This window comes from Aureibacillus halotolerans (assembly GCF_004363045.1).
GTDB classification, from domain to species: domain Bacteria; phylum Bacillota; class Bacilli; order Bacillales; family DSM-28697; genus Aureibacillus; species Aureibacillus halotolerans.
Genome location: NZ_SNYJ01000025.1, coordinates 1 through 55,479 on the forward strand (window position 1 = coordinate 1; position 55,479 = coordinate 55,479).

56 protein-coding genes and 2 tRNA genes are annotated in these 55,479 nt (G+C 44.8%); 2 read left to right on the top strand and 56 right to left on the bottom strand.

What is annotated here, in order from left to right; all coding sequences use genetic code 11:
- Positions 1-351 precede the first annotated feature (351 nt).
- The 34 genes from lysS to glmU all read right to left on the bottom strand — a co-directional run bounded on the left by lysS (position 352) and on the right by glmU (position 34,865).
- On the bottom strand, positions 352-1,836 hold the full coding sequence (gene lysS / locus EV213_RS18960) for a lysine--tRNA ligase (RefSeq protein WP_133582149.1): 1,485 nt from the start codon (positions 1,834-1,836) through the stop codon (positions 352-354).
- Between the two features lie 27 nt (positions 1,837-1,863).
- Positions 1,864-2,856 carry a tRNA dihydrouridine synthase DusB gene (gene dusB, locus EV213_RS18965; protein ID WP_133582150.1) on the bottom strand — a complete coding sequence of 331 codons (993 nt, stop codon included), beginning with the start codon at positions 2,854-2,856 and terminating at the stop codon, positions 1,864-1,866.
- A gap of 5 nt (positions 2,857-2,861) precedes the next feature.
- The gene (locus EV213_RS18970) at positions 2,862-3,080 is read right to left on the bottom strand and encodes a helix-turn-helix domain-containing protein (RefSeq protein ID WP_133582151.1); all 219 of its coding nucleotides are present in this window, start codon (positions 3,078-3,080) and stop codon (positions 2,862-2,864) included.
- Positions 3,032-3,559 (bottom strand): 2-amino-4-hydroxy-6-hydroxymethyldihydropteridine diphosphokinase, encoded by a 528-nt coding sequence (gene folK, locus EV213_RS18975; protein ID WP_133582152.1) that lies wholly within the window; start codon positions 3,557-3,559, stop codon positions 3,032-3,034. Before folK ends, EV213_RS18970 begins: the two co-directional genes overlap by 49 nt.
- Positions 3,556-3,924 (bottom strand): dihydroneopterin aldolase, encoded by a 369-nt coding sequence (folB, locus tag EV213_RS18980; RefSeq protein WP_133582153.1) that lies wholly within the window; start codon positions 3,922-3,924, stop codon positions 3,556-3,558. The genes folK and folB overlap by 4 nt, the downstream gene beginning before the upstream one ends.
- The gene (gene folP / locus EV213_RS18985; protein WP_133582154.1) at positions 3,917-4,750 is read right to left on the bottom strand and encodes a dihydropteroate synthase; all 834 of its coding nucleotides are present in this window, start codon (positions 4,748-4,750) and stop codon (positions 3,917-3,919) included. Before folP ends, folB begins: the two co-directional genes overlap by 8 nt.
- Before the next feature lie 13 nt (positions 4,751-4,763).
- Positions 4,764-5,621 carry an aminodeoxychorismate lyase gene (gene pabC, locus EV213_RS18990; protein ID WP_133582155.1) on the bottom strand — a complete coding sequence of 286 codons (858 nt, stop codon included), beginning with the start codon at positions 5,619-5,621 and terminating at the stop codon, positions 4,764-4,766.
- Positions 5,606-6,211 carry an aminodeoxychorismate/anthranilate synthase component II gene (pabA, locus tag EV213_RS18995; protein ID WP_133582156.1) on the bottom strand — a complete coding sequence of 202 codons (606 nt, stop codon included), beginning with the start codon at positions 6,209-6,211 and terminating at the stop codon, positions 5,606-5,608. The genes pabC and pabA overlap by 16 nt, the downstream gene beginning before the upstream one ends.
- Positions 6,212-6,237: 26 nt before the next feature.
- Positions 6,238-7,656 (bottom strand): anthranilate synthase component I family protein, encoded by a 1,419-nt coding sequence (locus EV213_RS19000; RefSeq protein WP_166639421.1) that lies wholly within the window; start codon positions 7,654-7,656, stop codon positions 6,238-6,240.
- Between the two features lie 141 nt (positions 7,657-7,797).
- Positions 7,798-8,742 carry a cysteine synthase A gene (gene cysK, locus EV213_RS19005; RefSeq protein WP_133582158.1) on the bottom strand — a complete coding sequence of 315 codons (945 nt, stop codon included), beginning with the start codon at positions 8,740-8,742 and terminating at the stop codon, positions 7,798-7,800.
- Between the two features lie 226 nt (positions 8,743-8,968).
- Positions 8,969-9,859 (bottom strand): Hsp33 family molecular chaperone HslO, encoded by an 891-nt coding sequence (gene hslO / locus EV213_RS19010; protein ID WP_133582159.1) that lies wholly within the window; start codon positions 9,857-9,859, stop codon positions 8,969-8,971.
- Positions 9,860-9,979: 120 nt separating this feature from the next.
- On the bottom strand, positions 9,980-10,759 hold the full coding sequence (locus EV213_RS19015; protein ID WP_133582160.1) for a type III pantothenate kinase: 780 nt from the start codon (positions 10,757-10,759) through the stop codon (positions 9,980-9,982).
- Between the two features lie 174 nt (positions 10,760-10,933).
- Positions 10,934-12,892 carry an ATP-dependent zinc metalloprotease FtsH gene (gene ftsH / locus EV213_RS19020; protein WP_133582161.1) on the bottom strand — a complete coding sequence of 653 codons (1,959 nt, stop codon included), beginning with the start codon at positions 12,890-12,892 and terminating at the stop codon, positions 10,934-10,936.
- A 128-nt stretch (positions 12,893-13,020) separates the two neighbouring features.
- Positions 13,021-13,560 (bottom strand): hypoxanthine phosphoribosyltransferase, encoded by a 540-nt coding sequence (gene hpt, locus EV213_RS19025; protein WP_424923086.1) that lies wholly within the window; start codon positions 13,558-13,560, stop codon positions 13,021-13,023.
- Positions 13,550-14,956, bottom strand: coding sequence for a tRNA lysidine(34) synthetase TilS (gene tilS, locus EV213_RS19030; protein ID WP_133582163.1), 1,407 nt, complete (start codon positions 14,954-14,956; stop codon positions 13,550-13,552). The genes hpt and tilS overlap by 11 nt, the downstream gene beginning before the upstream one ends.
- A 106-nt stretch (positions 14,957-15,062) precedes the next feature.
- Positions 15,063-16,076: a protein kinase domain-containing protein gene (locus EV213_RS19035; RefSeq protein ID WP_133582164.1), complete on the bottom strand. Its 1,014-nt coding sequence runs from the start codon at positions 16,074-16,076 to the stop codon at positions 15,063-15,065.
- Positions 16,051-16,797 carry a VWA domain-containing protein gene (locus EV213_RS19040; RefSeq protein ID WP_133582165.1) on the bottom strand — a complete coding sequence of 249 codons (747 nt, stop codon included), beginning with the start codon at positions 16,795-16,797 and terminating at the stop codon, positions 16,051-16,053. The genes EV213_RS19035 and EV213_RS19040 overlap by 26 nt, the downstream gene beginning before the upstream one ends.
- 65 nt (positions 16,798-16,862) lie before the next feature.
- Complete coding sequence (gene spoIIE / locus EV213_RS19045) at positions 16,863-19,331, bottom strand: stage II sporulation protein E (RefSeq protein WP_133582166.1); 2,469 nt, start codon at positions 19,329-19,331, stop codon at positions 16,863-16,865.
- A gap of 559 nt (positions 19,332-19,890) precedes the next feature.
- Positions 19,891-19,962 (bottom strand) — tRNA-Glu (locus EV213_RS19050).
- Between the two features lie 10 nt (positions 19,963-19,972).
- Positions 19,973-20,049: transfer RNA gene (locus EV213_RS19055), tRNA-Met, on the bottom strand.
- A gap of 1,040 nt (positions 20,050-21,089) precedes the next feature.
- Positions 21,090-21,563 carry a S1 domain-containing RNA-binding protein gene (locus tag EV213_RS19060; RefSeq protein WP_133582167.1) on the bottom strand — a complete coding sequence of 158 codons (474 nt, stop codon included), beginning with the start codon at positions 21,561-21,563 and terminating at the stop codon, positions 21,090-21,092.
- A gap of 74 nt (positions 21,564-21,637) precedes the next feature.
- Complete coding sequence (locus EV213_RS19065; protein WP_166639422.1) at positions 21,638-22,021, bottom strand: FtsB family cell division protein; 384 nt, start codon at positions 22,019-22,021, stop codon at positions 21,638-21,640.
- 11 nt (positions 22,022-22,032) lie between these two features.
- Complete coding sequence (yabQ, locus tag EV213_RS19070; protein ID WP_133582169.1) at positions 22,033-22,626, bottom strand: spore cortex biosynthesis protein YabQ; 594 nt, start codon at positions 22,624-22,626, stop codon at positions 22,033-22,035.
- Positions 22,623-22,925: a sporulation protein YabP gene (gene yabP / locus EV213_RS19075; protein WP_243740275.1), complete on the bottom strand. Its 303-nt coding sequence runs from the start codon at positions 22,923-22,925 to the stop codon at positions 22,623-22,625. The genes yabQ and yabP overlap by 4 nt, the downstream gene beginning before the upstream one ends.
- A gap of 58 nt (positions 22,926-22,983) precedes the next feature.
- Complete coding sequence (locus tag EV213_RS19080) at positions 22,984-23,241, bottom strand: RNA-binding S4 domain-containing protein (protein ID WP_133582171.1); 258 nt, start codon at positions 23,239-23,241, stop codon at positions 22,984-22,986.
- Positions 23,238-24,707, bottom strand: coding sequence for a bifunctional methyltransferase/pyrophosphohydrolase YabN (gene yabN / locus EV213_RS19085; protein WP_424923084.1), 1,470 nt, complete (start codon positions 24,705-24,707; stop codon positions 23,238-23,240). Before yabN ends, EV213_RS19080 begins: the two co-directional genes overlap by 4 nt.
- Before the next feature lie 15 nt (positions 24,708-24,722).
- A complete protein-coding gene (locus EV213_RS19090) occupies positions 24,723-26,240 on the bottom strand; it encodes a polysaccharide biosynthesis protein (protein WP_133582172.1) in 1,518 nt (505 codons plus the stop codon).
- A gap of 187 nt (positions 26,241-26,427) precedes the next feature.
- On the bottom strand, positions 26,428-26,961 hold the full coding sequence (gene spoVT, locus EV213_RS19095; RefSeq protein WP_133582173.1) for a stage V sporulation protein T: 534 nt from the start codon (positions 26,959-26,961) through the stop codon (positions 26,428-26,430).
- A 188-nt stretch (positions 26,962-27,149) separates the two neighbouring features.
- Positions 27,150-30,683 carry a transcription-repair coupling factor gene (gene mfd, locus EV213_RS19100; protein ID WP_133582174.1) on the bottom strand — a complete coding sequence of 1,178 codons (3,534 nt, stop codon included), beginning with the start codon at positions 30,681-30,683 and terminating at the stop codon, positions 27,150-27,152.
- 118 nt (positions 30,684-30,801) lie between these two features.
- Positions 30,802-31,029, bottom strand: a complete 228-nt coding sequence (locus tag EV213_RS19105; protein WP_166639423.1) for an anti-sigma-F factor Fin — start codon at positions 31,027-31,029, stop codon at positions 30,802-30,804.
- A 54-nt stretch (positions 31,030-31,083) separates the two neighbouring features.
- Positions 31,084-31,656: an aminoacyl-tRNA hydrolase gene (gene pth / locus EV213_RS19110; protein ID WP_133582176.1), complete on the bottom strand. Its 573-nt coding sequence runs from the start codon at positions 31,654-31,656 to the stop codon at positions 31,084-31,086.
- 126 nt (positions 31,657-31,782) lie between these two features.
- Positions 31,783-32,421, bottom strand: a complete 639-nt coding sequence (locus EV213_RS19115) for a 50S ribosomal protein L25/general stress protein Ctc (protein WP_133582177.1) — start codon at positions 32,419-32,421, stop codon at positions 31,783-31,785.
- A gap of 98 nt (positions 32,422-32,519) precedes the next feature.
- Positions 32,520-33,476, bottom strand: a complete 957-nt coding sequence (locus EV213_RS19120) for a ribose-phosphate diphosphokinase (RefSeq protein WP_133582178.1) — start codon at positions 33,474-33,476, stop codon at positions 32,520-32,522.
- A 24-nt stretch (positions 33,477-33,500) separates the two neighbouring features.
- On the bottom strand, positions 33,501-34,865 hold the full coding sequence (glmU, locus tag EV213_RS19125) for a bifunctional UDP-N-acetylglucosamine diphosphorylase/glucosamine-1-phosphate N-acetyltransferase GlmU (RefSeq protein ID WP_133582179.1): 1,365 nt from the start codon (positions 34,863-34,865) through the stop codon (positions 33,501-33,503).
- A 240-nt stretch (positions 34,866-35,105) separates the two neighbouring features.
- On the opposite strand from glmU, the gene EV213_RS19130 reads away from it, so the two are divergent.
- Positions 35,106-35,879 carry a polysaccharide deacetylase family protein gene (locus EV213_RS19130; RefSeq protein ID WP_133582180.1) on the top strand — a complete coding sequence of 258 codons (774 nt, stop codon included), beginning with the start codon at positions 35,106-35,108 and terminating at the stop codon, positions 35,877-35,879.
- 63 nt (positions 35,880-35,942) lie between these two features.
- On the opposite strand, the gene spoVG is transcribed toward EV213_RS19130, so the two are convergent.
- The 12 genes from spoVG to metG form a co-directional block, all read right to left on the bottom strand.
- Positions 35,943-36,233 carry a septation regulator SpoVG gene (gene spoVG, locus EV213_RS19135; RefSeq protein ID WP_133582181.1) on the bottom strand — a complete coding sequence of 97 codons (291 nt, stop codon included), beginning with the start codon at positions 36,231-36,233 and terminating at the stop codon, positions 35,943-35,945.
- A gap of 679 nt (positions 36,234-36,912) precedes the next feature.
- On the bottom strand, positions 36,913-37,290 hold the full coding sequence (locus EV213_RS19140) for a RidA family protein (protein WP_133582182.1): 378 nt from the start codon (positions 37,288-37,290) through the stop codon (positions 36,913-36,915).
- A complete protein-coding gene (gene purR, locus EV213_RS19145; protein WP_133582183.1) occupies positions 37,287-38,141 on the bottom strand; it encodes a pur operon repressor in 855 nt (284 codons plus the stop codon). The genes EV213_RS19140 and purR overlap by 4 nt, the downstream gene beginning before the upstream one ends.
- Before the next feature lie 118 nt (positions 38,142-38,259).
- Entirely contained in the window at positions 38,260-39,126 is an 867-nt protein-coding gene (ispE, locus tag EV213_RS19150) for a 4-(cytidine 5'-diphospho)-2-C-methyl-D-erythritol kinase (protein WP_133582184.1), read from the bottom strand.
- Positions 39,127-39,312: 186 nt separating this feature from the next.
- Complete coding sequence (locus EV213_RS19155; protein ID WP_133582185.1) at positions 39,313-39,498, bottom strand: small, acid-soluble spore protein, alpha/beta type; 186 nt, start codon at positions 39,496-39,498, stop codon at positions 39,313-39,315.
- A gap of 93 nt (positions 39,499-39,591) precedes the next feature.
- Positions 39,592-39,861: a biofilm formation stimulator Veg gene (gene veg, locus EV213_RS19160; RefSeq protein ID WP_133582186.1), complete on the bottom strand. Its 270-nt coding sequence runs from the start codon at positions 39,859-39,861 to the stop codon at positions 39,592-39,594.
- Positions 39,862-40,051: 190 nt separating this feature from the next.
- On the bottom strand, positions 40,052-40,939 hold the full coding sequence (yabG, locus tag EV213_RS19165; protein ID WP_133582187.1) for a sporulation peptidase YabG: 888 nt from the start codon (positions 40,937-40,939) through the stop codon (positions 40,052-40,054).
- 212 nt (positions 40,940-41,151) lie between these two features.
- On the bottom strand, positions 41,152-42,036 hold the full coding sequence (rsmA, locus tag EV213_RS19170) for a 16S rRNA (adenine(1518)-N(6)/adenine(1519)-N(6))-dimethyltransferase RsmA (RefSeq protein WP_133582188.1): 885 nt from the start codon (positions 42,034-42,036) through the stop codon (positions 41,152-41,154).
- Positions 42,033-42,599 (bottom strand): ribonuclease M5, encoded by a 567-nt coding sequence (rnmV, locus tag EV213_RS19175; protein ID WP_133582189.1) that lies wholly within the window; start codon positions 42,597-42,599, stop codon positions 42,033-42,035. The genes rsmA and rnmV overlap by 4 nt, the downstream gene beginning before the upstream one ends.
- Positions 42,600-42,904: 305 nt before the next feature.
- A complete protein-coding gene (locus EV213_RS19180; RefSeq protein ID WP_243740277.1) occupies positions 42,905-44,140 on the bottom strand; it encodes a G5 and 3D domain-containing protein in 1,236 nt (411 codons plus the stop codon).
- A gap of 218 nt (positions 44,141-44,358) precedes the next feature.
- Positions 44,359-45,132, bottom strand: a complete 774-nt coding sequence (locus tag EV213_RS19185) for a TatD family hydrolase (RefSeq protein WP_133582190.1) — start codon at positions 45,130-45,132, stop codon at positions 44,359-44,361.
- 301 nt (positions 45,133-45,433) lie between these two features.
- Positions 45,434-47,386, bottom strand: coding sequence for a methionine--tRNA ligase (gene metG / locus EV213_RS19190; RefSeq protein WP_133582191.1), 1,953 nt, complete (start codon positions 47,384-47,386; stop codon positions 45,434-45,436).
- A gap of 425 nt (positions 47,387-47,811) precedes the next feature.
- Here metG and EV213_RS19195 point away from each other — a divergent pair, with 425 nt between their 5' ends.
- Entirely contained in the window at positions 47,812-48,096 is a 285-nt protein-coding gene (locus EV213_RS19195; protein WP_133582192.1) for an AbrB/MazE/SpoVT family DNA-binding domain-containing protein, read from the top strand.
- Positions 48,097-48,155: 59 nt separating this feature from the next.
- Here the strand turns inward: EV213_RS19195 and rsmI are convergent, their stop codons facing one another.
- The 10 genes from rsmI to EV213_RS19245 form a co-directional block, all read right to left on the bottom strand.
- Positions 48,156-49,025, bottom strand: coding sequence for a 16S rRNA (cytidine(1402)-2'-O)-methyltransferase (gene rsmI / locus EV213_RS19200; RefSeq protein ID WP_133582193.1), 870 nt, complete (start codon positions 49,023-49,025; stop codon positions 48,156-48,158).
- Complete coding sequence (locus tag EV213_RS19205; protein WP_133582194.1) at positions 48,973-49,296, bottom strand: GIY-YIG nuclease family protein; 324 nt, start codon at positions 49,294-49,296, stop codon at positions 48,973-48,975. The genes rsmI and EV213_RS19205 overlap by 53 nt, the downstream gene beginning before the upstream one ends.
- Complete coding sequence (locus EV213_RS19210; protein WP_133582195.1) at positions 49,286-50,020, bottom strand: tRNA1(Val) (adenine(37)-N6)-methyltransferase; 735 nt, start codon at positions 50,018-50,020, stop codon at positions 49,286-49,288. The genes EV213_RS19205 and EV213_RS19210 overlap by 11 nt, the downstream gene beginning before the upstream one ends.
- A 117-nt stretch (positions 50,021-50,137) precedes the next feature.
- The gene (gene yabA / locus EV213_RS19215) at positions 50,138-50,482 is read right to left on the bottom strand and encodes a DNA replication initiation control protein YabA (RefSeq protein WP_133582196.1); all 345 of its coding nucleotides are present in this window, start codon (positions 50,480-50,482) and stop codon (positions 50,138-50,140) included.
- A 13-nt stretch (positions 50,483-50,495) separates the two neighbouring features.
- Positions 50,496-51,326 (bottom strand): PSP1 domain-containing protein, encoded by an 831-nt coding sequence (locus EV213_RS19220; RefSeq protein WP_133582197.1) that lies wholly within the window; start codon positions 51,324-51,326, stop codon positions 50,496-50,498.
- A gap of 4 nt (positions 51,327-51,330) precedes the next feature.
- Positions 51,331-52,320, bottom strand: a complete 990-nt coding sequence (holB, locus tag EV213_RS19225) for a DNA polymerase III subunit delta' (RefSeq protein WP_133582198.1) — start codon at positions 52,318-52,320, stop codon at positions 51,331-51,333.
- A gap of 21 nt (positions 52,321-52,341) precedes the next feature.
- Positions 52,342-52,671, bottom strand: a complete 330-nt coding sequence (locus tag EV213_RS19230) for a cyclic-di-AMP receptor (RefSeq protein WP_133582199.1) — start codon at positions 52,669-52,671, stop codon at positions 52,342-52,344.
- A gap of 12 nt (positions 52,672-52,683) precedes the next feature.
- Positions 52,684-53,319 carry a dTMP kinase gene (tmk, locus tag EV213_RS19235; protein WP_133582200.1) on the bottom strand — a complete coding sequence of 212 codons (636 nt, stop codon included), beginning with the start codon at positions 53,317-53,319 and terminating at the stop codon, positions 52,684-52,686.
- Positions 53,320-53,370: 51 nt separating this feature from the next.
- Positions 53,371-54,819, bottom strand: a complete 1,449-nt coding sequence (locus tag EV213_RS19240) for an aminotransferase class I/II-fold pyridoxal phosphate-dependent enzyme (protein WP_133582201.1) — start codon at positions 54,817-54,819, stop codon at positions 53,371-53,373.
- Positions 54,820-55,002: 183 nt separating this feature from the next.
- Entirely contained in the window at positions 55,003-55,197 is a 195-nt protein-coding gene (locus EV213_RS19245; protein WP_133582202.1) for a sigma factor G inhibitor Gin, read from the bottom strand.
- Between the last annotated feature and the right edge of the window lie 282 nt (positions 55,198-55,479).

Consider the following 55,479-nt stretch of genomic DNA (forward strand, 5'->3'; position numbering starts at 1 on the left):
TGTTGATTTAAGTAAAATCAACGGGATTTATTTTACATGTCTTTCAACATGGCACGTTTTTTGCATTTGACTTCTGTTCAGTTTTCAAAGGACAATATCGCTCAAAGGCGACTTGATTAATATAACATTTGGTTTTTGTTAAGTCAATACTTTTTTCAATCAATGTTATATTGTTTGTCGTTTGTGTTGCAGCGACGGATAATAATATACCATGGATCTTAGAAGATGTACAAGTGTTTTTTTAAAAAAACATAAAAAATCTTTTCAACCTTTATGAGCAACGGAATTCGGACGCTTTAATTCATATTAATGAGAGACGACCAAGACAGATGCCTGGCCGTCTTTCGCTCATTATTTATGTCGCATAAGCGGAAACAGAAGGACATCACGTATAGAAGGCGCATTGGCAAGCAACATAACAAGTCGATCAACACCGATTCCAAGTCCCCCAGTTGGAGGCATGCCATACTCTAACGCTTCAATAAAGTCCTCATCCATTTCATGCGCTTCATCATTCCCAGCCTCACGTTCTTTCAACTGAGCTTCAAAACGTTGCCTTTGATCAATTGGGTCATTCAGCTCTGTAAAGGCATTGGCGTATTCTCTTCCCACAATGAAGAGCTCAAAGCGGTCTGTAAATCGATCGTCCTCAGCATTCTTCTTTGCGAGTGGAGAGATATCAACTGGATGCCCGTAAATAAACGTTGGTTGAACAAGGAGGTGTTCCACCTTTTGTTCAAAAAACTCATTGACCACATGCCCAAAGTCCATCCGTGCTTCTATCTCCACGTTGTTCTCTTTTGCAAGAGCATGCGCTTCTTCCTTTGACATACGGGTCCAAAAGTTCACTCCCGTATGCTCTGCAATGGCATCCACCATATGCTGTCTTTTCCATTTAGGAGTCAATTGAACCGTATGCTCCCCATACTGAACTTCCTGTGTTCCTAAAACCTCTTGAGCCACATGCGCGATCAGGTTCTCTGTCAACTCCATGATGTCATTGTAGTCGGCATACGCCTCATACAACTCAATCATCGTAAATTCAGGGTTATGCCGTGTCGACAAACCTTCATTTCGAAACACCCTACCAATTTCATAAACCTTCTCAAGACCACCTACAATGAGGCGTTTCAGATGAAGTTCAATGGCAATCCTCATATAAAGCTGCATATCCAACGCATTATGATGGGTAATGAATGGCTTTGCGGACGCACCACCAGCAATGCTATGCATCATTGGTGTTTCAACTTCAAGATATCCTTTTTCATCTAGATAACGACGCATGGATCGAAGGATTTTACTGCGTGTAATAAAGGTTTGCTTGCTCTCATCATTTGTCATGAGATCCAAATACCGCTGACGATACCTTTGCTCTATATCTTTAAGGCCGTGGTATTTCTCTGGCAATGGGCGAAGGGATTTAGACAGCATGACAACATCGCTCGCCTTTATTGATAGCTCACCTACGTTGGTTTTGAACATCTGTCCTTTTACGCCCACAATATCCCCGATGTCAGCCACGGTGAAGATATCATAGTCTTCGTCTCCAACTGTGTCTTTTCGAACATACAATTGAATTTGACCAGACAAGTCCTGAATATGAGCAAAGCCTGCTTTCCCCTTGCCACGTTTGGTCATGATTCTTCCAGCAATAATGACCTGATCTGATTTCGATTCAAGCTCTTCTTTAGAAAACTCGTCATAGGCTGCAAACAAATCAGTAGCTAAATGCGTTCGCTCAAATTTTCCACCAAAGGGATCAATGCCTTTTGCCTGAAGAGCCGTTAATTTATCACGACGAACCTGTAACTGATCGCTTTGTTCTTCATTACTCAATTCCACCACTCCGATTCTTGGTCGTATTTACACCGCTTGCTGCCCTTCGTGATCAAACTGCTGAATAAACTCATTCAATACGTCTGCGATGTGATCTCTCGTTTCACAGTGATTGATTAGCTTACGTGCTTGCGCATTTCCTTTTAGCCCTTTTAAGTACCAAGCAGCATGTTTACGCATTTCTTTGACGGCGATATCTTCATTTTTCAAGGCAATTAAGCGATCCATATGCAACATGCATACATCGATTTTTTCTTGTGGGGACGGCTCACCAACAATTTCGCCAGTCTCCAAGTATTTCACAGTACGATAAATCATCCATGGATTTCCTAGCGCTGCACGTCCAATCATGACACCATCTGCACCAGTGGTATCCAGCAAACGTTGTGCATCCTGTGGCGTTTCGACATCTCCATTCCCAATGACAGGAATGGACACCGCCTGCTTTACTTCACGAATGATGTCCCAGTTGGCGTGTCCTTCATACATTTGCACACGGGTACGCCCATGCAAAGAAACAGCCTGACCACCCGCTCGTTCAATCGCTTGTGCATTTTCTACTGCATAAATATGATCAGAGTCCCAGCCCATTCTCATTTTGACGGTCACCGGTTTTTTCACTGCATCAACAACAGCAGAAACCATTTCATAAATTTTATTAGGGTCTAAAAGCCATTTCGCTCCAGCATCACATTTTGTGATTTTCGGCACAGGACACCCCATGTTAATGTCAATGATATCGGCAGTTGAATTTTCATCAACAAATTTGGCCGCTTCTACCAAGCTGTCCTTTTCCCCACCAAATATTTGCAAACTCATTGGTTTTTCACGTTCATCTATATACAACATGTTTAATGTCTTTTCATTTTTAAACATAATGCCTTTGTCGCTTACCATCTCAGCGCACACGAGACCTGCTCCAAATTCTTTGACGGTTAATCGGAAGGCTGAATTGCAGACTCCCGCCATTGGGGCTAAAACAACCTTATTCGGAATGGTGATGTCTCCGATTTTAAACATTGCATTCATCTCTCCTTATGTTTTGACGGGGTAAGCTCTTCAATCGTCACATCAAGACTCCTAGCGATATCAGCCACGAGGACATCGTCAGGCACTCGATTGCCGCGTTCAATATCTCCTAACACGGACACAGAAACCCCTACATGTCTTGCGAATTTTTGTTGCGTAAACCCTTTTAGCTTTCGAAAAGCGCGAATACGTCGTCCCCACTGGTCTGCTTCCATACATAGACTCCTTTTTTGTCAGGCAGGTGGTCAATTAACTCAGACAAGCTTTGCGCTTCACCAGGAATGACAAACGTGCCCGACAAAACGTCGGAAAGTGGTCGCAAAACGAAAAGGCGCTGCGCCATTCTAGGGTGGGGGATGTCCAAGTCATCTGTTTTTACATTCTCCATATTATATAACAGGATGTCAATGTCTAGCGTCCTCGGACCCCAATACACATCCCGTGTGCGGTGATGTTTTTTTTCAACACTCGATGTGTATTGAAACAGCTCATCAGGCGAAAGGGGGGATCGTAGTTCGACGACCATATTGAGAAATTGTGACTGCTCCTCGAAACCGACCGGATCCGTTTCATAAATCGATGACAGCTTGACGACCTCAATTGAAGGCAATGCCTGCAAATCGTACACCGCGAGCTTAAGGTAGTTTTCACGGTCACCAATATTTGAGCCTAGTGCTATGAAATATGAATTCACGACGTCGACCTCATTCGCTCAATTTCTATCGCTACATGCTCATAATGACCTGGTATAGGGGGATCTGGTTTAATAATACGTAGTGAAAGGCCGTCCACGATTTCAAACTTGCTAAAGATGTTCGCTGCAATTCGTTCCGCTAGAGCCTCAAGAAGCTTGACAGGCTCGCCCTCAATCACCTTCTGAACCGTCTCAAAAATCGCTGCGTAATTAACCGTTTGTTGCAAATCATCGTTCTCGCCCGCCGCACGCAAATCACAATACAGCTCTATATCAGCTAAAAAGCGTTGTCCTAACTTGTTTTCCTCAGAAAACACACCGTGATAGCCGTAAAACGACATGCCCTTCACAATAATCTTATCCACGTTGTTCACCCTTTCCGAGCAATGCGTCCATCATTTTTGTCATTCTTCCCATCGCCTGCACATCATGGACTCGCACCATAGCTACTCCTTGCATGACACCATAGCATACCGTCGCCCCAGTTCCCTCAAGACGTTGATCGACGGGGAGATCGAGCACTTGTCCAATAAACGATTTACGTGAGGTCCCCAATAAAACTGGATAAGGCCATGCACATATGGTGTGCAATTGTCGCATCATGTCCATGTTTTGCTGAGGGGTCTTCGCAAAACCTATGCCAGGATCGAGAATAAGGTGATCATCCTTTATGCCTGCCTTTAATGCGATCTCAATTTGCCGTTCTAAATCAGCCAACACATCCGTATTAAAATCAGCATAGTCGGTTGTCGTTCGGTTATGTGTGAGTACATAATGGGCGTCGGCATTTGCAGCCACAGTGAGAATATCCGGATCAATGATGCCGCCCCACACATCATTGATCACGGTGGCTCCAGCTTTCACAGCCGCTTCAGCCACACTCGCTTTATACGTATCAATGGAGATCGGCACGTCCGTTTCCGCTGCCAGCGACCGGATGACCGGAATGACACGGAGAATTTCTTCCTCTGCATCTACAAGTTCCGCTCCAGGCCGCGTCGATTCTCCGCCGACATCAAGCACATCTGCCCCCTCCTCCACAAGCTTGATTCCGTGCGCTGTGGCCGTTTCAACCGTATTGTATTTTCCTCCATCCGAGAAGGAGTCTGGTGTCGCGTTAACAATTCCCATCACATGCGTTTTGGTCGCCAATGCCGCACGCGTGAGTGTTGTACGTGGTTTTGATTCCATCCCATCTTCCCCTCTACAATCCTATTTCATTTCTGCCCATTAGGTGATGTGTATATTCTTGATAAGCCTTTTGCAGCTGCTGTGTGATCGTGCTGTCTTCAACAACCATTTCATTGTCACCCATCCCTATTAGAGGAACAATGCCTTGGACGCTGTTCGTCACGAACGCCTCACTAGCACTTAAAGCATGTTCGGGCGTATAGCAACCGATCTCCGCCTTGATGCCGAGAACATCACATAACCGGAGGACAAACTGCCTCGTGATCCCATCCAGTGCCCCTGTACAACAATCTGGTGTATAGACAACCCTCTCTTTAACCCAAAAAAGGTTGGATAAGATTCCTTCTGCCACATGACCGCCTTGTGATAAAAACAGTCCCTCTGTTTGAGTATCCTTAACCTCTTGTCGTGCGAGTATATTGTTTATATAGTGATGGGCTTTCATACGGAAGTCACCTTCGGGAGTGTTGCGGCGTGTACGCAAAAAGTGCCCCTTTTTCCTGACGGGGGCATTTTTGTCCAACGCTTTGCTATACATAATCACATTTGGTGCTTGATAGGGCCTACCAGAAAGGCCAATGCCCTCTTCGCCAGCCGTTACGGTTAAGCGAATGTATCGGTCTTGCTCTACTTCCTGTGCCAGTAGCAGCTGCAAAGCGTCTAAACATTCATCCTTTGTCATGGACCATTCAACTTGCAAAGCGTTCAAGCTCCGCTTCAACCGCTCCCAATGATCTTCAAAAAGAAAGGGATGGCCGTCATACGTTCGAAATGTTTCAAAACAAGCAGCGCCATAGAGAAAACCGTGGTCGAGCAATGAGACCGACCACTCGCTTTCTTTTAGAATGCGACCGTTCATATAGATGTGCATTCTTTTTCCTTTCCAGGCTCTTTTGTGTACATGGTCAAAAAGTTTTTCAGAAGCGTCTTTCCTGCATCTGTCATAATCGACTCGGGGTGAAATTGAACTGCTTCAAGGGGCAGCTCTTTGTGGCGAATCGCCATAATTTCACCTTCCGCCGTTTCTGCCGAGATGTCAAAGCACGCTGGAAGACTAGGACGCTCAACGATAAGTGAATGGTACCTTGTTGCAATAAAAGGATTGTCCAATCCATGAAAAATGGTTTTTCCATCGTGCATGATCGGAGAAGTTTTCCCATGCATTAGCCGTTCTGCACGAACGACCTTTCCGCCAAACGCCTGAGCGATTGATTGATGACCTAAGCACACACCTAGCACCGGTATATGATAAGGCACCTTTTCTGCCACTTCGAGACTAATGCCGGCTTCATCTGGGGAACATGGGCCTGGTGAAATCACAACTGCTTCAGGAGCCATTTGCAAAATCTCATCAACAGTAATCTCGTTGTTTCGCTTCACCACAATGGGCTTCCCAAGCTCTCCTATATATTGCACAAGGTTATACGTAAAGGAATCATAGTTATCAATCATTAAAATCATCGTCTCAACTCTCCTCTTCTCGTCTACTATTCACTCAACTCAGCTTCCGCTCGTTCAACAGCCTGCCATACTGCCGCTGCTTTTTTTAACGCCTCTTTAAATTCCCACTCTGGAACAGAATCACTGACAATGCCTGCCCCCGATTGCACATACGCCGTTTTCGCCTTCACAAGCATAGAACGAATAATGATATTCATTTCCATGTCCCCATGAAACCCAATCCAACCAACAGAGCCAGTATAAAATCCGCGGCGTACAGGCTCAAGCTCATCAATGATCTCCATTGTTCGTAGCTTTGGTGCACCTGTAATTGTGCCTCCAGGAAAGACGGCCTTTAAGGTGTCCACCGCGTCCACTCCAGGCTCAAGTGTTCCTGCCACTTCGGACACTAAGTGCATGACGTGTGAGTAGCGTTCAATGGAAAGCAATACGTCGGCACGGACAGATCCGAATGTGCAAATCTTCCCGAGGTCGTTTCTCTCCAAATCGACAAGCATAATATGCTCGGCCCGCTCCTTTTCGTGATGCAAAAGCTCGTTTGCCAACTCGGCGTCTTCCTCTGGTGTTGCTCCACGTGACCGTGTTCCAGCAATCGGCTTTGTCGTTACTTCACGTTGTCTCGTTTTCACGAGCAACTCGGGTGACCCACACACGAGCGAAAACTCGGGACTTTGCAGAAAGGCCATGTACGGCGATGGATTTAACTCTCTCAGCTGCCGATAGACAGCTAAAGGTGTAGCTGCAATTGGACGTTCCTGCCGAATGGACAAGTTCACTTGAAAGCTGTCGCCACTCGCAATATAGTCCTTTACCTTCTCTACCGCCTTGGAGAAACGCGTAGCATTTAGAGACAACTGTTTCGTATGTTCATCATACTGTATTTCGTCTGAAAAATCATCCGTCTTCTCGTTGGTAGGTGTTTCCCAAAGTGTCTCAAGCTCCTTGATTCGTTCTTCTCTTGCCTCCGTGTCATTGACAATAAACCACACCTCGTCCTTTGCATGGTCTATCGCCATTACTTCGTGCGTGACAAGTAGATAAACGTCGGGAAGCATCAGGTCATCTGTCGCCTGAAAGACCAATGGTTCAAAGTCCAGCACAGTATCATAGGAACACACACCGACAGCACCTCCGACAAATGGGGGGTATCCGCTAGGAACTGTCATTGAGAACTGCTGCATGTATTGCTTAAGGTCACCTGTAAGCGTGTCTGACATCGATGTCTCGGTTGTTTCTTCGGTCACATGATGAATTGAAAAGTGCTTTCCTTTTGCCTCGATAATGGCAAAGGGATGCACCGCCAAAAAACTCCAACGTCCCTCTTTACCACTCTCCAGCCACTGGCTATGTCGTGTCGATGAAAGGACCTGCTGTACATTCTGAAACCAATTTTGAGGCAATGGTTTTTTGACCCCATACGGTCTTAAAAACGATGAAGCTGTCATTTCCGTCCCTCTCAACATTGAATAGATTTGTATTAGTTGTATTAATAAAAACAAGCCCCGCACATATTGTCAAGCAGGGCATGAAAAAACCCTTGGGGGATGACCAACATCCCCCAAGGGTTTTGCTTATGTTTTGACGACCTATGGCGTTGTCGTCGTTTCTTCTTCTTCGAATTGGTAAAGAGCTGTGCTCAAGTAGCGTTCGCCGTTACTCGGCAATATGGCCACTACTTTTTTACCAGGGCCAAGCTCTCTGGCGACTTGCTTCGCAGCGTAGACAGCTGCACCAGATGAAATACCACCAAGAATGCCTTCTTTTCGAGCGGTTTCTCTTGCATGTTCAAACGCTTGCTCCGTAGACACATGGATAATTTCATCATACACATCTGTATCTAAAATCTCAGGAATAAAATTGGCACCTAATCCCTGCAGTTTGTGAGGACCAGGTTTACCTGTTTTTAAAATTGGTGAATCCTTTGGTTCAACAGCGACAATTTTTACGCCAGGGAACGTTTCTTTTAATAAGTTTCCTGCGCCCGTAATTGTTCCGCCCGTTCCAATACCAGCCACAAACGCGTCAATACCGTCCGGAAAATCATTAATAATCTCTTGACCAGTTGTGCGGCGATGCACTTCTGGGTTAGCAAGATTCTTAAATTGTTCAGCCACAAAGTATCCGTGCTCTGCAGCAAGAGCTTCCGCTTTTGCCACGGCACCGTTCATGCCTTCACTTCCAGGAGTTAAAACGAGCTCCGCTCCATAAGCTTTCAAAAGATTACGACGCTCCAAACTCATTGTTTCAGGCATAACGAGAACAGTGTTGTATCCTTTTGCTGTTGCAACAAGTGCAATTCCAATGCCTGTATTCCCGCTCGTCGCTTCAATAATCGTATCGCCTTCTTTTAAACGGCCATCCTTTTCAGCGGCTTCAACCATTGCCAAAGCAATACGATCTTTAACAGAGCTTCCTGGGTTTTGATATTCCAATTTCAGATAAATATCCGCAGATTGTTCATCCGCACTACGGTTTAACTTTACAACCGGCGTCTTTCCGATCAAATCAACAATGGAATGTGCTACAGTCATACGTCCCACTCCTTTTTAATTCCTAGTAACTATATAGGTTTATATATAAATCAATTTATCATTGTTCCATAAGTCTGTCAATTCATTATGTATAAAACGCCGAAATATTTTTCTGCGTCGGAATGTAAATGAAAGGATAACATTGAAAAACTTAGGCTGCCGCGCAAATTTTTTCGATGTTTCATTTTATGAGGCGTTTTATAGAATCGAACGTGTGGAATCTGAATTATAATGTAGAATCCAATGTCTGTTGCTTCATCTCTATCAAATCTTCTCGCGAAAAGAAGTAATGCTCATTGCAAAAATGACATTCTGCATTGGCTTGACCATCTTCTTCGATCATATTTGAAATTTCATCTACGCCCAGTGAAATGATGGCACTTTCAAGTCGTTCTCTTGAACATTGGCACTGAAAAGCAACAGGCTGTTTGTCCAACACCTGAACATTTTCCTCACCAAGCACGATCCCAAGCAACTCTTCTGGTGTTTTTCCTTGCTGAATGAGCTTCGACACAGGTGTCATTTCTGTGATCTGTTTTTCAAGAAAGGCAATGGTTTTTTCTGATGCACCCGGCATAAGCTGGACAACGAACCCGCCTGAAGCCAGTACTGTGTTGTCAGGGTTGACTAAAACACCGACACCTACAGCTGAAGGCACCTGCTCAGAAGTCGCAAAGTAGTAAGTGAAGTCATCGCCCAGCTCTCCAGATACGATCGGAACTTGACCAGTAAAAGGATCCTTTAGCCCCAAATCCTTCACGACGGTCAATGCACCTTCTGTTCCTACCGCTTGTCGAACATCCAACTTGCCTTGTGTGTTCAGATCAAAATGCACCTGTGGGTTTGATACGTATCCACGAACGCCTCCTTCAGGCGTTGCATCGACGACGATGGCGCCAATCGGACCGCCACCTTCGATTTTGATTGTTACTTTTTTGCCGTTTTTCATCATATAACCCATCATCACTCCAGCTGTCATGGCTCGGCCTAAAGCAGCCGTCGCCGTTGGCCAAGTTCCGTGGCGTTGCTGAGCTTCAGCAATGGTGTTTGTTGTTCGCGCTGCATACGCTCGAATTTCACCATTAAACGCTAGTGAGCGAATTAAATAATCTTCCATGTGATCAAACTCCTTTTGTTCAAATCGACTTCTTGCTGGCTTCGTAGGATTTCATACTGTTTAATTTAGTGTCACATCAGTCCGCTGGTCGTGCATTTATGTGCTAAATAATGATCTGAATTAAGACAACTTCTCATTCATGTAAAAAATATCAAGCAATCCTTTGAGAGTAAGATCGGGATCAATAACATCAGCAATAGTTAAATCTGGTCTTAGTAGCGTCGAGAGTCCGCCTGTGGCAATGACTTTCGGTTTTTTTCCTGTACCGGCATACGTCATCATTCGTTGCACAATCCCCTCTACTTGACCAATCCCGCCGTAATAAAGTCCTGATTGCAAGGAATCGTTTGTGTTCCTGCCAATGACTTGAGAAGGTTTAACTAACTCTGTTCTTGGCAGCTTGGACGCTTTGGCGAACAAGGCTTCTGCCGCAAGCTGGACGCCTGGAATAATAACGCCTCCAAGGTAGTGCTTTTTTTCATTGATATAGCAGAAAGTGGTCGCTGTCCCAAAATCGACAACAATGAGCGGAGTCCCATAACGGCATATGGCTGCTACTGCATTGACTACCCGGTCTGCGCCTACCTCTTTCGGATTGTCATATTTGACATTTAAACCTGTTTTCACGCCAGGACCCACAACGAGCGCCTTTTTCCCAAAAAGTTTTTCGGACATTGCCTGCATGACCGGGAGCATAGGAGGGACAACCGTTGCCAAAATGACACCGCGAATGGCATCCGTGGTGAGTGATTCTGCCTGAAAAAGAGAGCGAAGCAACGCACAATATTCATCCTCTGTACGATGAACATCTGTAGAAAGCCTCCAACGCGTAACGATATCCTTTCCTTTACAAACCCCGATGACGACATGGGTATTTCCTACATCAATGACAACAATCATCGCATTCCCTCCCATTTCACAGACACTCTCCGACCACTTAGTACATTATGAGAAAAGAAAAAAGCTGAAACAACGATATGCCCCCCTCCACCAGCGTATTGGCTAGTGGAAAAAAGCAACTCATTGTAACAGCCCCTATCTGAGCGAGCCAAACCGAATGGCCAGGCTCACCGATTATTTGTCTTTATTCGTTTGATCGTCGTCTTTTAAAGCCTCAGACGTAGGTCTTTCTTTGGCTTCATCGTCTACGGAAGTGTCTTTTTTGGATTGGATGTTCACTTTCACACCTTCCTCTTCTATCACTTCTGGCAATGTCCCATGATCAAACAAATGTTTAATTTGTTTTGCATCCAACGTTTCTACCTTTAACAAGGTCTGAGCAACAAGCTCAAGCTTGTCACGGTGCTCTGTTAAAATTTGACGAGCACGCTCGTAGCTTTCCTTCACAAATGCGCGCACTTCCATATCAATCTCATGCGCAATTGCATCACTATAATTTGGTTCATTTTGGATGTCACGGCCTAAGAAGACCTGCCCTTGTTGTTGACCAAATTGCAATGGCCCAAGCTTTTCACTCATCCCAAATTCAGTGACCATTCGTCTCGCGATGCCAGTCGAGCGTTGGAAGTCATTATGAGCGCCAGTGCTAGCTTCACCAAAAATGATTTCCTCAGCAACACGACCGCCTAACAAGCCCGTAATTTTATCCAAAAGCTCTGGCTTTGTCATGAGAAAGCGATCTTCTTTAGGCAGCATAACCGCATAACCGCCCGCTTGCCCACGTGGCACGATGGTCACCTTGTGCACAACATCCGCCTCGTCGAGTACCATCCCAATAATCGTATGACCCGCTTCGTGGTAAGCAACAATGTTGCGTTCCTTTTGCGAAATGACGCGACTTTTCTTTGAAGGTCCAGCAATGACGCGATCAATCGCTTCATCCACATCAAGCATATCTATTTTCTTCTTGTCATGTCGAGCCGCCACAAGCGCAGCCTCATTCAAGAGGTTTTCAAGATCTGCCCCAGAAAAACCTGGTGTCCGCATTGAAATCGTCTTAAGGTCTACCGATTCATCAAGCGGTTTATTGCGTGCATGTACTTTAAGTACCTCTTCGCGTCCTTTAACATCTGGACGATCGACGGTAATTTGACGGTCAAATCGACCTGGACGTAGCAATGCTGGGTCAAGAATATCCGCACGGTTCGTCGCAGCAATGATGATGATGCCTTCGTTCACGCCAAAGCCATCCATCTCTACGAGCAATTGGTTAAGTGTTTGTTCACGTTCATCATGACCGCCACCTAATCCAGCTCCACGCTGACGACCAACGGCATCAATTTCATCAATGAAAATAATACATGGAGCGTTTTTCTTGGCGTTCTCGAACAAATCACGTACCCTCGATGCACCAACACCCACAAACATTTCCACAAAATCAGAACCACTAATGGAGAAAAACGCTGTTCCTGCTTCCCCAGCAACGGCACGGGCAAGCAACGTTTTCCCTGTTCCCGGAGGACCAACAAGCAAGACCCCTTTAGGAATACGTGCACCAACTTCGGCAAATTTTCGTGGGTCCTTTAAGAATTCAACGACCTCAACGAGCTCTTGTTTTTCCTCATCTGCGCCCGCTACATCTTTAAAGCGCACTTTCTTTTTCTCTTCAGAATACATTTTGGCTTTGCTTTTGCCAAAGTTCATCACACGGCTTCCGCCACCTTGCGCCTGATTCAACAGGAAGAAGAAGAGAATAAAGATAATCACAAACGGAATTAAAGTCGTAAAGAATGTTACCCAAACGCTTGTTTCTTCAGCAGGAGAGACTTTCACTTCCAAATCTTGCTCCCTGGCTGCTGCTTCTATCGCGTCACTGTTTCCGTTCGTATCCAAGAAATGAGAAACAAAATACTGCTCTTCCTCATACCCTGCAAGTTTCCCTGTAGCCTCAATGACCCCTCTCACAGGTCTCACTTCTAATTCTGTCACACTACCCTGTTCAAGATTATTTATCAATTGAGTGTAATTCAGTTGTTCAGTCTTTTGGTTCCCACCTTGAATTAAGGTGAAACAATATATGAGCACTAAAAAAATAATCGAATATAAAAAAGTATTTTTGACAGCCCGGCTCATTCCTTACCTCCTCCCATGACAACACAAACTATAGTAAATAGTACCACAATCGTTTTTACGTATACAACAAAATACCCTCAATGGTTGAACCATCTTCAAAAAAGAAATGTCAATCCTGTGACAGCCCATTAAGATGAATAGATCTCTGGCTTTAAGATTCCAATATACGGGAGATTTCGATAACGCTCCGCATAATCTAAGCCATACCCAACCACAAATTCATCCGGCACTTCAAAACCAACATAATCGGCTTTAATGTTGATTTTTCTTCCTCCTGGCTTATCCAGAAGCGTGACAATCTTCACTGACTTTGCTTTGCGATGGTGAAACAAGTCTACGAGGTAGTGTAACGTTAAGCCACTGTCAATGATATCTTCAATAATTAATATGTCCCTACCCTCTACAGAAGTATCCAGATCTTTAATAATTTTTACTTCACCAGACGAAACAGTATTGTTTCCATAACTGGAAACATCCATAAAGTCCATCTCTAGGTGCGTATCTACGCGCTTTAACAGGTCAGACATAAATGGCATCGCGCCTTTTAATACACCAATAGCCAGCGGAAAAGTCCCCTGGTAGTCCGACGTTAATGTCGCTGAGAGCTCTCTAATTTTCTGCTGGATCTCTTCTTCTTCTAACAAGACGGATTGAATCTCATCTCTCATCATGAATCTCTGCCTCCTGTTTACCCATTCCATATGTAAAATAATATTGATCTTGACGTTCTTCTCGATCCTTTAGATCACCTTTTCCCGCTCCAATCACCCAAAGGATCTCTCCACGATTGGTGACGAGTAGCGGCCAGCTCGCTCTTAATGCTTTAGGAATTTTTTCGTCGACCATTACTCGTGTCACTTTTTTTGTGCCGACCCCCGAGATATACAATGTATCTCCCGGTCGCCTCTCCCTTATAACGAGTGGAAAATCATCCGCACTGAGACGAACCGAATACTGCTGTTTTTTAGGAACCGTTAAGCATGCGCTTTCGTTTTTCATTTGTAGTAGTGCGCCATTTCGCAGTACCCACGTTCCTGGCCTTGTGATCACTTGTCTATGAGACAGATTCTCTTGCATAAACTCGTCATGATGATATATCCGAACTGCCTCGTATTCACGAATCGCTATGATCCCTTGACCTAGCTGGAACATTCCAGAGCCGTGTTCGAGCCAATGGAGACACTTCATCACACGCTCAGTCGACAATCGATCCGTAAGCTTAAAGTGACTATGCAACGATTGTTTCAACGCGCGTTGTTGGATCGCATGCTCCTCATCAAGAAAGCTTTCCACAGACTTCAAGAATAGCATATGACCTTCTCCCGAAAAATATCGATCTACACAACGAGATGCCAAGCGGTCTAACACAAGGCCGTCATCCTGCAAAGCGTCACTAAACGCCTGGAATTGTTTTTGAAGCTGAGGGTTTTCCTGTTTTAATAGTGGTATCACATCGTGGCGGAGGCGATTACGCACATAATGCCGAGTATAGTTGCTTTGATCTTCTCGAAATGGAACATGCTCATTCAGGCAGTAAGCCAATACATCATCTTTCGACATATGCAACAATGGTCGGACCGTAAGCAAGCCATTCAGCGTTCTCTTTCTATGCAAGCCTGACACACTCTGTGGCGTAGCGCCATGCATCAAGCGAAGCAACATCGTTTCAATTTGATCATCACCGTGATGGGCGAGACAAAGGGCATGCGCCTCATACCGTGCTGCAAGTTCTGAAAAAAAGGAAAAGCGTTCCTCGCGAGCGGCCATTTGTGTAGACATATCTCGCGATTTGTTCCTCGACAATGCTATCTTTCTTCCCTCAAAAGTCACATTCCAATCGTCGCAAATGTGCTTCACAAAGGCACTGTCCTTTTCAGAGTCTTCTCCTCTTAGCGAGTAGTTCATATGCGCAGCAACAATAGTCAGGTTCATCGGGTCCTTTAATTGCGTCAACATGTGCAGCAACGCCATGGAGTCCGATCCACCGGAGACGCCAATAATCAAGGTATCCCCTTTTGAAAAAAGCGTATGCTTTTCTATTAATTGTCGGACAATTTCCAGCATTCCCGAACGTCCTTTCGAAAGCGTACAGTAAACAAACACTGTCTGCTTATCTTACCATTTTAAAAAAGCTCCGTACAACTATAGACACCCTTATGGCTGTAGTTTTTTATGATCCTCCTAATAGCAGCATACAGACATAAAACGCAACCAGTAAAACACCTATCCAAACGACTTCCTGTACGACCCGCTTAAACGGATGAATTCTCTTTTTCTTTGTCGCCTTCGCCTTCACTCGCGTACGCCCAGCTCTCGTTTGAGTGAGCGGCGGGGATTGAGGCTGCGACTTTGGAGACTGCCTTTTTTTCTCTTCCTGCGCATAAGTACTCATTAAAGTTGTTAACGCATACTGCATATCCATTGCTCTGACATATTTTCCGCTGAGTGCATGAATAATAATGGGTTCATAAGGAGAATTTAACCGTTGAACACGTGCCTTCAAGGTATTTAAATCATCCCCAGGCTGCCTGCGAAAGCGTCGACCATACAAGGCATGAAGCATAATCATGCCAACAGCAAATACATCGTAGGAGGGCTCTGCCTTCCTTGTACCAGCTGACCAAAACCCACGATCGTAAAATTCGGTGAACTCTTTAATCGCCCTGCCGATTTTTGTTGTGCCTCCCACATCTAATAAACGAACACGAGGCGGAGAGACCATCACTTTTAAATTATCTGGCTTTAAATCCCCAAACACCCACCCTGCATTATGCAGCTTGTCGAGATCGGACAACAGCTGAACGACGAGTACACCTAACCAAAAGGACTCTCTGCTTTGAAGAAAGCCTAGAAAGGGCTCCCCTGAGATATATTCCATCACATAAAAAGGAACAGGCTGCCCGCCTGCTCCTACGAGCCAATCATCCACGTCGATCAAGTCAGGACCAACCTTTGATCCGCCCATTCGTGAAAAGTGCTGAAGGACGTTGACTTCCGCCGTCACCGAATATCCTTGATCACTTATTTTTAAAGCGAGCTTTTTGCCACGCCGCTCAGCAAGATACACCGTTCCCGTTGCCCCTCGCCCAATTGTGCGTAAAACTTTGTAACGATGTCCATTCCATTTGCCTGTAATGGTTTCGCCTGGTCGCGGGCTTCTATTCTGCTTTTTCTCTGTAGTCATAGTCGTCCGCCACTTCTTCCCGACGTCGCTTCCGTTTCTGCGTCACAGGAAATGCGTTAAGGGCCAACTTGAGCGCGGGACCTGTTGGCGTAATGCCTCCAGAAGTCAGCTTTGGAAACACATTTGCCACAGAGGTCAAATCCGGTGTCCATGGCATCAGCTCATCAGCCGCTTGTTTTTTCCCGGGAAATACTTTTAAGCAAAATGAATTATTCCCACTTCTTGCGCTTAAACTCACGGACAAATCAAGCAAGGCCTCTTTAACCATCTGGAGCTTCGATTTCATACTAGCGCTCACATCAACGAGGACGACAATTTGAAGTTCTGACGTCTCTCCAAGTTCTTCAACGACCTCTACAATCTCGCCACGCTGCGCCGGTGGAAGCTCCTCAAGGGCATGCTCCTTACCAAGAATTGAGGTTAGCTCTTTATTAATCACCCCTTGCAACGTTTGTGTCATTGCTTGACGTGTGACCATTTGCACCGTTTGCGAAAGTTGCTCTGACTGAACGATCTGACTGACTCCACCCCCTGCTTCGGCAATCCCTTCCACCTCTTCGAGACCATCATCGCTTCTAGCATAATCATCTAAAATGCCAATGACATTCACAGTCACCCCATGCTCTCTGGCGAGCAAAGCAATCTCTTGAGGGTCCTCCCCTTCGTTTGAACATCCATCCGTAATCAGCAAAATTTGCTTTAACGTACCTCGTTTGTTCATTACGAGCACCTTCTTCGTTTTTACCACCATCTTTGACGATGGACAAACATTCTATACGTTGAAAGCTACTGCGCCTTTTTGTCGTGCGCTGAAAAGGTGGACCACCGTGGATGATTGTGAGCAATTTTTGTAACAGCCACCGTCATATCATCCTCGATCTGACCTTGACGAGTGCGAATCACTTCCTCCATTAGCAAGTCCGCGATGTCCTGCGGATCCTCTGTGTCAAGTTCTTTAATTTTCCTTCTCATCCAAATATCATAATTTTCAACATGCTTTGGTCCTTCAAAAATGCCGTCACTCATCATAATCAACAGATCACCCGCTTTTAGAGACTGATGGATGATATCGACATCAAATTCACGCAGAATGCCAATCGGCAAATTGCCTGATTCTATTTTAAATACCTGAGACCCCCGTTTTAGATAGCTTGGCGTTGAGCCAATTTTTATAAATTTCGCGCTTGCGTCCTGCAAATCAATCATCGCCAGATCAAGCGTTGAAAACATCTCTTCATTCGTTCGCAAAGCGAGTACAGAATTGACGGATTTGATTGCAATGCGCTCCTCAATCCCTGATTGAAGTATGCTTTGTAGCAGCTGTAAGGTTTCGGTGCTTTCTTGGTGTGCTCGCTCCCCGTTGCCCATGCCATCACTAATGGCAATGGCATATTTGCTTTTATTCAAGTGAACCGCTGAATAGCTGTCTCCTGATACCCATGCGCCTCCTTTGGCCGCATTCGCCATCCCTGTTTCAATTTTGTACCGCTGGTTTGAAGCGAATGTCATAAAACATGGGCCATTGGCTTGTACGGATTGCTCTTCCTTCCGCAACACAATCGTCTCCTGAAGAATATCAGATAAAATGGGCGCAATAATTTTGTCCGCCTCTCCATATTCAAAAGAAGCTGGGACAGTCATTTCAATGTCCACGTTGCCTTGCTCCAATGAGTAAATATCCACTTGATCAATTTCAATCCCTAGACCTTCTAGGGTTTCTAAAATAACTTCTTCATGACTTTGGTGATGGTCACGCTCGCGTTGGATTTCTTTCGCAAAATCTCCCATCACCTGAGACACGCCAAGAAGCTGTTCAGCCACAAGCTGACGGCTTTCCTGCATCTGTTTCTTCAAATGTAAGTTCGCATGGTGAAAGGCCATTTCCTTCTGCATCACCTCAAGCACACGGTCAGGCTTTATGCAGTGTTGATTCCACTCTCGTTTCAGGCGAGGGTCTTTAATCGTTTCACTAGTTTCCATTTCACGCATCGTGCCTTGCATAAGACCATAGGTTTGATCAAAGTTTTTTGCCCAGCACTGATTCTTTTTGAAGCAGGTTTGGCACGTCTTTTCTGTCACATGACTGAGAAAATAATCCACCTCTTCATCAGACTCTTCTTGAGCAGGCTTCTGCAGATGTGTGGAAAAGCTCGTTGAAAGGGTTTGGAACAATTGGGAGAACTGCTCGACACGCCCCGCCGTCACATCACGTACCTTACGCAAATATTGCTGCTGCACATGCGCATGCTCCTGAGTACCAGGTATAAATCGCGCCAGCCGGTCAGTAACGATTGACGGCGTAATCATGAGCAACCCGATGGCAACGACAGACTCCATGATTAACGGTGCTAAGCCAGAAATATCATGCATATACATGCCAATAAGCAATGTTGCCAAAATAAGACCAAGCCCAACACCGGGCCTCCTCCCTTCCCTTAATAGCCCACCTAAAAGACCCGATAAGGCAAGCAAACTAAGCTGATACATATTTCCTATTTGCGCAAGACTTAGAATGAGACCTGTGACGACCCCTACCGTTGTTCCGACCGTTGCCCCTGCACTAAGGGCGAGAAGCAGCACAAGATAACGGGATAGCATATGCTCTATAGATAACCCGTACAACGTCCAGCCAATCGTTCCTGTAAGAACAGATGCAGCCAGTATAATACAGCAGATAATCTCTTCATTTTTCAGGACGGTTCTGCGCCTACGCATACTAAGCAATGGGACGGTCTGCAAAAAGATCATCGTTAACACAAAGCTTAGCCCTGCCTCGACCATTGCCACCCAAATGGCTAAGGAATCTACCGTTTGAGTATACATAAATGTAATGCTAATTCGACCTGCAAACGTTGCCAACATGACGGCAAGCGGAAGCACTTTTCCTTGTCGTTTAACCAGTTTTCTTAGAATGCCTAAGAACAGTAGAAAGTAAAAAATCGACGCCCCTGCATACAACCCCTGCGACATAGAGGCCATCGTCGCTCCTAAAAGCAAACCTACGGTGGTGAGCGCGGTCTTTTCCTTTTTCATTACAAATACCGCTGCAAAAAAAGCCGCTGCAAAAGGCGCAACCGTAGAGAGAATTAATGCTCGTCCCAACAAAAAGCTAATTAAAAACAACAATCCCCCCGAATGGACGAACAAATGAATGAACCGTTTCTTTGCTTTATCCTTGAGCCCAAACACATGCTTTCGACGCTTCATGAACGATTCAGGCTTTTGTAAAGGCACACCGCTTTCCGCTTTTTGCATAGTCTACGTCCTCTCCCCCGTGTCATTTGCAGATCATTATACGCTCGCCTATCTGAAAGTTTTTGTCACAATGGGCGGCGCTTGCAAAAAACCGTTCGACGTTTTTTTGGACACTTCCACAAAGAAAATGACCAAACCAGCAAACCGTTCGTCATTAGTGCTCTTTTTCCTGCCAATGTTTTAAGGCGAATTACGTATTGTTTTGTAAAATGGAAACGTTCGATCTCGTTAATGATTATAGGGAACTACAGGAGTGGAAAACGAATGATGTGATTGATTTAAAAAAGGAGAGGGCACTGGCAGTCGTGTGCGACCAGATAGTTTGCGGATATCATACGTGCAAAAAAGCATACGGTTGTATTTTTGGAGACATGTGTCGTTGTTTCGAAGGAATAAAGAGTAGATAGCCATTTGACAAGACCTTTCAACACTACAAGTAGCGTATTTCGGGGTCTTTTGTCGCTACCAAGGGTCTGCGTCTTCTAATTGAATAGACCTTTTTCTCAGCATCCACACCATGAAAAAAAGACCTGCAATAGTTGCAGATCCTTTTTCTAGATGACCCGTACGGGATTCGAACCCGTGATACCGCCGTGAAAGGGCGGTGTCTTAACCACTTGACCAACGGGCCATATATGTAATGGTAGCGGCGGAGGGGATCGAACCCCCGACCTCACGGGTATGAACCGTACGCTCTAGCCAGCTGAGCTACACCGCCACATGGTCTGTTTCAAACAGCACAAGTTATATTGTATTCAATTCGTTTTCGAATGTCAATCATTATTTTTCGGCTGATGAGAAACGCTCGCTTTCACCCTGAAGTGCATAAGGGCAACATCGACTCGAAGTATGCTTCGTCGTGTTTTCTTTACACCTGAAGTCTCGCTAGTGGCAGCTTTCAATGATGCACTCATTTTTTATGATGTGATAAGAGCTAAAAAGAGCTCATCTAGTGCTTAACGTCTAGAAGTCAGCTTCATTACTGAAAGACGACCTTTTAGTAATACAGGATTGTGAGCACCGGCACCATTCCTATTTTCTAAATACAGCAGACGTTGTTTTGAAGAGGTCCATTAATCTTTTTCACCTTGCATCAATTCAAGTACAGCAAGCGTTGAAGTTGATTTTGCACTGCCCAAGTTGTCTAAATTACTGCACTAGGTGATATAACTTCGCATGAAACGATACGGTTACTTGTCTAGTTTGGTTACGACAAGTATTAACTCACTTTTCCATTTTCTCCATTATACGAGACCAATAAATAAAAAAACAGTTTACGCAGAAACAAGCATCAGCGCAGTCAAAATACGCTGACTCCTGCGGGAAAAGCGCGAGCTGAAGATCCCCATGGACAGCTTGCTTTCCATGGTAGCTGAAGCCGTGCCCGGCGGTAAAGAAAACACGACGAGAGGCTTTTCTGAGTCGATGTTGACCTTATACCATTTATGGTGCAAGCGAAGTATTTTGACGAAGCAGTCGTGTTTTCTTTACACCCTAAAGGGCACAAGTGCATCATCGATTCGAAAGTACCTCATCATGTTTCCAAAATACATAAGATGTCAATCAATCTATGTCGCCTTGCTTCCACCCAGGCACAATCAGCGATGAAAGTGATGTTTGCACTGCGAAAGTCGTCTTAGATAAGCGTTTTCATTCAACCTGATTCCTAGTGGTGACAAACTTTTTCTACGCTCAGAAATAAACACCCGCATCTGCGAGTGTTTATTTCTTTATACTATATTAATAAGCAGCAAGTTGTTACCCTCTTTTTGCGCCTCTGCCACCGCGCTTAGATTCGTTGTTTCGTTTAAGGGATGATAGACGGTCTTCACTGTCCTTTAAGAAACGGCTCATCTTGGATTCAAAATTATCGGGTGGTGCAGGTGCGCCACGTCGACCGCCGCCACCACGTGGACCACCGCCGCCTCTAGGTCCGCCACCGCCACTACTGCTTCTCGGACGGAACGGAGGACGATCACTTTTTTCCCGTTCTTCGTTCTCTTTTGCCTTCTTAATGGAGAGACCAATTTTGCCGTCCTTCTCCACGTTCAAGACCTTCACTTCTACTTTATCGCCGACCTTGAGTACATCTTTAATATCTTTTACATATGTGTCAGCAACTTCGCTGATATGCACAAGACCAGTGGTACCTCCAGGCAACTCAACGAAAGCACCAAAGTGGGTAATCCCTGTAACTGTTCCTTGCAACTTGCTGCCTACTTCGATTGACATAAAAAAAATGCTCCTCCTTAAACGCAGATAAGAAATGAAATGTGTCTTTATTATACTAATCGCTTTTAGAGGTGTCAATAAGAGGGATTTTCAGATGAGCGTTTAAAAATAATTTCGTCGTCCTTGGAATAGAAATAATCACGACGCGCAACATCTAATACGTAGTCCTCATTTTGCAGGTTCATTACTTCCTCAGAAAGCGTTTGTTTTTGAGTCTCTAATTGGTCGGTCTGTGCCTGTAATTCTTCAATATATGCGCTTTTCTCGGAAACGTTCCCTGCTTGATGGAACAATGCGTTCACCATAAACAAGAGCAGGCCTGCAGCCAGTACACTAAACACAACAAGGCGTCTCATTAACCCTTTTCGTCTCTTTACTAGACGTTGTTGCTTCTGTTTTTCTTGGTGTACATAGGCGGATTCTAAGTGGGTTATTTTCGGCTTTTTTAGTGCACTCACTTGCATTCCTCCTACTTTCGAAGTTTTTTAACTAGTTGTGTGATTGTATTCTTGAAGGACATGCATTTTCCTGCCACGACAACAAAATGCTGTCTAGTTTTTATCGGCAACAATCGCCATATCAACAGTAAACCCCAGCGAATCGGGAGAAAAAAAACGATTCTCAGGAGATGGTAGAGAATTTTGCCAATGCCTCCGACAATAAATGCAATGATTGCCCAGATCACACTTGCGACCCAAACAATGGGTCGGATGATTAGGAGCAAACAGGCTTGTCTCAAAATACGAACTAAAGTAAGTATACATGAAAGCAAGGCATTAAGCATGGTTAAATATGCTCTTTTTAACAGGGTTTGATACATCGATACGCCAAGCAGCATAGCCAGCAAAAGATAAAACCTTAGTTCCCCATAATTAACATGCCAAAGCAAAAAGAAAACAAGGACCCCTTGCAGGACCCAGAAGATAATATCGTGTAGCCCCTTCATCCACATATTGCGAATATAATGACGCCAAATACGCTTGTAGGTATCAACGGAAAGCCCTACCCAAATGCCTGCAGCGACCATAGCCAATAAGGAGGCCATTTGAAGTGTAATGGTCATTTGAATAGTTTTCCAAACAATCCTTTGGCTTTTTCTGACTGCTGCTCGTCCAAGTAGACTAAGTCGTAAATCTTTCCGCGGATCGATACATTTCCTTGCTCAACGTCGAGGTTTTTCATTTGCAGGTTTTGTCCTCGAATCGCTAAATACCCCATTGTCGTCACTAAGAGAAATTCTTCATTGTCAAAGCTATCCACTTGTTTCACACCGGTAATCTCTAAGTATTTTCTGTTTTTCATAATGATATTATGGTCCGGTGTGTCCCTATGCGCTGTGCCCATTTGTTGAGATTGACTCATGTCTTCATCCCTCTCTTTCATTCTTACGTTATTCCGAAAAGAGAGGGTTTAGAACAAGCTACTCTTCTTGCTTTTCTTCAAGGATGGTGTACATTTGTCCCGCTTCTTCCTTCCTTGATGTTTCAGTAAGCTTATCAATTCGCGCGACTACCGTCCGATTGCCATACCGAATGGACATGGTGTCGCCTTCCTTCAAAGTACTGCTAGCCTTTGCCGTTTGACCGTTGATGGCGATCCGCCCTTGATCCGCTACTTCTTTCGCCAATGTCCGGCGTTTGATCAACCGCGAAACCTTTAAAAATTTATCTAATCTCATTTGTTTTCCTCCTCTTTTTTTGCCTCTTCCCAATACACATCAAGCTCATCAAGCGTGTGCTCCTCAAAGGGCTTTGTCGCTCCTTCTACTTTCTGTTCAATGTAACGGAAGCGTCGGTTAAATTTTTGTACCGTCTTCATCAGCGCAGCTTCAGGTTGAATATTGTAATGACGGGCAATGTTAATAAAGGCAAATACCGTGTCGCCCCATTCCTCTTCTCGCCTAGACGGTTCGACGCCAGCAAACTCTTCCTCAAGCTCATGGATTTCTTCCTTCACTTTTTTCCATACATCTGCAGCATCGTCCCAATCAAAGCCTGATTTCGCCGCTTTTTTCTGTATCTCATAGGCTTGGAGAAGAGTCGAGGCTGCGGCAGGGATGCCATCCAAGCGAGACGTTTTGTGTTCTAATTCGCCCTTTTCTTCCTGTTTAATGCGCATCCAGTTTGAGTGAATTTCCTCTTCGGTAAGGTTTTGCTCGTTTCCAAACACATGGGGATGACGGCGTATCATTTTCGTCGCCAAGGCAGCAACAACATCTTCTAGAGAGAAACGCCCTTCGTCCTCTCCAATTTGGGCATGGAGCAGCACTTGCAAGAGGATATCTCCAAGCTCGTCCGCTAAATGCTCATCGTCCTCGTCATCAATCGCGTCCCAAACCTCATACGTCTCTTCCAGCAAAAACGGCTTCAGGGAGGCATGGGTCTGTTTCTTATCCCATGGACAGCCATCCGGGCCCCTTAGCGTCGCAATGATCTCACGCAAAGAAGCGAAATCACGAGACCGCTGCGTGCGTTCATTTAATGGTGGCAGATACAACGTTGTGACATCGGTGAAGCGGTCTTCATGGTCAAGCTCATGAAGCGGCACCCATGCTTTTACTTCTTCTGTAGATCCTGCAGCCGTGACCACACACACCTCTGCCTCTGGCGGCCATTTCTCTAGGAGCTGAAGCTTGACGTCTGAAGCCATAAACCGATTGAAGACTTGCATAATAAAGAGGTGGGTTTGAACATCGAGACTTTTCCAATCAAAGGACATACCATCCACTAACTGAAAGCCATCAATTGGATCGATCGCAAGCGTTGCAAACATACTATCGAGAAAGCTCTGACCACCAATGACTTCAATTTGCACATTGTGAAGTGGTCCTTGCTCGAGCAGTTGCTTCACACTCGCTTCTGCCACTAGTGGGTGGCCGGGCACAGCATAAACAATGTCATGCTTTTCTTTCACTTCGCTCAATAAACGTGCCGTAATTGCTTCATACACCTCTTCGAATTGATCCGCGCTTTCGTAAATCTCATCAAACGAATAGACAGTGTCTCGCTTCTCAGCAATCATCGTTGCCGATGGGTGCTGAAGCGTACGCATGTAGAGAGCTGGTGCATTCAGTAGTGTTTCATAGACGCCAATGGTCATTTGGGACGGATCATGCGCCCCTAACCCAGCGATTCGAATTTTCATTACGATGGTCACTCCTTATTTAAACAAACGAAATCCCTTTCGTTCGTCAGCATGTAGCAAGATAAAATACGTGCAGATGGCATATGTAAGTGCGCCAATAAAAACCCCACCAAACGCAACGAAGGCTGCACTGGCCCGATCATGCCAAGGGGACATCACACGTTCCCACACAGCAAGCGTTGCACACATCGCCGTTAAGCCTATGAGCACCCGGAAAAAGCGGAAAGATTGCCATTGTATCCATTGCCTCTTCCTTAAATAAACAAGCAGTATCACTGCCACGACACCGATACCAATCAATGTCGCAACGGATGCACCAAGGATCCCAATGCTTGGCACAAAAACGACATTGCCTATCGTTTTCACTAGCAACCCCGCGCCGACAATGGCTACAGCAATAGATCCTTTGCCAATTCCCTGCAAGAGGCTAACGGCAACAATAACGACAAGAAAAAATCCTGTTGAAACACAAAACACGGCAAGTGCCACTGAGCCATCATTGCTTCCGAAGAGCATGACGTTAATCGGCTCGATTAACCAGAAGAGCCCAGCCGCTGCAGCAGACCCAATCCAAAATACCCACTGGATAGCCTTTGTGGCCAACGTACGAAGCTCTATCCGCTTGTTGGTTGTTAAGAGCTCACCTACCTTTGTTATGAGAGCAACAGATAAAGCGACTCCTACTGTTGTACATAGTTGCAACAACGGCTGCCCACGGTCAAAGTAAGCTTTTTCCTGCTGAGCCTGAATAGGTTCTCCAAAAACCTCAAGCAATGACGGATAAAGTGTGAGGGCATCCACTGCCTGAAAAGCAATCGGAAGCATGCTGTTCAAACAGATAACAAGACCTGTACCAAATAAAGCAACGGCCGCTTTTTTGTAAGAAGATTGACGCGCAACGAGCCCACCATACGCGCCTCTATCGACTTGACCGTTGTTTATCTTTACAACAACTAGTGCAACCAACATCCCAATCAGCGAAGCGACAACTGCCCAATACCCTGCTTCATACACATCAATTGATGCAAACCAAAGGAGCGCAAGCAAAATTCCGCCGACACGAATGGCTTGTTCAATCATCTGTGATAAAGACAAGCGAACGGCTTCTTCTCTATAAACGAGCAACCCTCGATACATAGACAAAAATGGCACAAAAACAAAGACGAACGCACTTGCTTGAAACAGTGGAACGAGCTGACTATCTTTTAGCCATTCCCCCAATGGAGCAGCCAGTAACCAAGCAAGCACTGCTGTAAGCCAACTGCCAGCAAAAAGCAGCTGCCGAGCCGCTAAAAACAGCTCTGATCGTTGCATCGTAGTGGTCTCTTTGGCAAGCATTTGAGCCATAATCACCGGAAATCCATATGTACTGATTGTAACAGCCACTCCTAGAATCGGGTAAACCTGTTGATATACATAATAGCCAACATCACCAGCTATATTTTGATAGGCGACGCGGTAGAGCGCAGCCATCACTTTGACCACAAGTCCTGCGACGACAAGCCATATTGTGCCTTTGAACAACTTAGACAACGACGTTCCTCCAAAAAAACAGCATCCAATCTATGTGTAGTATACCAAACAACGGTCCTGCGGATGACATCAAGTGTAGACCCCAGATCCAACAGGCGGTTTCTGAACGAAATAGAAAAACTGCACATCCACGCGAGACTGGTGAACCACCAATATCCCACGTGCATGTGCAGCTTTAAAGGTCTTTCTATTCCATTTGACGAGCGAGGAAACTTGCTGCCGTTTCAGCAATTTTTTCTTCCGTATGGCCGATCGTCTCATCTTCTTTCGATAAAATCATCACAGCACCAATCGGGTCTCCGTTCGCAATGATAGGGCTGATAATGTACGAGGCAAGCTCTTCATCAATGCCATCGATAATTTGTATCGACCCTTTTTGTCCACGGACAGAGCTACGCCCATCCATCGATTTTTCCACTTCACTGCCAACATTTTTATTCAGATAATCCTTTTTTGACCCACTGGATACCGCAATAAAAGTGTCACGATCTGCAATGATGACGATATGGCCTGTGCTGTCGTGGATCGCGTCTGCGTATTCCTTTGCAAAATCACCAAGCTCTGAGATTGGAGAATATTTCTTTAAAATGACTTCCCCGTCTCTGTCTACAAAAATTTCGAGAGGATCTCCTTCACGAATTCGCAGAGTTCTACGAATTTCCTTCGGGATGACCACTCGGCCAAGATCATCAATTCGTCGGACAATTCCAGTCGCTTTCATAGATCATTGCCTCTCTTTCAAGAAGATGGTTATGTTAGGTGCTTAGCTCTTCACTTGTGCCACTCACCACTATCTTGACCTTATTATCCAACACTGCCAGCGTTCTATACATCATTCTGTAAAAAATCCATTTTTCACGATGATTTCCTGTTCGGCATTGCGCGGTATGCAGGTGGTTCTCGTTATGTTTACTGAACAACTTCTTCTCTACGCACCTCGGACAGATGAGCAATGAGACGCTCAAGCAGATCAAAAGCAGAGGAAGCTGTCACATTAGATGGATCGACGATCAACTTGATTTTTTGTCCCTCTGTGCCTACACGTGCAGCTCGACCAAAACTGCTTACAAAATCAAACAGCTTGCTTGCATTCGTCCCTTGCGTGCCCTCCGTCGTAAGCAAGGCAATGAGCTGTCCGTTCTCTTCTGCAATTTTTTCCACTTGCTGCTGACTCGCGAGTAAACGCAGTCGTGTAACAGTGAACAAGTCGGTGACTTCTTTAGGGAACTCACCAAAGCGATCAATCATCTCATCTTGCAAGTCACGAATTTCTTCCAGAGAAGACACACCTTTAAATCGTTTGTACATATCAATCTTTTGACGTTCGTCAGCAATATAAGCTGCTGGAATATAGGCATCTATATCGAGCTGCACTTCTGCTTCGACTTCCTTTTCAACAGGCTGCGCTTGATGCTTCCGCTCTTCAATGGCGTCCTGAAGCATCTGAGAATAAAGGTCGAAGCCAACAGAATCAATAAATCCATGCTGCTCAGCACCGAGCAAATTGCCCGCGCCTCGTATCGACAAATCACGCATAGCGATCTTAAAACCTGATCCAAGCTCGGTGAATTCTTTAATCGCATGAAGTCTCTTCTCAGCAACTTCAGAAAGAATTTTATCTTGATGATACGTAAAGTACGCATACGCCACCCGATTGGAACGTCCGACCCGTCCACGAAGTTGATACAGCTGGGAAAGACCCATTTTGTCCCCGTTGTACACGATCAATGTATTCACATTTGGAATATCGACTCCCGTCTCAATAATCGTCGTTGACACGAGAACATCGTATTCGCCCTCAAGAAAATCAAACATCGTGGTCTCGAGCTGGCTTTCGGTCAATTTTCCATGGGCATGAGCGACGCGTGCCTCAGGAACAAGCATCGAGATCTCCTCAGCTTTCCGTTCGATGTCCTCCACACGGTTGTAGAGGAAATACACCTGCCCGCCCCTTGCCAACTCCCTTTCAATGGATTCCTTGACGAACACTGTATTGTACTCCAATACATAGGTTTGCACAGGAAACCTGTTTTCAGGTGGGGTTTCAATGACAGACAAGTCACGAACACCTAGCATAGACATATGCAACGTTCTTGGAATTGGCGTTGCTGTCAAGGTCAAGACATCCACATTTGCTTTTAGTTTTTTGATCTTTTCCTTGTGAGTAACGCCGAAACGCTGCTCCTCATCGACGATAAGCAAGCCCAAGTCATGGTAGATCACGTCTTTTGAAAGCAAACGGTGCGTTCCAATCACTAAATCAATACTGCCTTGTTTCAACCCTTTAATTGTCTCATTCTGCTGCTTTTTCGTACGGAACCGACTGAGCAAGCCAATATTGATTGGATAGTCCTGAAAACGCTCCTTGATCGTCTCATAGTGCTGCTGTGCTAGAATCGTTGTTGGAACGAGAATGGCAACCTGCTTCTCACTCATAATAGCTTTAAATGCAGCCCGAATCGCTACTTCCGTTTTGCCATATCCAACATCACCACAAAGCAGTCTGTCCATTGGTCGCTCTTTTTCCATGTCTATCTTAATCTCTTCAATCGCACGTAGCTGATCTTCTGTTTCCTGATAGAGAAATTTTGCCTCAAACGACTGTTGCTCTTCTCCATCAATGGGAAACGCAAAACCTTTGCTTGCTTCCCTCGCTGCATAAATCTTAATGAGATCATCAGCGATGTCCTGCACAGACGAACGTACGCGCGTTTTTACTTTCTTCCAATCGTTTCCTCCGAGCTTATATACCTTTGGCTCTTTGCCTTCTGAGCCGACAAATTTCTGTACTTGATCAATTTGGTCAACAGGCACGTAAAGCTTGTCATCGCCAGAGTATCGTAATAGCAAATAATCTTTATGATTGCCCTTCATTTCAAGTGTTTCAATCCCGAGATATTTTCCGATCCCGTGATTCACGTGGACAACGTAATCGCCCACCTTTAGTTCTTGATAACTTTTGATACGTTCAGCGTTTGAAATTTTTTGCGGTCGCTTCATTTTTTTCGTTTGCTTTTTAAACAGCTCTTTTTCAGTGAGTACGGCTATTTTATTCGTACTGAGCTCGAACCCTGCGTTTAGATCACCTTTTACCACCTGGCATTGACCGGACAGCAAGGCGTCAATGTCACTGCGAGCAGACACATCAATTTGATAATCTTCCATAATTCGTTGCAAACGTTCTATGCGCTCATCATCAGCACCTAGGAAAACAACGGCATAGCCATTTTCCTTCCACCGATCCGTTTCTGTTTTTAATAAATTCATTTGCCCATGAAAATCCTGCATCGGCTTTGATAGCATGTTCACGACGTTTTGGGGATTGGTATGAGGAACATGCCGCAAAAACATCGAATAATAAATACATGGTGTGGTCGAAGATGATAGAAGATCTTGAAAGGTATGTGAAAAGGATAATTCCGAAACAGCTTTTCCTTGCTGCAGAAGGGATGTGTGCCATTCCCCTTCCTCTTGCTCTAAATTAGAGGACACTTCTTGAATTCGACCGATTTCGTCCATAAAAAGAACATGAGAATCGGACAAATAGTCAAAAAAGCTATGGGACGCAGGGTAAAGAAGAGACATGTATTTATACAGCTCAGGGAAGCGTGTTTTTTGTTTTAATAAATCAATATCGCGTCTTGTGTTTTCAGAAATATCTTTTTTTAATTCTTGGTTCTTCATTTTTCCCAAGGACGTGGTAAGTAGCTGTTCTAGACGTTGTGCTCCTAAGGCGTAATGCTCTTCCTGCAAGAGGATTTCTGTCGCCGGGCCAATCGAAAGCGATTCCACTTGCTCTTTAGAGCGCTGATCCTCCGCTTGGAAATAACGAATGGAATCTATTTCTGTATCAAAAAGCTCCACTCGAAAAGGAAATTCCTCTGTTAATGGGTAGACATCAAGTATGCCCCCACGCAAGCTGAATTCCCCAGGTGCAGACACCATGCCTACGCGGTCATATCCCATGTCAACAAGCTGCGAGAGCGCCTTCCCCAGATCAATGTCTTCTCCCGTTTTCAGATGTAATTGTGAAGCTTTCCACAATTGAGGTGGTGGCAATAGTCTGCGAAGACCTGCAACAGGTACGACATAAATCCCAGGCGTGCCTTGACTTAAATGGTTTAATGTTTCAATTCGTTGAGCCTTTAGCTCAGGACTGGCAACCGCTATTTCTGCGGCCATCAGTTCATTGACAGGGTAAAGATACACGTCCTCCGGCGCGATTAATTCTTGCAGGTCTTCGTACACCTTTTGTGCCTGAAACAAATTATGCGTAATGACAAGCTGAGATCGCTTCGTATCCGAATACAATGAAGCCATCATGACACTGCGTGAAGAGCCGGACAAACCTGCTACCATTTGCTCACGCAATCCTTTATCTAACCCATCTATCACAGACCGTACTTCTTTGTTTTCTAGCATGGCATGTCGCAGTCCTATCATTGCAGGACCTCCTTGCTGCCCATTTTCATAAACCAAAATCCTCTCTTCTTAAAGTCGCTTTGTTCTCAATGTTTAAACAGAAAAATGCTTTGGCTTCTGCTCAGCCAAAGCTTTTCCACTATTGTATAAACCGCTCTAGCTGATGAAACTCTGGTGATACAGCGAGTGCCTCTTGACAACTTTCGCAGATGCATTGCACGTAAGTTTCTCCAGCTGGACCATCCTGTAACATCGTATGCTGTTCCTCCACTGATAACTCCGTAAAGCCTAACCGACGTTTGATATGATCCGTTTTCGGCAAACGACCTACTTCGACACCACAATGACGGCACCGATAGACGAACATTTCCATCCCTCCTGGCATCATTTCTATCACCAGTATGGACGGGGACGCTGTCGATTATTCGGCAGGACGCTGATTAAACCGATTCATCACTTGATCAAACTCGGTATTAGCCCATTCCTCACAGGCGTCTGCAGCATGAGCCACCGCATTGTCAATCGCTGCCTGCTCATTCGGCTCAAAAGGTTGTAGCACATAATCAATGACTGGCATATGACCTTGTGGCCGCCCTACACCCATTCGAATCCGCTTAAAGGATTTTGTGCCTAAATGAGAAATTAATGATTTCATACCATTATGACCTCCCGCGCCACCTTGAAGGCGCAAACGAATACGACCCGTTTCAAGGTCCATATCGTCATACACGACGAGAACATCATCTGTCTCTAATGAATAAAAATCTAACAACGGGCGCACGCATTCTCCTGATAAATTCATAAAGGTGAGCGGTTTTACGAGCAGCAGAGACTCGTTTTGCACGAACACTTTATCGTATACGCCATTGTATTTCTGTTTTTTCAAAGTGGATCCATGCCGCTTTGCCAGTTCATCAATGACCATAAAACCAATATTATGCCGGGTAAACTCGTACCGTGCCCCAGGGTTCCCTAATCCAACAATACATTTCACTGCACGTACCTCCACGTCAGCCGCTTCAATCTATCAATTTCTACAAAAGGCGTCCCTTAAATTCAAGGCACGCCTTTGTCTGATTAACCTGGTGAAAATTCACCGGTTCTAAACTAAACCATTATTCTAGTCTTCTTTATTCTCTGTTTCGCTTCCTTCTGAAGCTGCTTCTTCATCAGCAGCATCTTCTGTAGCGTCTTCAGGCTCTTCTTCAACTGTAGGTGGCTGAATTGTAACAATGGTTGCTTCCGCGTCTGTAAGAACTTCAAAAGCACCTGATGTTTTGATATCTCCCACACTGAGGGAATCGCCAATGTTCAATTCGCTAATATCCACAGTAATCTGCTCTGGCAGGTCAGCAGGCTTTGCACGTACGAGCAAAGTGTGTTCGATATGTTGCGCGACGCCACCTTCCTTAACACCGACAGAATCCCCTTCAATCGAGACTGTAACGTCTACTTCGACATCGGCATTCATATTGACGGCAATGAAGTCCGCATGAATGACTCTGTCCTTTAATGGGTCTGTTTGAATGTCATGGAGCATGACTTGAACTTTTTTCCCACCGTCAATGGAAAGATCCAACACGCCTGTGCGTCCTGCGTCACGCATGGTTTTTACAAATTCAGCATACTCGACAGCAACGGACGTATTCTCTGTTTTGTATCCATATACGATCGCAGGAAAATATCCTTTTGAACGTAAGCTTGTTAGTGATGATTGTTTATCTGCTTGTCTAGGTTTTGCATGTAGCGTATGTGCCATTTTGGTCACTCCTGTATGTTTGATATACCATTCTCTACATATCTAGATTCCCATCTTTTCTACTTCGCAAACAGTTGTTTTTGTTGTTTTGCATGAACTTAATCAAATAACGTACTCACTGATAGCTTTTCATGCACACGAATAATGGCTTCAGCAATTAATGGAGCCACAGAAAGCTCAGTGATTTTTTCAAACCGCTTTGACTCTGGAAGGGCGATAGAGTTCGTCACCACAAGCTCACTGATTCTCGAGCTTTGAATCCGTTCAATCGCTGGCCCAGAGAGTACGGGATGCGTACAACAAGCATACACTTCTTTTGCGCCATTTTCAATTAATGCATTGGCAGCAAGTGTAATCGTACCTGCAGTATCAATAATGTCGTCAATAAGAATCGCTGTTTTCCCTTCGACGTTTCCGACGATGTTCATTACTTCTGCAACATTTGGTTTTGGACGTCGCTTATCAATGATAGCGATCGGTGCCTTCAAGCGATCAGCCATTTTTCGTGCACGTGTCACCCCGCCGTGATCAGGAGAAACAATCACAAGATCCTCAAAATGCTTGGCTTCAAAGTAATCAGAAAGGATTGGTACACCTATCAGATGATCAATTGGAATGTCGAAAAAACCTTGAATTTGTGGTGCATGTAAATCTAACGTAATTAAACGCGTTGCACCAGCAGTTTCAATCAGGTTGGCAACAAGCTTCGACGTAATCGGCTCTCTCGCTCGGGCTTTCCGGTCTTGTCTGGCATAACCATAGTACGGAATAACGATGTTAATGGTTTTTGCTGAGGCGCGTTTAAGCGCATCAATCATGATCAAAAGCTCCATAATGTGCTGATTGACTGGATCAGATGTCGATTGAACAATATAGACATCGCAGCCTCTGATGCTCTCTTCAATATTGATCTGTATTTCTCCGTCGCTAAAGCGAGTTACTGAACAAGCCCCAAGCTCTGTACCGATAATGTCTGCGATTTCTTGTGCCAACTTTGGATTGGAATTCAATGTGAATACCTTTAGATTTGAGTCAAGGTATTGTTTTGACGACATGGTTTACCCTCCATTACTCTGATCCTATTTCGTTTTTCGGTTGTATTCTTCTTTATTGACTTGACGACTTCTTGCTATCGATAAGGCGTTCGCAGGAACATCTTCAGTAATCGTCGATCCTGCAGCAACAAAAGCACCTGCCCCAACGGTTACTGGAGCAACCAAATTGGAGTTACAGCCAATAAAAGCACCATCCTCCACGGTCGTTTGATGCTTGTTCGCCCCATCATAATTTACTGTAATTGAACCACAACCAAGATTGACTCCTTCACCGATCACTGCATCGCCAATATAACTTAAATGAGGCGCTTTGCTTCCATGACCGAAGGATGTCTTTTTCATTTCAACAAAGTTTCCTACTCTACATGCATCACCAATATCAGTCCCAGGACGCAAATGACTATACGGACCAACAGTGGTGTTGTGACCGATCTGACTGTCATGCATCACAGACTGCTTAACTGTTGATGCATTCCCAATAACCGCATTTTGCAGCTCTGTGTGGGGGCCAATCAAACAATCCTCACCAATCGTTGTTGCCCCATGGATACTTGTTCCTGGATAGACGGTTGTGTCCTGTCCAATCGTGACATCAGTTCCAATGTACGTTGATGTAGGGTCAATAATTGTCACACCCTGACGCATATGCGCGGTCAAAATTCTTTCTCGCATGGCATGTTCTGCATTTGCCAATGCCACACGATCGTTAATACCAATCGTTTCACTAAAAGTCGGTGCATCTTGGGCAGCGACCTTCCAGCCATTCTCTTGTATAAGTTCTATGACATCTGGCAAATAATATTCACCCTGGCTATTATCGTTGCCAACCTTCTCTAAGAGCTCAAAAAGGGTTTCATTATCGAAGCAATACGTCCCTGTATTAATCTCACAAATATCTCGCTCGTCCGGGGAGGCATCCTTGTGTTCAACGATTCGTTCAACGATACCATCGCTATTTCGAACAATGCGACCATAACCTTCTGGAGCATTCGTGTGAGCTGTTAAAACAGTGGCTTTCGCTCCAGTTGAATCGTGCTTTTGAAAAAGAGATTCCAAAGTGTTCGCTGTCAGTAGCGGTGTATCCCCACACACGACAAGGGTGACCCCTTTTTTCCCAGCGAGCTGATCTTTCGTTTGCAGGACAGCATGTGCTGTACCTAGCTGCTCGTTTTGGTTCACAAATTGGGATCGCCCTTTTAAGACATCTTGTACTTGCTGTGCGCCATGTCCGACGACAGTAACGATGTCCTTCACCTGCAACGCACTAAGGGCATCAACCACATGTTCAACCATTGCCTTCCCACATACTGGGTGCAACACCTTGTAAAGCTTTGACTTCATTCTCGTGCCTTTTCCAGCTGCTAATACGACAGCAAATCGATCGCTCATGAGTGACCTCCAAAAGGGTATATTTTTCAAGCCTATTGTCGCCTGAGAGCGTCATTCTTAGCAAGAGACTTCTGTTTTATTTATATGTCCTATGCATGAGTGCATCCGTATGACATGCATGAGAAATAAGGCATATATGCTTCTCATTGTTCTCATTCACGGAGCCGTTAATAAACGACGTGACCATTAAGAACTATATCTTAAAAATAGCGTCATTTCAAGGAAAGTAGAGGATTGCCAATGAATTGTCATGATTTATGTACGAAACGTAAAACCCATCAAAAGGGTCAGCGGTTCTTCAGCTTATCCCTCATACGAAGGCTTTCGTTGCTTTGTGTTATTTTTTGTCTTTCCATGCCTTCTCAAATACGCTCACAGGAAGCGCCCATTGTCTATTTTGCACAAAAAAACGAACCCATTAAAAATCATATTGCCCTCACCTTTGATGACGGCCCTGACCCAAGATACACACCGCACCTCCTTGATATACTTAAAGAAGCAGGCGTTCATGCGACGTTTTTTGTCATTGGTAGCAATGCACAGGAACACCCTGATCTCATTAAACGTATGGTGTCTGAAGGACATACCGTCGGAAATCATACATTCTCACACCCTAACATCTCGAGGCTCTCTTATGATCAATTGATAAACGAAATGGAGGCGACAGACAACATTATTTTCCAATTAACTGGACAAAAGCCCTTGTTTATGCGCCCTCCATTCGGCCTACTTCCTCCATCCCACGTCGCCATGCTTCAATCTGTAAATAAAAAAGTCATTCTTTGGTCAGTTGATACCGAGGATTGGCGTGGTATTCCTGCGGGCGATATCCTTCATAAAGTGCGCGACGGCATCCGCCCTGGAGCCATCGTGCTAATGCATGATGGTGGATCAAGAAAACAAGATCTCTCACAAACACCGGTAGCCGTTAAAAAACTCATTGACGAGTATTCGTCATCTTTCGAATTTATTACGGTTGATCAGCTTTTGTCTCTCCCTGCCTACAGAAAATAACACCGTTAAAAAGAGGGCACTGCGCTAGACACATTCGTCTATCGCATTGCCCTCCTGCTTTTATTAAGATGCACCAGCTTCTTCATACTCTTCTTCTAATTCGCCAGCCTTGTGGTATTCCGTTAATACAGCATCCTGTATTTTTCCTCGTGTATTGGAATTAATCGGATGTGCTATATCTCTAAATTCCCCATCCGGCGTCCGTTTGCTTGGCATAGCAACAAACAGGCCATTGTTCCCATCAATCACTCGGATGTCATGAACAACAAATTCATGATCCAATGTAATTGAGGCAATCGCTCTCATTCGTCCCTCGGTATTCACGCGGCGTAATCTCACGTCTGTTACTTCCATCTTATGCTTCACCACCTTTTCCCTATAAAAAGACTTATTACCAATTATTCAACATAATATTCTGAAATCCTTCTACGTTAAGAAAACTTTTTTTAGTTGTAAGACAGCTTTCGCAGAGCAAAAATCACCTTCAACAATGGTTGTGCTTGAGTGGAAAATTAAAGGTGCCTGCTTCGTCAAAATCCTTCGCTTTCACCCTAAAGGGTACAAGTGCAACATCGACTCGAGAAGACCTCGTCGTGTTTTCTTTGCCGCCGGGCACGGCTTCAGCTTCCTCGGAAAGCAAAAGCGGCTTTCCTCCGGGATCTTCAGCTCGCGCTGTTCCCGCAGGAGTCTACGTATGTTGACTACGTTGATGTTTGTTTCAGCGTATATTATTTTATAGTTTATTGGTCTCGTACAATCGAGAAAATAGAAAAGCGAGTTGAACCGTATTGCTTTAGCAGACAAGACAAGTAAGCGCATTGTTTAATGCCCCGAAGATCATCTGTTTCGCAGGATTGATGCAGCGGACTTAATTTTCGCTGACGTTGTTAACGGCCACTTTTTGTTAATTCAATGCATTAAAGGATATTTGGCAGGAGATTTTTAGGGAATGGAGATACAAAAAGTCGTTCTTAAGTAAGAAACAGTAAAAACCCCGCAGACAAACCTACGGGGCGTTTTAAGCGTTATTGTATTATGCGTTCACTAGCGCAATGACTTCAATTTCCACTTGAACATCTTTAGGCAAACGGGCAACCTCTACACAGGACCGAGCAGGCTTGTGTGAAGCAAAATAAGTCCCGTATACATCATTCACCTCGGGAAAATGATTCATGTCACTCAAGAATACTGTTGCTTTAACAACTGTTTCAAGGGAAGCTCCTGCTTCAGCGAGGACTGCTTGAAGGTTTTTAAAGACTTGATGGGTTTGTTCAATGACATCTCCCTCAATTAATTCACCTGAGGCAGTTAGTGGAATTTGGCCTGAGCTGTAAAAAAGATTGTTTACAACAATTCCTTGTGAGTATGGACCGATAGCAGCTGGCGCATTGTTTGTGTGTACGACTTTCATGACGTTGTTTCCTCCTTAGAAGATGAATTATAAAGCTGAAAAAAAGTGCCTTTATCGACGTCAATTTGCTTTGTTGTAGCATCCACCTTCATGAGACGGAGCAATGAGACGTATTCGTCGACCAGACGCTCTCCGCCCTCTCCAGCAGCTTCTACGAGCACACCAATACCAGCTAGATTTGCTTGGAATTCATCAATCATGCTAATCATACCGTTGATGGTGCCTCCCGCCTTCATAAAATCGTCAACAATGAGCACATTGCTTCCTGCATCTAGGCTTCGCTTCGCCAACACCATTGATTGTATACGTTTGGTTGAACCCGACACATAGTTGATGGAAACGGTCGATCCTTCTGTGACTTTGCTATCACGACGGACAATCACCACTGGCACGCCAAGGTGATACGCCACTGCGTAAGCCAAAGGGATACCTTTCGTAGCGACAGTCATAACGACATCTATTGGTTGCTGTGCGAAATGGGAAGCAAACAATCGACCCGCTTGATGAATCATTGGTGTATCCCCTAGTACATCGGCTAGGTACAAATAGTCCCCTGGAAGAATCCGATCAATCTCCGTCAGCCGTTTCGTCAGCTGTGTCGCAATCGCCTCAGCTTCATCCAAACGAACCATCGGAATGTACTTTACTCCTCCAGACGCGCCTGGAACAGTATGTAAGGAACCAATCCCTTTTTCCTCAAACGTGCTTTTCACTAATGCCAAATCTTCACTAATGGACGATTTTGCGGCATGATACCGATCTGCAAAAAACGTCAGCGAGATCAGCTGGCGAGGATGCTGGAGCAAATAGTGCGTCATATCGATGAGTCGTCCGCTGCGCCTAAACTTCATAGCACAACCCCCAAAACCGAATATTTAATCCTTACTATAACAAATTCATACGTGTTTATACAAGTCTATTGAGTCATGAGGATTGTGTTATTTCTTACACAGTGACACAGAAAGCTTGTCAGCTCATATTTGGTTCGCCATCCATACGAACCGTGTATACCTGATCACAAAACCCTCTTAGGCCATTATAAATGCGTTGCATTCTCGATTCGTGGTGAACTAGAGCAAAAACGGTTGGACCACTTCCACTCATCAATACAGCATCGGCGCCGAAGCGGTGCATTTGCTCCTTAATTTGGGCAACTTCCGGATGTAATTTCATTGTAATAGGCTCAAGGGCATTCCCAAGCAGGGCACATATCTGGTGATAGTCTTGTCGATACAATGCATCCACCATTCCTTCTACATCTGGGTGGATCGTTTGATTGACGTTAAATTGTCCGTAGACGTCTGCAGTTGACACCCCTACGGTTGGTTTCGCCAGCACTACCCAACATGAAGGAGGTGGTGGCAATGGTGTAATGACTTCTCCGCGACCTGTTGCTAAGGCGGTTCCTCCGTGCACACAAAAAGAGACGTCTGAGCCAATTTGAGCCCCGAGCTTTGCGAGCTCAGGTAGCGATAACCTTAGGTCCCAAAGACGATTTAATCCTCGCAACACGGCTGCAGCATCACTACTGCCGCCAGCCAACCCTGCCGCAACAGGAATACGTTTCTGCAGAGCAATTTTCACACCTCTGTTGACGTTGTACGTCTCCTGCAGCAATGCCGCCGCACGGTATGCTAAATTACGGTGGTCGTTTGGAACAAATCGATGTTGAGAGACAAGCTGAATTCGATTTGATGGCAAGTCTGTCAACTCTATCCGATCTGATAAATCAATTGTTGTCATAATCATTTTTACTTCGTGAAACCCATCTTGTCTTTTATGTAAAACATCCAAAGATAAATTAATCTTGGCAGGGGCTTTTATAAATATTTTCACGGACCCACCTCCGATCCTTCTTCTCTTCCTTACGATGACATTGTCATCATTCTGTGGCTATTTTACCATAGATGGGGTGTTGTGAACTCATGAAGCAAATAATTTGCAACAAATGATAATGCAGTTGTTGCGATATGTTAAAGAAGCACGAGAGCGTCAGACGCGCCTCGTGCTTTTGCTGAACCATTACTGTTGGTGTTTTTGATTTGCTAAATGGGCCTCCGCAAGTTCAATGGCTCTTCTCGTCATTGAGCCCGCATCCCTCGCGGTGATACCGCCCCATCCATCTTTTTGCACGGTATCATAAAACCCTAATTCCTTCGCTAGCTCGTCTTTGAACGCTTGAGACATAACGCCTCTTCTTCTGCCCAATAAAAAAACCCCCTTTGGCTACAGCATTTATAGTATGCGCAGCCTAGAGGATTTTATTGCACTTTGGCATAAGAAAAAGCAGCAAACGATTGTTTACTGCCCGCTCAATGCCAACTTTTCCTGATTGTCTTCAAAGAACATAAGCTCCACTGTTTCAGTCAATACATCAGCGTAGCTATAAGAAACACGTTCAAAAGAGTTTTCATCTTGATCCAATTCAACAATAAAAACGGAAGGGTACGTTTCCGATAAGATCCCAGCACGCTCTACTGTCTTCCTCCGACCACCATTGGCTCTAAGAACGAGCCGCTGGCCTAAGTGACCATCCAACGTTCGTTTGATATCCGTCAATGTTTTTGCCACTCGCAACCACCTCACTGTAACAAGCGTATCACATTTAGACAACAGAGTCAAATTAAAATTTAAATTATAACAATTGAGCTAACAGGATGTCAACACATTTATGCCTAATTTCTCCTCTGAAATCTTTTTTATTTTACCCACACTTTGTGAGACTATGTGCAAACTGGCATATTTGTTGTTTTTATTTTTATTAAACTCCCATTTCAGGTGGGTTATCGACAGGCGTATATGGCATGCCCGTGCGCAAAAGTCCTCTGCTTTCAATACCTCCAAGCCCTTTCTCGCCACTCAGTGTATTTTTCAGCACATCCCACGTATGCACACGCTCCATAAATGGCGTATAGCTCAGCTTTGCCACGACATAGACCGGATCTAATGCATGGATGTTTACACGCCCAGGTGATGAAGCATAATTCGCACCTGCACGTATGAGCGATTCAAAATGCGACTGACATGCGCCTGCAAAAATAATCAATTGGTCTAAATGGGGCATCCTTCGTCGGGCTTCATAAACCGTTTTGGCAAAATACCTCGAGTGTCGATACGCTTTAAGCTCATTTTTGGTTCCTTTGCCCTTGATGTACGCATCATGTCCCGTAATGACGAGAATGTCAGGTCGTGCCAGCTCTAGCAAGCCAATGATTTTATCCGGCATTTCTTTTTCTTTTAGGTGAACACTATAGACAGGAATCTCAAGCTTATCATATAATTCCATGCATTTTTTTAAATACAGTGGGTCCCCATCGATATGGAGAACCTTCCCTGGCATTCTAAACGTTTTCACATCATGTGATGGTTGTTGCACACGATATGCATTTTTTTCTTGTTGAAACACATGGTCTTGCCGAAACAACCTATAGGACATGTTTGTTTTTTCTTCAAAGAACTTGCGTTTCTCCTGCTTCTCACGTTCATTGACTATTTGCAAATCATCTACGGGCGCATCGGCCATAAGACGCAGCTCTTCTCCTGCCAAAATGGCTGTATGAGCGGGCGCCCCTTCAAAGCCGACCACACGAAACAACACATCTTTTCCATACGAAACTCTTGCAACCACATCGCCAACTTTGATTTCCATTCGTTTCCTCCTGCCGTCCGCTGACTTCCACATCAGTCTATGAGAAGGGCTCGGAAATCGTGCCTTAGCTTAGGGCGTGTCCTAAAACTCGCTCAGAGGCATCTGTCACTGCCTTTTTGTCCCCTGCTTCGTTCCTTTTCCTTGACGTACGTCCGGTACAAGGCGCTTTGCTTGGAACGAAAAATCGGCAACATCTGCTCCCTTCTGAGTTCTCAGACACACCCTAGTTTATTAGCGATTGCCGCAAATTCAGCAATGTTGAGCGTCTCCGCTCGTCTTGTGCCATCAATTCCCAATGCAGCAAGCGTTTCTTGTAAATAAGGCTTGTCATAGGGCACTTCTGCATCCGCAGGATTGAGAGAAAGAAGATTGTTCAGTAGTGTTTTTCTCCGTTTCGAAAAAGCTGTCCGAATAACAGTAAAGAAAAAGGCTTCATCTTTCACTTCTGCTACTGGAGCAGTGCGGACATCTAATCGAATCACTGCTGAGTCGACATTTGGTTGCGGAACAAAAACCGTCTTCGGTACGGTCATTGCCATAGCAGCTGTCGTATAATATTGAACAGCGATAGACAGCGATCCATACGTTTTGTTTCCTGGTGCTGCGGTCATTCTCTCACCGACTTCTTTTTGGAGCATGACGACAATGCACGACAAAGGCAGGTTTTCTTGAAGTAATTTTAATAAAATCGGGGTCGTTACATAATAAGGAAGATTTGCTACAACTTTAATTGACGTATACCCACTTAGCTGCTCTTGAATCATTTCAGCGACATTGGCCTTCAAAATGTCCTCATTTAGGACGGTGATGTTGTCATATGGAGCGAGTGTTTCCTGAAGAATTGGAATAAGCCTTTGGTCAATTTCATAAGCAACAACACAACCTGCTTTACGAGCAATTTGTTCTGTCAAGGAACCAATACCAGGTCCAATTTCGATCACCGCGTCATCTTTCGTTATTTCAGCGGCTTCAGTAATATTATGAAGAACATTCGTATCGATGAGAAAGTTTTGTCCAAGGCTTTTCTTAAATGCAAAACCGTGCCGACTCAATATATCCTTCGTGCGAGAGAGTGTTGCGATGTCTTTTGCCTTCATGACAAACCCTCCTTATCCATCGTTTCCAAAGCCCGAGCAACCTCGTCATGAGTAATTTGAAACATTCGTAACCTCTGCTGCAGCTGCTTCCCGTTTGTATATCCGATCCTAAGCAACTCACCCAATCGTTTTCGTCGCGCCCTTGAGGTCGGTCCACCGATAAGCCCTGCCTGAATCAACATACGTTGTGGAATCGCATCCTGAGCCGTCTCCGCACCCTTTGGTGTATACACGTGCAGCAGCGCTTCCTGAATCGCCTCTATGCTCGCATGCTCAACGCCGAGGCTTTTCGAAGGTGTACCGGAATGCGCTTGCTTTCGATCAATGAACGCTTGCTTTGCACCTGGAACACGTTGGGTCACAATATGACGTATACGTTGTCCCGGATAGTCGGGGTCAGTTAAAACAATGACACCTCTGCGCTCAAATGCTTTTTCGATTGCCTGCAGGGTTTCCTCAGATACAGCAGATCCGTTTGTCTCAATCGTATCTGCATGGACCGCGCGCGTAATCGCTTGTGTATCAGATTTTCCCTCAACAACAATGATTTCATGTATATTCAAAAAAATTTCCTCCAATAATGAAACTTTTACGTTAGTTTCTTCGTCAAATGGGTACATTATTAATAAGAACAACAGAGAACCCGTTTTATTATACGTGCGGTGCCAAAAAAAGAAAAGCACTCGACGTCTTCCATTCTACCACGTAAAGAACTCAGTAAACCTTTTAGCAGGTGCTCTTCGTTACGCAAAGCAAGATACCCGTAAAACAAAAAAAGAACCAGGCACATATCGCCTGGCTTTCATCAACAGTTCGCAACTCAACTTTATACACTTTAACAAAACACTGTTTTTGTCTTAGAACGAACCTATTCTAAAATACGGATTTTCACGTTTTTGACGCCCCAAGAGTAAGCTTGTTGTTTTGAAGGGAAAAAGACGTCAATTTTGTTTCCTTTAATCGCAGACCCTGTATCGGACGCAATGGCATCACCGTATCCTTCAACATACACTTTAGTACCTAAAGGAATGACACTAGGATCGACAGCAATGACTTTTGCTCCTGGATTGGCACGAAGGTCATAGCCTGTTGCTGTTTTCCCTGAGCAACCCGCACAGTAGGCTGTATAAGCTGTACTTTTCACATAAATTTCACGACCGCCAGAGCTGTTGCTTCGAGAAGGCTGTGAAGAGCTGCCGCTGCCTGCAGATGCAAGCATAACTTCCTGTGCCTTGTCACCAATCGCAACAACCTTGTCTTGGCTTTCTTTTACCGTCTCTTGTTTCAAAAGCTCACGGGAAACCTCTTTGCCATTTTCAAGGGTGACCTCAAAGTGCTTTGCCACAATTCCAGGCACACCTTGCTCAACAACCTTTTTTGACCCTTTATCCAGCGATTTGTCTTTTTTCGTAACTGTGGCAAACCCGGATTCCTCTTCCACTACATCGGTGACTTTTTCAACACGCGTCACTGTCACTGTATCACCTTTGGAGATCATTTCATCTAGCTCCGGTTTTACCTTGTCAAGCTCTCGCAGTTTAATTTCTTGGTTGCGCAAAAAGTCAGCGACGGTAGTCGAAGTTGTCATAGCAGGACCCGCTTTCTCCGTACCTACCTTCAAGGCTACTTCAAATGCTTTGTCTATTTGTATGTTTGTGTTCGGTCCGTTAATCGGGGTGTCGGAAGCTGCTTTAATTTGATCATTTTCATTGAGAGGGAGTTCTCCACGCTCAACTAGATCGCCAACAGTGGCAGCTGTTGTCCAAAGCTCATCAACCTTCTTCCCATCTTCTAAAACAGTGACTTTGCTTGCTGCCTGCCATGTTACATGCATGTCGTCAAAAACTTTGGTTTCTTTTGACGGCACAACAATGTCATGTGCAGATAGACTTATGGACACCTGTTTCAGCGCTTCTTCAACCGTCGTTGCATGTGTTCGGATGGTCGTTTTTTCACCGTCAATGTTTAGAGCAACTGTAGATTTCGTTACCTCAAACATAAACAGTGAGAACAAAGCTAAAAACCCGACGACTGACAGTATTCCGACGAAAAACGCTTTTTTGTGTAACATGGAACCCATTACGTTCGATTTCTTTTTTGACATGCTTTCACACGCCTCCTTTACAACGGAGTGAATTATAAGCAGGTCCTTCCGCAATGTCAAGTGCCCAAGTCACGAACCGTACGTCAAATTATAAGAGGACGAGGGCGAGAAAGGAAGGAAAACCCATCGACAGAAACCTTGCTCAACGCACGTTCTTCAAAGGTTTTTGTCGATTTGTCGAGCGAATTTCCAATTCCCGAAACCCACTCGACAAAAAATTATAAATTAAGTCCGAAAAGACGACATGCATTGTCGTACGTTTGCTGTGCAACATCTTCCTCCGGCTCATCCCGGAGCGCCGCAATTTGCTCGCAAACGAGCCGGACATACGCTGGCTCATTGCGCTTCCCACGATATGGGTGTGGCGCAAGAAAAGGACAATCTGTTTCTATTAACAGACGATCTGCTGGAACAATTTTGGCTACTTCCTTCGGCATATGTGCATTTTTAAATGTTACGGGTCCCCCGAAAGATATGTAAAAACCCATGTCGAGGCATTCCTTCGCAATGTCTACATCACCAGCGAAGCAATGCATGACGCCCCCAACTTCTTCTGCACGTTCAGCTTTCAGAATATCCACAACATCACGTGTCGCTTCTCGATTGTGAATAATAATAGGCAGCTTCGTACGTTTTGCTAGCTGAATCTGTCTGACAAACACTTCTTTTTGAACGTCTGCAGGAGATTTGTCCCAATGGTAATCGAGACCCATCTCACCAAGTGCAACGATTTTTTTTGCGAGTGCAAGCTCCTCTAAATAATTAAGATCACGTTCGGTCATATCAATTGCATCAACAGGGTGCCAACCGCAAGCCGCAAATACGTCGTCATGCGACTCGGCGAACGCCAAAGCGCTCTCAATCGTTTCTGTATCAAATCCAACGACAATCATTTTTTCAACGCCAGCGTCTTTTGCTCGCTGGTATGTCTCTTCCCGATCTTCATCGAACTGATGGACGTTTAGATGGGTGTGTGTATCAAATAATTTCATTGCTTCAACTCCTGTAATTCTGCCATAGTCTAGCATAGTTTCGTTTCAGATCGCTTTCGAAAAAATTTCATTTTAGTTACATTGGCAATCTGTTCCTTAAGATTTTATCAAGAAAGCTCCACATTTATTAAAAATTCGTTGCTTTTTTTCTTAAGGATAGAATCTCATAAGGCAAGTGTAATTTCAAGAACAAACGTTCCTGTTGTGATGTTTTACGCAGGCCTACTCGCTCATAAAAAAACCGTCATATCGCTTATACAAAGCGATACGAACGGCTTTTAGACGATTATGAAACAAACAATTACGAAACCACACTACCGTTAGGCAAATGTTTATCCACTGTTGCCAATGATAACACGCCATCTTTTTCACCTGCAAGGATCATGCCCTGTGACAATTCTCCTCGAAGCTTAACTGGTTTAAGGTTAAACACACAAATCACCTTGCGTCCGACAAGCTCCTCAGCGGTATAATGCTCTGCAATTCCTGAAACGACCTGACGAGTCTCAAAACCGACATCAAGCTTTAGCTTTAATAGCTTGTCCGCCTTTTTCACAGATTCCACACTAAGAATCTCTGCGACGCGAAGCTCCACCTTTCGAAACTCATCGATGTTAATCTCTGGCGTTGGCTCTACTTCTTCAGGTGTTTCAACTTCTACTGGTTTTACTGGAGCGTTCTTTTTCATATCGGCGACAATATGAGCCACTTCTTCTTCTTTATCTAGCCTAGGGAAAATAGGCTCCCCTTTTTGAACGGTGACAGTGGCTTGAATGGCACCAAAGCTGTTTAATGATGCCCAACTGCTAAGGGCACTATCCGTCACACCAAGTTGTCTTCGCATTTCCTTTGATGTTTTTGTGAAAAATGGTTCAAGGAGCAAAGAAACAATACGAAGAGATTCAGCCAAATGATACATAACAGATTCAAGCTGTTCCTTTTTGTCGTCGTCCTTTGCGAGCATCCAAGGCTGGGTTTCGTCGATATATTTATTTGTTCGGCGAATAAAATCCCAAACACTAGAAAGCGCAACTGAAAATTGGAAGTCCTCCATTGCTGCTTCGTAATTGCGAATCGCTTCCATCGCACTTTGCTCAAGATCGCTATCCACATCATTGATGGCTTGTTTGACAACAGGAAGTTCTCCATCGAAGTACTTTGTGATCATCGCTACCGTTCGGTTCAGCAGATTTCCTAAATCATTCGCCAAGTCATAATTGACGCGATCAATAAAGCCCTCAGGCGTAAAAACACCGTCCTGACCAAATGGGACTTCTCGAAGCAGGTAATAGCGAAGGGCATCCAAGCCATACCGATCCATTAACGACTCTGGATCAATGACATTGCCCTTTGATTTTGACATTTTCCCATCCTTCATTAGAAACCAGCCGTGAGCGAAGATTTTTTTCGGCAATGGCAGATCCAAGGCCATCAGCATAATCGGCCAATAGATCGTATGAAAACGGGCAATGTCCTTCCCTATAATATGGGCATCCGCAGGCCAATACTTCTCATATTTTTCATTGTTCTCCGTGCCAAATCCAAGCGCAGCGATATAGTTAATGAGGGCATCGACCCAAACGTAAACGACATGCTTTGGGTTTTCAGGGACTTTGACGCCCCAGTCAAAGGTTGTTCGTGATACAGCAAGATCCTCTAATCCCGGCTTCAAGAAATTGTTGACCATCTCATTCTTAATTGAGACGGGATGGATGAAATCAGGGTGCTCCTCATAAAACGCAAGCAATCGATCGGCATAATTGCTCACCTTAAAAAAGTAGCATTCTTCTTTAACAAGCTCTACAAGATGTCCACTGTCAGGACTTCTTCCATCGACAAGGTCATGTTCAGCATAATAAGTTTCATCTTGAACCGAATACCAGCCTTCATATTCACCTAAATAAATGTCGCCTTGATCAATCAGTTTTTGGAAGAAAAGTTCGACGACCGTTTTATGACGTTGTTCAGTTGTGCGAATAAAGTCATCGTATGTGATGTCGAGCTTGGCCCAAAGCTGTTGAATGCTTTTCGCCATTTCATCTAAGTACTCTAATGGCTGAACACCTTGCTCCTCTGCCTTTCGTTGAATCTTTTGACCATGCTCGTCGGTGCCTGTCAAATACATCACATCGAAACCGCGCATGCGTTTATACCGTGCAATCGCATCACCTGCCACAGTTGTGTACGCGTGACCAATATGCAATTTTCCACTTGGATAATAAATTGGGGTAGTCAGATAGAATGATTTAGACAAAACGGTCTCCTCCTTGTTGAATCCAATCCTATGTCCTATGCTACCATGACATTTCTCTAGTGTCTGTAGTTATTTACTGTTGAATTCGCGACGCCAACGGACGCACGAACTTACAATTCCATACCATCTAGTGTAGGAAAATGGTAGGAATTTATACCCCCTCCTCATAGCCTGACATTTCATGTCGAAAAATGTCGTATTAGGTACTTTTTTCGTATAAACGTTTTGATTCACCGAGAAACGGATAAAGAGTATATAAGCATCTCTGATCTACGGTGAAATCCCGTCCGTCACAAATTAATCAACTAGGAATAGTTGAAAAACATTGACGAGTATGGGAAAGACTGGTACGATAAGTACACATAAATAAATTGTCGAAAGTTGACGAAAAAAATGGGACCGAATTTTGGGAAGGAGCAACGACATTGAAATCTACTGGGATTGTTAGAAAAGTTGACGAATTGGGAAGAGTGGTTATTCCTATCGAACTTCGACGCACTTTGGAAATTGCTGAGAAGGACGCATTGGAAATCTACGTGGATGATGATCGTATCATCTTAAAAAAGTACAAGCCTACAATGACATGCCAAGTGACTGGAGAAGTTTCTGAACAAAATTTTTCTATCGCAGGCGGCAAGATCGTCCTAAGTCATGAAGGCGCTGAAGAAGTATTAAACGAGCTTCAAAGACAGCTTAGCAATAGATCATAAATGACTGAAGCAAAAAACACCTTAAGCCTAGTGCCTCAGGTGTTTTTTTTATCTGACGTCTATTCGCTGCCATCGGCTTCAGTGGATATATGAAAGGTGGCATATACATCACGCTTAGGCAAATCTCGATCCACAGCGGTCAATTTAATCGCTTCTTTTGATGTATGGCCTTTTGCTACATAGGTCTGGACATGATCCTGTGTGCTCAATCCGGCCCACCACACTTCATTCTCATCGTTCGCTAAAACGATCTGGCTCACCACGATGCAGAACTCCCCTTTTGGCGCATTTTCCGTGAAATGCGTAAGGACGTCGTCTGCCGAGCCACGAACAAATTGTTCAAATTTTTTTGTCAGCTCCCGTGCAGCAACCACCTCACAGTCTACAAAAGCCTCTTTTATCGTCCAAAGAGTGTCCTTCACCCGGTGTGGCGATTCATAAAAAAGCAAGGTGGCCTCCGTTTCGGCTGCTTTTTGCAATGCATTTCTTTTATCCGCCTCTTTTCGAGGTAGGAAACCTAAAAAATAAAAACGTTCGGTTGGTAAGCCTGAGGCAATTAATGCTGTCACAGCGGCACTAGCACCTGGCAATGGAACGACTGTAACCCCTTCTTTAATCGCTTGGACGACCAAGTCGTATCCAGGATCTGATACAGCCGGTGTTCCCGCATCGGAAACAAGGGCTACGTGTTGGCCCTCCCGCAGTCTTTTCAGCAGCGCGGTGCCACTTGTTGCTTTATTATGCTCATGATAGCTTGTGAGCGGGCGCTCAATGGAATAATGATTGCATAGCTTCTGTGTCACCCTTGTGTCCTCCGCAGCGATGATATCCACTTCGTTAAGAATTCTCACAACACGGTACGTAATATCTTCAAGATTACCGATCGGCGTTGCCGCCAAATACAATGTCCCCTTTTGATTCTGCTCCACCGTTTTTCACCTCTTCTTCATACCTGCGAATATGTGCCCATTTTTGCGTTTTTGACAGGCTTTTTAGCTGCCATTCTTTTTTCATCGCATCTGATTTTGTAACAAATGCCTCTTGGTAACGTAGCTGAAAAGGGCCTCTCCCTCGTGTGTACCTTGCTCCTTTTCCAGACGCATGCGTGCGCAATCGTTCATCCACATTTGTTGCATAGCCTGTATACAGCGTGCCATCCTTACACTCAATTATATATACGTAATGGACTCTACTCTCCATAGATTTGTCGGTGCGCCTCCTCTGTATACGCGTTTCCTTCTCCGTAAATAAACAGGGGTGGAAGGATCGTAAGACCTGGTTTCCCATCTTTCGTCCCTTCGATCAGTAGAGTGTTGGCGTCCTTGTTCGCCCTTGGGTACACAAGCTGCATCCGTTTCGGTGCGAGACGATACCTTTGCATTGTATCAAGGATCGATACAAGTCGCTCTGGGCGATGAACCATGGCAAATTTTCCGCCTGCTCGCAGGAGCTGACTGGACGACTGGACGACATCCTCGAGCGTACATTCAATTTCATGACGCGCAATGGCAAGCGTATCTCTCTCGTTCCTATGTAGAACTTCAGGAACTGGAAAATAGGGTGGGTTGCACGTCACAATATCAAAAATTCCATGACCGAAACGGGATGGCATGTCTTTCAGGTTGCCTTCAATGACGTCAATTTGATCGGCGAGGTGATTTAACGCCACACTTCTCTTTGTCATGTCCGCCAGTATCGGCTGTATATCCACGGCCGTGATATGACCTTTTGTCCGCTCACTTACCAATAAAGGCACGGCACCACTGCCTGTACACAAGTCTAAAATACGGCCCTTTTGGATAGGAAGATAGGCAAAGCGCGCCAGTAATACCGCATCCAATGAAAAATTAAAGATTTCAGGGCTCTGTATAATTTGCAGTGGACTCCCAGGCAAATAATCCACTCGTTCATTTTCCTGTAGCATGCCCAACGTCCTTTCATTTCTATAGATCCAAAAAAACGGCCTCTAAGGTGTCCTCCTCTCCACAGCAACATCTACTGTGCGTGGAGGTGAATTACGCCTTACAGGCCGATACGACTGTTATTTTTTATTCAGGATGGACAAACAAAACAGGCATCCGCCTTCCTTTCGAACACTCCCATAATGAAGGTTACAGATATGAAAGCCTTCCTGGTAAAGGCGGGCAAGGTTATCATACCCCTCACCAATATCCCAATTCCGAGTTTTTTTCTTTTCTTGTGCTGTTTTTGCGGCATCAAGTGTCGTATCAAGCCTCTGACGCAGATGATCGTTCTCCATCGTTAGATGTTGGTTTTCTTCAATTAGAGCGGCAATGTGCTGCTTTAAGTCACCTAATTGCATATAGAGTTGACCGATTTGTTCTTCCATATGGCTTACCCGGTCAAATACTTCTTTCTTCTCCAACAGTCCCACCTCATCATCTGTCAGCAGCTTCGTTAGTCACCGCCCCGTCTTCTACAAGCTCCTCCAGAGAATATTCAATCGTTTTCTCTTCCTCTTTAAGCTCTATCTGAACGAGGCGTTCCAACATGTTGAGCCCTGTCACTTTTCCTTTACCAAGCTTCGTGTGCAAGGTTTGTCCTACATCTGGAAGCTCTCGCTTGGCTTGTTCGTATTCATCATTCTCATATTTTAAGCAACACATTAGCCGACCGCAAAGACCCGATATCTTCGTCGGATTTAAGGATAAGTTTTGGTCCTTTGCCATTTTGATAGACACTGGCTCAAAGTCACCGAGAAATGTCGAACAGCACAGCATTCGTCCACACGGACCAATACCTCCAAGCATCTTTGCTTCATCTCTTACACCAATCTGACGCAATTCTATTCGCGTGCGAAAGACAGACGCGAGATCCTTAACAAGGCCACGAAAATCAACACGCCCATCTGCAGTGAAATAAAAAATGACTTTATTGCGATCAAATGTATATTCTACATCAACAAGCTTCATATCCAGTTGATGTTCTTGAATTTTTTCTACGCCAACAGCATACGCTTCTCTGGCAGCCTCTTCATTTTTACGAACAGCTTCTGAATCCTGGGTGGTGGCCATACGCATAACCTTTTTAAGAGGTAGAACGATGTCATGTTCGCCCACAACTTTTCCAGTGATATCAACGCGTCCATATTCAATCCCGCGGACCGTTTCCACAATGACAAATTGACCGGTCTCTAACGGAATATCCGTCGGATCGAAATAATACACTTTTCCGGCCTTTTTAAAACGAATCCCTACCACTTCATACAAACCGTTATCCCTCCTGCAACCGAAATACCAACTGCTCAACTAACAATTGCATATTGGCGTTGGCTTCTAAATGTCTTTTCGTCTCGAGAATAACAGCGACATGCGCAGCCGTTTTAGCTTTAGACTGTCGGAGACTTTGGCGCTCTAAGCACTCCTGCTGGTCTGGGAAAAAAAGCCTGTTTGTTTGACCTGAATGTACCATCAAAAGATCTCTATACCATAACAAAAGGATATCAAAAAGCAAAGAAGGGTTTTCCATATCCTTTGCTAAAGGAACCCAGTCCTCCTGGACAATAGCCAATGCCTCACCAGAATGATCGGCAATCGCCTTTTCTAATTGTATCACTACATTTCGAGCGGTTGCAAACCACTCTTCCTCTGTCATCCGAAGGGCAGCTTGTACATCCTGTGTTAATGCGGAAGCCAAGTGGGCTTTCAAGGCGCCAGCACCTGCCTCAACAAGCTCTGCGGTTAATGCATCCATTGAGACCGGTTGGAAGGAAATGCACTGACACCTCGAAATAATTGTATCAAGCAACCGAGACGGTCTATCTGTCAAAAGCACAGCGATTGTCTGTTGACCAGGCTCTTCAAGAAATTTTAACAGACTGTTGGCGGCTTGCACCGTCAGGAGATGGGCCTGCCGGATCATATAAAACTTGTATCCTGCCTCCATGCTCGTATACGTAAATTCCTTTTGTAACGCGCGAATTTGGTCAATTTTTATAGACGCTCCATCAGGTGAAAGCACATGGAGGTCCGGGTGGTTACCCGAGCGAACTCTTTTACAGTCCGGGCAAGATCCACATGGCTCAACACCGGTTTTATGATGACAAAATAAGCTCATCGCAAAAACCATGGCTGTATCTTCTTTCTTAGCCCCCTGAGGCCCTTGAAAGACATACGCATGCGAGAGCCGGCTTCGTCGCATGCTGCTTGTCAGTAACTGGGAAGCCTTTGGCTGTGTTTTTGATACGTCCTTCCATGACATCATTGCAACTCATCCTATAGCTTTTTAGTATTGTACGAACTTTTCGATCGGAAGCACGAACACCGTTGCACCGCCTACCTCCACCTCAATGGGGTAGGGAACATACGAATCTGTATTGCCACCCATTGGAGAAATCGGCGACATAAACTGCTCGCGAGATTGACAATTCTCACGGATCACATGCAGCACCTTATCTACCTTCTCATCGTCAACCCCGATCATGAAGGTCGTATTTCCTGACCTCAAGAAACCACCGGTGCTTGCAAGCTTTGTTGCACGGAACTTCGCCTCAACCAACCCTTCCATCAAACGAGCGCTATCATCATCTTGTACAACAGCCATTATTAATTTCATCAGGGTTCCTCCTTATCGGATTGAATGGTAATACGTAAGAAAATCCGTTTTAACGTTCGTATGGATTTCATCGATAGACTTCGTCGCATCCACTTTTAAGACGCGACTGGCATCCTTTTCAGCAATACGCTGAAAAGCCTCATACACACGCTGATGGTAGGCAAGGTCCCTTGCCTCAATTCGGTCAAGATGAATGCCGGCGCGGGCATTTAAACGACCACGACCTTCTTCTGCTGAAACCATCATCATATAAGTACGATCTGGCACCAGCTGGCGAGTCGCAAAACGATTGATTGATAAAATCGCGTCTAGGTCACCTGGCAGTCCCGATCCTTGATAAGCGACCGACGCATCAACAAAACGATCACACAACACTACTTTTCCTTCATTTAGCGCGGGCATAATGACTTCATGGACATGCTGTGCTCTTGAAGCAGCATACAGTAAAATTTCCGTTTCCATTTTCATCTCGCCATACGCTGGATCCAGTAAAATGCCACGAACAGCATCGCCAATCGCCGTGCCTCCCGGCTCACGAGTAACAATGCTTTCTATGCCCATCTCTGCTAACAATGTATGCAAAAGCTGTAACTGCGTGCTTTTTCCTGAGCCATCTGGTCCTTCAAATGTGAGAAAAAACCCTTTCATAAAAAACGCTCCTCTATCAACATCACCTGACCCGAACGAGCAAGGCTTATCTTAATCTTTCGTAAAAACGAGTAGTCCTACGTCTTTCACATCGTGATTTCCTTGGAAGTGAGCGTGTAGATCAATCAGCTGCTGTAGCTTTTCTAAATGTGCTGTCGTTATCCTCTCACCTCGAGCAATCAGAGGGATGCCTGGCGGATAAGGAACAACGCTCTCCGCAGCAATCCACCCTTCTGCAGCAGTAACAGGCACACTGGTTTCTTTATATGCTCTTAAAGCGTGATAGCTCATTGAAAAAGCGCTCACGTTAGGGATGGGAACCTGGAGGGACTTATTACCTCCAGACAGCCTTTGCAGCCCTCGTACACTGTTCACAGCCCGTTGAATGGCTCCCCTCCAGTCGGTCTGTTCCATTGGCGTGATTGGCGCGAGACCAAAGATAAATAGTACATCCTCATCATCGACCAGCTCCGGGAATATTCCTTCCTTTTCCAAAGCAGATTGAAAGCTTGTCCCCGGCACGCCTTCAACAGACAATAATAACTTCAGTGGATCCATTATAATTCGTTCATCAGGACATCCAAGTGTAAGTCCTGGAATAGTGCTGAGCTCTCTTTTAAAGCGCGTTACACTTTTACAGATGCGATCAACGTCGTGAGCTGATAACGTCGCTAGAAAATGTCTTGCTGCGTCAAGAGAGGCCATAATTAAATAGGATGGACTGGAGGTTTGCACCTTTCGAAGGAATCTCCCCATATGTCCTCTAGAGATATGACTTCTTTCGTGAACGTGTAGATAGGCGCCCATCGTCAGCGACGGCAGCATTTTATGTGTAGATTGCACAACCACATCCGCACCATACGCAAGGGCTGACGTTGGAAATGGAGCGCCGAGTGCAAAGTGAACGCCATGCGCTTCATCGACAAGCACCGTTAATGACCTCGCCTTCGCCTGTTGGATTAATTCATCCATAGCGGCGGACACCATTCCATAATAATTCGGCGTTGTGAGAATGAGCGTTTTCGCCTGCGGATACGCATTTGTTGCTTCGAGAAGCGTCTCAACAGCAATCCCCACCGGTTTTCCAGTAGACTTATCCATTGTAGGGGCAAGCAGCACAGGACGAGCACCAGCAAGCTCAAGCGCATGAAAAATGGATTGATGTGCATTTCGTTGCACCAACACCACGTCATCCGTTTGACAAGTTGCTAGAATCATTGCGAGATTCCCAGACGTACTTCCTCCAACCAAAAAGTAACTTTCCAAACTATGATAATACGAAGAGAGCAGCTGTTGCGACTTCAAAATCGGTCCACTTGGAGCATGAAGGTCGTCCAGTCCTGTAATTTCTGTTGCATCATATGCCAGTAACGCTTCCCATTCAATACTCAACGAGCCACGCACAACACCTTGCTTATGCCCCGGCACATGAAAACTGATGGCCCCGGATGCGCTATGCCGTTGCAAAACATCAACGAGAGGTTGTTGATTCTGGTCCATCGTATACACGCTTTCTTTTCCTTTTATTATACCAGTCGACACAGCATTTGCCCACGCTGGTTATGCGTTTGGCAAATGCTGCGACAGGAATGAATAGAATACATACAAAGAGTTTCATAAACAGGATGACGAATGGAAATAAACGAAAAAAAAGCCAAGGCGATCCTGCCACCTTGGCTTTTACTACAATGATGTGGATAACGTGGAATGAGCCAAACCCTTTAACTTTTTAACAATGGTTTTGTATTCTTCATCCTCAGGTTGTGTTTGCAAAATGACTTGCTCGCAATCATAACAAATATATCTATTGTACAAATAAATGCCGCGGTCCTTTGTTTGCTCGCAAATGACACAACTCTTATCCTTTGAATGTTCCATTGGGTTTCACCTCCATTGACAGCTTTCCCAAAATAGTCAAAGGATATACACATCCTTGATTTTTCGAAAAGCCCTGTATTTTCATACTATGTCAAGGAAAGGTTTGTAGTGTTTGGCCCAAATACAAAAAAACTGTATCAGAAAATCCGAAACAGTTTTCACTTCATATGTATGAAAAAATAATGATTCCTTCAAAACTAGATACCGACACACACGGTTGAAACAAAAATCAATTGAAGAGAAGGCCTCGATCGATTAGTATCCGTCAGCTCCACGTGTCGC

Bases quoted from the DNA above. Each gene is read 5' to 3' on its own strand.
- hpt (WP_424923086.1), bottom strand. From the start codon at position 13,560: ATGAGAGATGAGATTCAATCCGTCTTGTTAGAAGAAGAAGAGATCCAG.
- EV213_RS19000 (WP_166639421.1), bottom strand. From the start codon at position 7,656: ATGACAGCTTCATCGTTTTTAAGACCGTATGGGGTCAAAAAACCATTG.
- yabG (WP_133582187.1), bottom strand. From the start codon at position 40,939: ATGGAAATCAAAGTTGGCGATGTGGTTGCAAGAGTTTCGTATGGAAAA.
- EV213_RS19210 (WP_133582195.1), bottom strand. From the start codon at position 50,020: ATGCTACAGGAAAATGAACGAGTGGATTATTTGCCTGGGAGTCCACTG.
- EV213_RS19035 (WP_133582164.1), bottom strand. From the start codon at position 16,076: ATGACTACAGAGAAAAAGCAGAATAGAAGCCCGCGACCAGGCGAAACC.
- EV213_RS19185 (WP_133582190.1), bottom strand. From the start codon at position 45,132: ATGAAATTATTTGATACACACACCCATCTAAACGTCCATCAGTTCGAT.
- EV213_RS19230 (WP_133582199.1), bottom strand. From the start codon at position 52,671: ATGAAATTAATAATGGCTGTTGTACAAGATGATGATAGCGCTCGTTTG.
- spoIIE (WP_133582166.1), bottom strand. From the start codon at position 19,331: ATGCAAAAAGCGGAAAGCGGTGTGCCTTTACAAAAGCCTGAATCGTTC.
- yabQ (WP_133582169.1), bottom strand. From the start codon at position 22,626: ATGACCATTACACTTCAAATGGCCTCCTTATTGGCTATGGTCGCTGCA.
- EV213_RS19015 (WP_133582160.1), bottom strand. From the start codon at position 10,759: ATGATTGTTGTCATTGATGTAGGAAATACCCATGTCGTCATCGGGGTT.
- folP (WP_133582154.1), bottom strand. From the start codon at position 4,750: ATGGAATCAAAACCACGTACAACACTCACGCGTGCGGCATTGGCGACC.
- purR (WP_133582183.1), bottom strand. From the start codon at position 38,141: ATGAAGTTTAGGCGCAGCGGACGACTCATCGATATGACGCACTATTTG.
- EV213_RS19140 (WP_133582182.1), bottom strand. From the start codon at position 37,290: ATGAAAGTCGTACACACAAACAATGCGCCAGCTGCTATCGGTCCATAC.
- EV213_RS19060 (WP_133582167.1), bottom strand. From the start codon at position 21,563: ATGTCAATCGAAGTAGGCAGCAAGTTGCAAGGAACAGTTACAGGGATT.
- spoVT (WP_133582173.1), bottom strand. From the start codon at position 26,961: ATGAAAGCGACTGGAATTGTCCGACGAATTGATGATCTTGGCCGAGTG.
- EV213_RS19115 (WP_133582177.1), bottom strand. From the start codon at position 32,421: ATGGCACATACGCTACATGCAAAACCTAGACAAGCAGATAAACAATCA.
- tmk (WP_133582200.1), bottom strand. From the start codon at position 53,319: ATGAAAGGGTTTTTTCTCACATTTGAAGGACCAGATGGCTCAGGAAAA.
- EV213_RS19040 (WP_133582165.1), bottom strand. From the start codon at position 16,797: ATGAACAAACGAGGTACGTTAAAGCAAATTTTGCTGATTACGGATGGA.
- EV213_RS19245 (WP_133582202.1), bottom strand. From the start codon at position 55,197: ATGGAACATTCAAAGGATAAGAGTTGTGTCATTTGCGAGCAAACAAAG.
- EV213_RS19180 (WP_243740277.1), bottom strand. From the start codon at position 44,140: ATGTCAAAAAAGAAATCGAACGTAATGGGTTCCATGTTACACAAAAAA.
- dusB (WP_133582150.1), bottom strand. From the start codon at position 2,856: ATGTTTAAAATCGGAGACATCACCATTCCGAATAAGGTTGTTTTAGCC.
- yabP (WP_243740275.1), bottom strand. From the start codon at position 22,925: ATGAGTCAATCTCAACAAATGGGCACAGCGCATAGGGACACACCGGAC.
- EV213_RS19240 (WP_133582201.1), bottom strand. From the start codon at position 54,819: ATGGACCAGAATCAACAACCTCTCGTTGATGTTTTGCAACGGCATAGC.
- EV213_RS19080 (WP_133582171.1), bottom strand. From the start codon at position 23,241: ATGAGATTAGATAAATTTTTAAAGGTTTCGCGGTTGATCAAACGCCGG.
- mfd (WP_133582174.1), bottom strand. From the start codon at position 30,683: ATGATAGGACTGCGACATGCCATGCTAGAAAACAAAGAAGTACGGTCT.
- EV213_RS19120 (WP_133582178.1), bottom strand. From the start codon at position 33,476: ATGTCGTCAAAACAATACCTTGACTCAAATCTAAAGGTATTCACATTG.
- pabA (WP_133582156.1), bottom strand. From the start codon at position 6,211: ATGATTTTAATGATTGATAACTATGATTCCTTTACGTATAACCTTGTG.
- yabN (WP_424923084.1), bottom strand. From the start codon at position 24,707: ATGAAAATTCGAATCGCTGGGTTAGGGGCGCATGATCCGTCCCAAATG.
- EV213_RS18970 (WP_133582151.1), bottom strand. From the start codon at position 3,080: ATGGAAGCAGACCAGTGGGGACGACGTATTCGCGCTTTTCGAAAGCTA.
- EV213_RS19130 (WP_133582180.1), top strand. From the start codon at position 35,106: ATGAATTGTCATGATTTATGTACGAAACGTAAAACCCATCAAAAGGGT.
- glmU (WP_133582179.1), bottom strand. From the start codon at position 34,865: ATGAGCGATCGATTTGCTGTCGTATTAGCAGCTGGAAAAGGCACGAGA.
- rsmA (WP_133582188.1), bottom strand. From the start codon at position 42,036: ATGAAGGCAAAAGACATCGCAACACTCTCTCGCACGAAGGATATATTG.
- holB (WP_133582198.1), bottom strand. From the start codon at position 52,320: ATGATGTCATGGAAGGACGTATCAAAAACACAGCCAAAGGCTTCCCAG.
- tilS (WP_133582163.1), bottom strand. From the start codon at position 14,956: ATGCTGGAAATTGTCCGACAATTAATAGAAAAGCATACGCTTTTTTCA.
- cysK (WP_133582158.1), bottom strand. From the start codon at position 8,742: ATGACTGTAGCACATTCCATTGTTGATTTGATCGGAAAGACGCCGGTT.
- EV213_RS19205 (WP_133582194.1), bottom strand. From the start codon at position 49,296: ATGGAGAGTAGAGTCCATTACGTATATATAATTGAGTGTAAGGATGGC.
- hslO (WP_133582159.1), bottom strand. From the start codon at position 9,859: ATGGAAGATTATTTAATTCGCTCACTAGCGTTTAATGGTGAAATTCGA.
- spoVG (WP_133582181.1), bottom strand. From the start codon at position 36,233: ATGGAAGTAACAGACGTGAGATTACGCCGCGTGAATACCGAGGGACGA.
- EV213_RS19105 (WP_166639423.1), bottom strand. From the start codon at position 31,029: ATGTTCGTCTATCGGTGCCGTCATTGTGGTGTCGAAGTAGGTCGTTTG.
- ftsH (WP_133582161.1), bottom strand. From the start codon at position 12,892: ATGAGCCGGGCTGTCAAAAATACTTTTTTATATTCGATTATTTTTTTA.
- pabC (WP_133582155.1), bottom strand. From the start codon at position 5,621: ATGCACATCTATATGAACGGTCGCATTCTAAAAGAAAGCGAGTGGTCG.